The sequence below is a fragment of the Aequorivita flava genome (assembly GCF_038742595.1).
Taxonomy (GTDB): domain Bacteria; phylum Bacteroidota; class Bacteroidia; order Flavobacteriales; family Flavobacteriaceae; genus Aequorivita; species Aequorivita marisscotiae.
This window is the reverse complement of record NZ_JBANCF010000017.1, coordinates 1-52,142: the sequence shown is the minus strand read 5'-3', so window position 1 is coordinate 52,142 and position 52,142 is coordinate 1. Positions and strand designations below refer to the sequence as shown.

At 37.1% G+C, this 52,142-nt stretch carries 49 protein-coding genes and 1 rRNA gene; 20 read left to right on the top strand and 30 right to left on the bottom strand.

Features of this window, described 5'->3' with window-relative positions; genetic code table 11:
• Window positions 1–5 precede the first annotated feature (5 nt).
• Window positions 6–115: ribosomal RNA gene (rrf, locus tag VZD24_RS14500) — 5S ribosomal RNA — on the top strand.
• Window positions 116–376: 261 nt separating this feature from the next.
• Here rrf and VZD24_RS14495 read toward each other — a convergent pair.
• The 23 genes from VZD24_RS14495 to VZD24_RS14385 form a co-directional block, all read right to left on the bottom strand.
• Entirely contained in the window at window positions 377–607 is a 231-nt protein-coding gene (locus tag VZD24_RS14495; protein WP_279448688.1) for a DUF6095 family protein, read from the bottom strand.
• Window positions 600–1,415: an N-acetylmuramic acid 6-phosphate etherase gene (gene murQ / locus VZD24_RS14490; protein ID WP_342687967.1), complete on the bottom strand. Its 816-nt coding sequence runs from the start codon at window positions 1,413–1,415 to the stop codon at window positions 600–602. The genes VZD24_RS14495 and murQ overlap by 8 nt, the downstream gene beginning before the upstream one ends.
• A 59-nt stretch (window positions 1,416–1,474) precedes the next feature.
• Window positions 1,475–2,278, bottom strand: a complete 804-nt coding sequence (locus VZD24_RS14485; RefSeq protein WP_342687968.1) for a DUF4249 family protein — start codon at window positions 2,276–2,278, stop codon at window positions 1,475–1,477.
• A 4-nt stretch (window positions 2,279–2,282) separates the two neighbouring features.
• The gene (locus VZD24_RS14480; RefSeq protein ID WP_342687969.1) at window positions 2,283–4,643 is read right to left on the bottom strand and encodes a TonB-dependent receptor; all 2,361 of its coding nucleotides are present in this window, start codon (window positions 4,641–4,643) and stop codon (window positions 2,283–2,285) included.
• 65 nt (window positions 4,644–4,708) lie between these two features.
• Window positions 4,709–6,937 (bottom strand): NADP-dependent isocitrate dehydrogenase, encoded by a 2,229-nt coding sequence (locus VZD24_RS14475; protein ID WP_342687970.1) that lies wholly within the window; start codon window positions 6,935–6,937, stop codon window positions 4,709–4,711.
• A gap of 675 nt (window positions 6,938–7,612) precedes the next feature.
• The gene (rplS, locus tag VZD24_RS14470; RefSeq protein ID WP_342687971.1) at window positions 7,613–7,963 is read right to left on the bottom strand and encodes a 50S ribosomal protein L19; all 351 of its coding nucleotides are present in this window, start codon (window positions 7,961–7,963) and stop codon (window positions 7,613–7,615) included.
• Between the two features lie 138 nt (window positions 7,964–8,101).
• On the bottom strand, window positions 8,102–9,823 hold the full coding sequence (locus VZD24_RS14465; protein ID WP_342687972.1) for an alpha/beta fold hydrolase: 1,722 nt from the start codon (window positions 9,821–9,823) through the stop codon (window positions 8,102–8,104).
• 5 nt (window positions 9,824–9,828) lie between these two features.
• The gene (locus VZD24_RS14460) at window positions 9,829–10,083 is read right to left on the bottom strand and encodes an autorepressor SdpR family transcription factor (RefSeq protein WP_279448681.1); all 255 of its coding nucleotides are present in this window, start codon (window positions 10,081–10,083) and stop codon (window positions 9,829–9,831) included.
• A gap of 114 nt (window positions 10,084–10,197) precedes the next feature.
• Window positions 10,198–11,997: a DUF885 domain-containing protein gene (locus VZD24_RS14455; protein ID WP_342687973.1), complete on the bottom strand. Its 1,800-nt coding sequence runs from the start codon at window positions 11,995–11,997 to the stop codon at window positions 10,198–10,200.
• 45 nt (window positions 11,998–12,042) lie between these two features.
• Complete coding sequence (locus tag VZD24_RS14450) at window positions 12,043–12,429, bottom strand: hypothetical protein (protein ID WP_342687974.1); 387 nt, start codon at window positions 12,427–12,429, stop codon at window positions 12,043–12,045.
• A gap of 31 nt (window positions 12,430–12,460) precedes the next feature.
• The gene (locus VZD24_RS14445) at window positions 12,461–12,874 is read right to left on the bottom strand and encodes a type II toxin-antitoxin system VapC family toxin (RefSeq protein ID WP_279448677.1); all 414 of its coding nucleotides are present in this window, start codon (window positions 12,872–12,874) and stop codon (window positions 12,461–12,463) included.
• On the bottom strand, window positions 12,871–13,116 hold the full coding sequence (locus VZD24_RS14440) for a DUF6364 family protein (protein WP_279448676.1): 246 nt from the start codon (window positions 13,114–13,116) through the stop codon (window positions 12,871–12,873). The genes VZD24_RS14445 and VZD24_RS14440 overlap by 4 nt, the downstream gene beginning before the upstream one ends.
• Window positions 13,117–13,205: 89 nt before the next feature.
• A complete protein-coding gene (gene trmD, locus VZD24_RS14435) occupies window positions 13,206–13,880 on the bottom strand; it encodes a tRNA (guanosine(37)-N1)-methyltransferase TrmD (protein WP_279448675.1) in 675 nt (224 codons plus the stop codon).
• Window positions 13,881–13,984: 104 nt separating this feature from the next.
• Window positions 13,985–14,425, bottom strand: a complete 441-nt coding sequence (locus tag VZD24_RS14430) for a GNAT family N-acetyltransferase (protein WP_342687976.1) — start codon at window positions 14,423–14,425, stop codon at window positions 13,985–13,987.
• A 17-nt stretch (window positions 14,426–14,442) separates the two neighbouring features.
• On the bottom strand, window positions 14,443–15,606 hold the full coding sequence (locus VZD24_RS14425) for a DUF748 domain-containing protein (protein ID WP_342687977.1): 1,164 nt from the start codon (window positions 15,604–15,606) through the stop codon (window positions 14,443–14,445).
• Window positions 15,607–15,729: 123 nt separating this feature from the next.
• A complete protein-coding gene (locus tag VZD24_RS14420) occupies window positions 15,730–17,172 on the bottom strand; it encodes a cadherin repeat domain-containing protein (protein WP_342687978.1) in 1,443 nt (480 codons plus the stop codon).
• Between the two features lie 18 nt (window positions 17,173–17,190).
• Window positions 17,191–18,840 carry a cadherin repeat domain-containing protein gene (locus VZD24_RS14415; RefSeq protein WP_342687979.1) on the bottom strand — a complete coding sequence of 550 codons (1,650 nt, stop codon included), beginning with the start codon at window positions 18,838–18,840 and terminating at the stop codon, window positions 17,191–17,193.
• Between the two features lie 10 nt (window positions 18,841–18,850).
• The gene (locus tag VZD24_RS14410; protein ID WP_342687980.1) at window positions 18,851–19,999 is read right to left on the bottom strand and encodes a hypothetical protein; all 1,149 of its coding nucleotides are present in this window, start codon (window positions 19,997–19,999) and stop codon (window positions 18,851–18,853) included.
• A gap of 10 nt (window positions 20,000–20,009) precedes the next feature.
• Window positions 20,010–21,671 (bottom strand): cadherin repeat domain-containing protein, encoded by a 1,662-nt coding sequence (locus tag VZD24_RS14405; protein ID WP_342687981.1) that lies wholly within the window; start codon window positions 21,669–21,671, stop codon window positions 20,010–20,012.
• 33 nt (window positions 21,672–21,704) lie between these two features.
• Window positions 21,705–23,270: a cadherin repeat domain-containing protein gene (locus VZD24_RS14400; protein ID WP_342687982.1), complete on the bottom strand. Its 1,566-nt coding sequence runs from the start codon at window positions 23,268–23,270 to the stop codon at window positions 21,705–21,707.
• 92 nt (window positions 23,271–23,362) lie between these two features.
• Window positions 23,363–24,811: a glyceraldehyde-3-phosphate dehydrogenase gene (locus VZD24_RS14395; protein ID WP_342687983.1), complete on the bottom strand. Its 1,449-nt coding sequence runs from the start codon at window positions 24,809–24,811 to the stop codon at window positions 23,363–23,365.
• Between the two features lie 180 nt (window positions 24,812–24,991).
• Window positions 24,992–26,380 carry a trypsin-like peptidase domain-containing protein gene (locus VZD24_RS14390; RefSeq protein WP_342687984.1) on the bottom strand — a complete coding sequence of 463 codons (1,389 nt, stop codon included), beginning with the start codon at window positions 26,378–26,380 and terminating at the stop codon, window positions 24,992–24,994.
• Window positions 26,381–26,413: 33 nt separating this feature from the next.
• Window positions 26,414–26,563: a hypothetical protein gene (locus VZD24_RS14385; protein ID WP_342687985.1), complete on the bottom strand. Its 150-nt coding sequence runs from the start codon at window positions 26,561–26,563 to the stop codon at window positions 26,414–26,416.
• Window positions 26,564–26,638: 75 nt separating this feature from the next.
• Between VZD24_RS14385 and dapF the strand changes: the two genes are divergently transcribed.
• The 5 genes from dapF to VZD24_RS14360 all read left to right on the top strand — a co-directional run bounded on the left by dapF (window position 26,639) and on the right by VZD24_RS14360 (window position 30,704).
• On the top strand, window positions 26,639–27,421 hold the full coding sequence (dapF, locus tag VZD24_RS14380; protein ID WP_279448663.1) for a diaminopimelate epimerase: 783 nt from the start codon (window positions 26,639–26,641) through the stop codon (window positions 27,419–27,421).
• Window positions 27,409–27,939: a GNAT family N-acetyltransferase gene (locus VZD24_RS14375; protein ID WP_279448660.1), complete on the top strand. Its 531-nt coding sequence runs from the start codon at window positions 27,409–27,411 to the stop codon at window positions 27,937–27,939. Before dapF ends, VZD24_RS14375 begins: the two co-directional genes overlap by 13 nt.
• A gap of 22 nt (window positions 27,940–27,961) precedes the next feature.
• The gene (gene mltG, locus VZD24_RS14370) at window positions 27,962–29,005 is read left to right on the top strand and encodes an endolytic transglycosylase MltG (protein WP_342687986.1); all 1,044 of its coding nucleotides are present in this window, start codon (window positions 27,962–27,964) and stop codon (window positions 29,003–29,005) included.
• A 271-nt stretch (window positions 29,006–29,276) separates the two neighbouring features.
• Window positions 29,277–29,918 carry a hypothetical protein gene (locus VZD24_RS14365; protein WP_279448656.1) on the top strand — a complete coding sequence of 214 codons (642 nt, stop codon included), beginning with the start codon at window positions 29,277–29,279 and terminating at the stop codon, window positions 29,916–29,918.
• A gap of 138 nt (window positions 29,919–30,056) precedes the next feature.
• Complete coding sequence (locus tag VZD24_RS14360) at window positions 30,057–30,704, top strand: peptidoglycan-binding protein LysM (RefSeq protein ID WP_342687987.1); 648 nt, start codon at window positions 30,057–30,059, stop codon at window positions 30,702–30,704.
• Here the strand turns inward: VZD24_RS14360 and VZD24_RS14355 are convergent, their stop codons facing one another.
• From VZD24_RS14355 to dnaA, 4 genes are all read right to left on the bottom strand, one after another.
• Window positions 30,705–31,421: an SAM-dependent methyltransferase gene (locus tag VZD24_RS14355; RefSeq protein ID WP_279448654.1), complete on the bottom strand. Its 717-nt coding sequence runs from the start codon at window positions 31,419–31,421 to the stop codon at window positions 30,705–30,707.
• Window positions 31,421–32,800 (bottom strand): PQQ-dependent sugar dehydrogenase, encoded by a 1,380-nt coding sequence (locus VZD24_RS14350; RefSeq protein ID WP_342687988.1) that lies wholly within the window; start codon window positions 32,798–32,800, stop codon window positions 31,421–31,423. The genes VZD24_RS14355 and VZD24_RS14350 overlap by 1 nt, the downstream gene beginning before the upstream one ends.
• A gap of 53 nt (window positions 32,801–32,853) precedes the next feature.
• Entirely contained in the window at window positions 32,854–33,288 is a 435-nt protein-coding gene (locus tag VZD24_RS14345) for a low molecular weight protein-tyrosine-phosphatase (RefSeq protein WP_342688001.1), read from the bottom strand.
• A gap of 128 nt (window positions 33,289–33,416) precedes the next feature.
• Complete coding sequence (gene dnaA, locus VZD24_RS14340; RefSeq protein ID WP_279448651.1) at window positions 33,417–34,844, bottom strand: chromosomal replication initiator protein DnaA; 1,428 nt, start codon at window positions 34,842–34,844, stop codon at window positions 33,417–33,419.
• A gap of 203 nt (window positions 34,845–35,047) precedes the next feature.
• Between dnaA and VZD24_RS14335 the strand changes: the two genes are divergently transcribed.
• Window positions 35,048–35,449, top strand: a complete 402-nt coding sequence (locus VZD24_RS14335; RefSeq protein WP_342687989.1) for an acyl-CoA thioesterase — start codon at window positions 35,048–35,050, stop codon at window positions 35,447–35,449.
• Here VZD24_RS14335 and VZD24_RS14330 read toward each other — a convergent pair whose 3' ends face one another.
• The 3 genes from VZD24_RS14330 to ribD are packed head-to-tail and all read right to left on the bottom strand — an operon-like array spanning window position 35,450 to window position 38,011.
• Complete coding sequence (locus VZD24_RS14330; protein ID WP_342687990.1) at window positions 35,450–36,067, bottom strand: IMPACT family protein; 618 nt, start codon at window positions 36,065–36,067, stop codon at window positions 35,450–35,452.
• A gap of 25 nt (window positions 36,068–36,092) precedes the next feature.
• On the bottom strand, window positions 36,093–36,965 hold the full coding sequence (locus VZD24_RS14325; RefSeq protein ID WP_342687991.1) for an EamA/RhaT family transporter: 873 nt from the start codon (window positions 36,963–36,965) through the stop codon (window positions 36,093–36,095).
• Window positions 36,962–38,011 (bottom strand): bifunctional diaminohydroxyphosphoribosylaminopyrimidine deaminase/5-amino-6-(5-phosphoribosylamino)uracil reductase RibD, encoded by a 1,050-nt coding sequence (ribD, locus tag VZD24_RS14320; protein ID WP_342687993.1) that lies wholly within the window; start codon window positions 38,009–38,011, stop codon window positions 36,962–36,964. The genes VZD24_RS14325 and ribD overlap by 4 nt, the downstream gene beginning before the upstream one ends.
• Before the next feature lie 28 nt (window positions 38,012–38,039).
• Here ribD and VZD24_RS14315 point away from each other — a divergent pair, with 28 nt between their 5' ends.
• The 13 genes from VZD24_RS14315 to VZD24_RS14255 form a co-directional block, all read left to right on the top strand.
• The gene (locus VZD24_RS14315) at window positions 38,040–38,525 is read left to right on the top strand and encodes a GNAT family N-acetyltransferase (protein WP_342687994.1); all 486 of its coding nucleotides are present in this window, start codon (window positions 38,040–38,042) and stop codon (window positions 38,523–38,525) included.
• Between the two features lie 64 nt (window positions 38,526–38,589).
• A complete protein-coding gene (gene prmC / locus VZD24_RS14310; RefSeq protein ID WP_342687995.1) occupies window positions 38,590–39,441 on the top strand; it encodes a peptide chain release factor N(5)-glutamine methyltransferase in 852 nt (283 codons plus the stop codon).
• Window positions 39,442–39,509: 68 nt separating this feature from the next.
• The gene (locus VZD24_RS14305) at window positions 39,510–40,100 is read left to right on the top strand and encodes an LOG family protein (protein WP_279448644.1); all 591 of its coding nucleotides are present in this window, start codon (window positions 39,510–39,512) and stop codon (window positions 40,098–40,100) included.
• A gap of 53 nt (window positions 40,101–40,153) precedes the next feature.
• Window positions 40,154–42,151 (top strand): NAD-dependent DNA ligase LigA, encoded by a 1,998-nt coding sequence (ligA, locus tag VZD24_RS14300; protein ID WP_342687996.1) that lies wholly within the window; start codon window positions 40,154–40,156, stop codon window positions 42,149–42,151.
• Between the two features lie 52 nt (window positions 42,152–42,203).
• Window positions 42,204–42,719: a DUF6913 domain-containing protein gene (locus tag VZD24_RS14295; protein ID WP_279448642.1), complete on the top strand. Its 516-nt coding sequence runs from the start codon at window positions 42,204–42,206 to the stop codon at window positions 42,717–42,719.
• 104 nt (window positions 42,720–42,823) lie between these two features.
• Complete coding sequence (gene dapA, locus VZD24_RS14290) at window positions 42,824–43,699, top strand: 4-hydroxy-tetrahydrodipicolinate synthase (protein ID WP_342687997.1); 876 nt, start codon at window positions 42,824–42,826, stop codon at window positions 43,697–43,699.
• A 137-nt stretch (window positions 43,700–43,836) separates the two neighbouring features.
• Complete coding sequence (locus tag VZD24_RS14285) at window positions 43,837–44,646, top strand: outer membrane protein assembly factor BamD (protein ID WP_279448640.1); 810 nt, start codon at window positions 43,837–43,839, stop codon at window positions 44,644–44,646.
• A gap of 11 nt (window positions 44,647–44,657) precedes the next feature.
• Window positions 44,658–44,990 carry a DNA-directed RNA polymerase subunit omega gene (locus tag VZD24_RS14280; protein WP_279448639.1) on the top strand — a complete coding sequence of 111 codons (333 nt, stop codon included), beginning with the start codon at window positions 44,658–44,660 and terminating at the stop codon, window positions 44,988–44,990.
• Window positions 44,991–45,069: 79 nt separating this feature from the next.
• A complete protein-coding gene (gene coaBC, locus VZD24_RS14275; protein WP_279448637.1) occupies window positions 45,070–46,293 on the top strand; it encodes a bifunctional phosphopantothenoylcysteine decarboxylase/phosphopantothenate--cysteine ligase CoaBC in 1,224 nt (407 codons plus the stop codon).
• Window positions 46,286–47,176: a type IX secretion system protein PorD gene (porD, locus tag VZD24_RS14270; RefSeq protein ID WP_279448635.1), complete on the top strand. Its 891-nt coding sequence runs from the start codon at window positions 46,286–46,288 to the stop codon at window positions 47,174–47,176. The genes coaBC and porD overlap by 8 nt, the downstream gene beginning before the upstream one ends.
• A gap of 144 nt (window positions 47,177–47,320) precedes the next feature.
• A complete protein-coding gene (recN, locus tag VZD24_RS14265) occupies window positions 47,321–48,973 on the top strand; it encodes a DNA repair protein RecN (protein ID WP_279448634.1) in 1,653 nt (550 codons plus the stop codon).
• 71 nt (window positions 48,974–49,044) lie between these two features.
• On the top strand, window positions 49,045–49,863 hold the full coding sequence (locus VZD24_RS14260) for an enoyl-ACP reductase FabI (protein ID WP_342687998.1): 819 nt from the start codon (window positions 49,045–49,047) through the stop codon (window positions 49,861–49,863).
• 149 nt (window positions 49,864–50,012) lie between these two features.
• Window positions 50,013–52,142 (top strand): choice-of-anchor J domain-containing protein (locus tag VZD24_RS14255; protein ID WP_342688000.1); only part of this gene is annotated, 2,130 nt, incomplete at its 3' end.

Below are 52,142 nucleotides of genomic sequence, written 5' to 3'. Positions count from 1 at the left end.
TGATTTAAGGTGGTTATAGCGACGGGGCTCACCTCTTACCATTCCGAACAGAGTAGTTAAGCCCGTTTGCGCCGATGGTACTGCTATCCAGTGGGAGAGTAGGTCGCCGCCTTCCTTTAAAGACCCAATCATTTATTTGATTGGGTCTTTTTTTTTGCATTGAACCCGCGCACCTGCGCTCCCACTGCCGTGGGTGGGTTGGGAGTCGTTACATAAAGCGTAACTCTTGGTGTCTGTTCGAGCGCAGTCGAGAACTTTGAGCTCCTAACTTCCTATCAGGTCGCGATCCTGCTCGATCAGATAGCTTGATTAATTTTTTAATTCTTTTTGAAAACATCTTTTTTATTCCGGAAGTATCTTCAAAATTTGTTGGTACCTATTTGTAGAAAATGGCGCTCATAATTGTATTGATGCCTTTAAAAAGGAGGAAGATAGCTCCCGCTCCAGCTATTACTCCGAAGAAAAGAAATACAAATAGCATAAAGGTTTCTTTATTTAAAAATGATAAAGTGATTAAATAAGGGCTCAAAAACAACAAGGGTAGCGCAAATGCTAAAAACTTTAAACCCTTTTTTAGTAAATCGAAATTTGTGTGTGTTTTACTCATTTTTAAAATTATTTATAACGTTTCGAACATTTTTATATTTTTCCAAAAGCCTTTGTGCTTCATTTTCTGAAATGCGTAATTCGCTCATAATCATTCTCACTCCACGATCTACCAGCTTATTGTTACTTAGCTGCATATCAATCATTTTGTTTCCCTTCACTTTGCCTAATTGAACCATTGCTGCTGTAGAAACCATATTTAAAACTAACTTTTGAGCTGTGCCAGCTTTCATTCGTGAACTTCCAGTTACAAACTCAGCACCTACTACTACAACCACTGGATATTGTGCTGTATTGGCTAATGGGCTACCAGCGTTACAGGTTATACACCCGGTAGAAATATTGTTTTCGTGACACTTTTTTAAGGCGCCAATAACATAAGGTGTTGTACCGGAAGCAGCGATACCAATTACAAAATCCTTATCGGTAATGTTTTCTTTCTGAAGGTCTTTCCAACCTTGTCTTTCCGAATCTTCGGCAAATTCTACAGCTTTGCGAATGGCCGAATCGCCCCCTGCTATTAAACCTATAACCAATTCGTGAGGTACACCGAAGGTTGGTGGGCATTCACTGGCGTCCAAAATACCTAATCGACCGCTGGTGCCTGCACCGATGTAAAATAACCTTCCGCCGTTCTTTAATTTATTAACCACTTCGTTAGTGAGCGATTCAATTTGGGGAAGTGCATTTTCTACAGCATAGGCAACGGTTTTATCCTCGTTGTTTATATTTTGAAGCAGTTCAGAGACACTCATTTTTTCCAAATGGTTGTATTTTGAATCCTGCTCAGTGGTTTTTGTAAAATCCATTTTTTATTATTCATTGTATAATGTATCCCGAAGCGTCGTTGTTGCTAAGGTATAATATTTTACTGTACTGTATAATTAAGCGTAGAAACTTCAGAAATTCTAAAATATCCCAAAGGATAGTTATCCGGATTAGTTTCGTTTACAATATTGCCTCGAACGGTTGCAGGCTGTGTTTCAAAAGGGCCACCGCCTTGGTCGCTGGTTTGTTGTAAAAGAATAAACATAAAGTTGTAATATGCTTGACTTACACCGTAAATATTAAATTGTACTTGGTCCTCTGGCGCTAAATCGTCAACCAAAAAATATCCAAAAATCGTATTTCCGTCAAAAAATTCATCATTATAAACGTCTAAAACATCACCTTTTTCAGATAGCCCTTCAAAAAAATAGAAATTTCTTTGGTCGGCCGGATCTGTAAAAAATACTTTTAGTTCAATATCTTCTCCCGTAAATCCGCCATCATTTCGCTGTTCAACAAATTCTAAAGGTGAAACATTGTACAGTACTTCAGTTGCGCTATATGTTTCGCCTTGGTGTACAATTTCCAAGGTGTATTCTTTTTCAGCTTCTACCGGAAAAGTGGCAGAATATCTCCCATTGTTAAAATATTCAAGGTTTATAATAAATCCTTCTTCCGTAATAATCTTTACCTCCGCATCTGTAATTTCTGTGTTTTCATTTCCGAAAAACGGTTTTGTTATCGTTAATCTCACAGTTGCTTGAACTTGTTCTTCATCAATATTTTTATTACAATTTGCTTCTATAACTAATCTGGGAGGAGCTTCATTAAGTTCAACTTCAATAACGTCTTCACAGGAAGAAAAAATTCCGAAGAAAATTATAAAAATAAATAGCTTCTTCATATTCTTAAAATTTAAAATTATAAGTTACCGATGGAATTATTCCGAAAATTGAAAGTCGAACCGCTTCATTTTGGCGAATATCAGTATTCTCCCTAAAACTTATAGACGCTGCATTTTTTCTGTTATATACATTATAGATGCTGAAAACCCATTCGCCTTTCCAACGCTTAGTGCTTTCGGGTTTTGGAGTCCACGTGGCAGACAAATCTAGACGATTAAATGTTGAGAGGCGACTTTTATTTCGGGCTTCATAAACCGGAACTACCACCCCATTGTAGCTATATTGTCCTTCGGGATATGTTGTTGGGATACCCGTTTGGAAAATAAAATTGGTGCCGAAAGACCATTTATTTGTTAATTCATATTGTCCGGTGATAGAAATATCGTGTGTTTTATCCCAAGCGCTATTGTACCATTCGCCATTATTTATACCAGTTTCTATCGCCGATCTTCCCGGTGTACGCTGCTCACTTTTAGAAAGAGTGTAGGCAATCCAACCCTGTAATTTGCCAGTATTTTTTTTTAAAAGCACCTCAAGGCCATATGCCCGTGCTTCGCCATTGAGCAAAATTTGTTCTATTGCATTGTTGGCAATTAAATCTGCATCATCTACATAATCCAAACGGTTTTGTACCTTTTTGTAAAAGGTTTCTACTTCCAGGGAATAGTTCTTAAAATTTCTAAAATACCCCAATGCTACTTGATCTGCCAATTGTGGTTCAATATATTTTCCACTGGGGGCATAAATATCAAAAGGGGTAGGCGAAGTGGTATTACTGATTAAGTGAATATACTGCGCCATACGGTTGTAGCTGGCCTTAATGGAAGCGTTATCGCTCAACAAATAGGAAATAGCGAAGCGAGGCTCTAAATTGGCGAAGGATTTTATGGTTTCACTTCTACTGAATGAAACGGTGTCTATGGGTTTGGCTTTTTGATAAATATCAAGATTTTCGTTATATATTATCGGATTGTTATCTTGGTACAGAAACAGTTCATCCTGCCCCAACCGGTTAAAGTTTGACAATCGAAGCCCCGCTTGGACCGAAATTTTATCAGACAGATTAATTTCAGCATCAACATAGGCCGCATTTTCCCAAGCATATTTATCTGTTAGTTTAAAAGGGTTGATTCCGGAATCTTCTGTGGTTGGTGTTACATCGCCCGGATTAAATTTGTAGTAAATACTATTAACGCCATAGCGTAAATCTACGTTGTTTGATATATAATGCGTAAAATCATACTTTACATTGAAATTTCGAATACCACTGTCAAAATCAAATTCTACAAATTTCAGCTCTAAACCGTAGTAATAATCCGAATAGATTAGGGATAGATTTGAAAACAATTTACTTGAAAAGAGGTGGTTCCAACGAAGGTTTAATGTTGTGTTGCCAAAACTATTCGCGAAACTGTCTGAGATTTCAAAAACATCCCTTCCAAAATAACCCGATAAAAACAAACGGTTATTTTCGTTGAGATTGTAACTTAACTTGGTATTTAAATCATAAAAATAGGCAATATTATCATTGTTGAATAAGGGAAGAAATAAGTGCGCATAACTACTTCGGCCGCCTATTAAAAATGATGCAGTGTCTTTTTTAATGGGACCTTCCAAAAGTAAACGGCTTGCCACCAGCCCAATACCACCGCTGGCGTGATAGTTTTTTTTGTTGCCGTCTTTTTGATAAATATCTAAAACCGAAGAAATCCGACCGCCATATCTTGCGGGAATTCCTCCTTTGTAAAGGGTTAAATCCTTGATGGCATCCGGATTAAATACCGAAAAAAAACCAAATAAATGCGAAGAATTATAGAGGGTTGCTTCGTCTAGTAAAATTAAATTTTGGTCTGCCGCACCGCCACGAACGTTAAATCCGCTAGCGCCTTCGCCGGCACTAGTAACACCCGGAAGTAGCGTAATTGCTTTAATAACATCAACTTCGCCTAATACCACGGGGATTTTTTTAATGGTTGTTGTTGAAAGCGTATTTTTACTCATTTGAGAGCTTCGCACGTTGAGTCTTTCGGCATTTGCCTCAATAACTACTTCGTCTAAACTTTGGGAATCTGTGGTAAGCGCTAAATCTTTTTTGATGTTTTCGGTAAGTGAAACGTCAACAATTTGGGTTTCAAAACCAATGCTGCTGTAATAAATTTTGTAGTTGCCTTTTGGAAGTGTAATTGAATAATACCCATATTGATTGGTTGCCGTTCCCGCTTGTATGGAAGGGATAATTACGTTTACCCCAAACAGTGTTTCGCCTGATTCGGCTTCCAAAATAGTGCCGCTGATGGTAAATTTTTCTTGTGCGAAAGCAGCTATACTTACGAACAAAAGCAACAAAGTGAATATTTTTTTCAAAGGCTTTATTTTATTAGTAAAAAAAACCTTCGGCGAGGCCGAAGGTTTTTAGAATAAATTGGATTTTATTTTAATCCGGTAAGTATTGTATTAAATGTTTTGCTGGGTCGCATGGTTTCAAAAACCAGTTTTTCAGTTGGTTCGTAATACCCCCCAATGGCTACTTTATCACCTTGAGCTGCGATTAATTCCTCGTTTATCTTGGCCTCGTTTTCCATTAATTTTTGTGCAACGGGAGTAAAGATGGTCTTTAAATCTTCGTCTTTACTTTGCTTTGAAAGTGCGTCTGCCCAATACATAGCTAAATAAAAATGACTTCCACGGTTATCTATTTCATTTACATTTCGTGAAGGCGATTTGCTGTTTTCGAGATATTTTTCGGTGGCTTCATCTAAGGCATCTGCTAAAACAATTGCCTTAGGGTTATTGTATTTTGTGCCCAAATGTTCCAAAGAAACTGCTAAAGCCAGAAACTCGCCCAAAGAGTCCCAGCGTAAATGGTTTTGTTCTAAAAATTGTTCAACGTGTTTTGGAGCAGAACCTCCTGCGCCAGTTTCAAATAAACCTCCACCATTCATTAAGGGAACTATTGAAAGCATTTTTGCACTGGTACCTAATTCCAAAATAGGAAAAAGATCCGTTAAATAGTCGCGTAAAACGTTACCGGTAACCGAAATAGTATTTTGTCCGGCTTTTACGCGTTCTAATGTATATTCAGTAGCTTTTTCAGGGGAAAGAATTTTTATTGTTAACCCAGCAGTATCGTGTTCGGGTAAATACTTGTTTGTTTTTTTGATGAGTTCGGCATCGTGGGCACGGTTTTCGTCCAACCAGAAAATTGCGGGATAGCCGGTTGCTTGGGCGCGATTTACCGCTAACTTAACCCAATCTTGTATAGGTAGATCTTTTACTTGGCACATTCTCCAAATATCACCCTTTTCAACGGTGTGTTTAATTATCACCTTTCCGGAATTGTCTATAACCTGAACTATTCCATCTGCTGGAATTTCAAAAGTTTTGTCGTGGCTTCCGTATTCTTCGGCTTTTTGCGCCATTAAACCTACATTTGGTACGGTGCCCATAGTGGTAGGATCAAAAGCTCCGTGTTTTTTGCAGAATTCAATAGTGGTTTCAAAAACTCCTGCGTAACTACTATCTGGAATTACAGCTTTGGTATCGTGGCTTTTTCCGTCAGGACCCCACATTTGCCCAGAATTGCGAATCATTGCAGGCATTGATGCATCTACTATTACGTCGCTTGGAACGTGCAAATTAGTAATACCTTTATCGCTATTAACCATTGCCAAATCTGCATTTTCGGACATTATTTTTTGAATGTCTTGAAGAATGGCATCGCGTTCATTTTTACTTAATTCGGAGAGTTTGTTTTCCAAATCGCCCAAGCCATTGTTAGCGTCAACGCCCAATTTTTTGAATGTATCTGCGTATTTTTTAAACAAATCTTCAAAATATACTTTTACAGCGTAACCAAAAATTATTGGGTCGCTCACTTTCATCATCGTTGCTTTTAAATGTATTGAAAACAATACTTTCTTTTCTGTGGCATCCTTTACCTGATCTTCCAAAAAGGAAACCAATGCTTTTTTGCTCATTACCGTTGCATCGATAATTTCGCCCTTTAAAACTTTGAGATTTTCCTTTAAAGTTATTTTATTTCCGTCCTTTTCAACCAAAACAATCTGTAACTCGTCGTCTGCGCTGAGAGTAAGCGACTTTTCATTGTGGAAAAAATCGCCGTCTTGCATAGTTGCCACGTGGCTTTTACTGTCGCTGCTCCACGCGCCCATACTGTGCGGGTGTTTTTTAGCGTAATTTTTTACCGCTTTTGGTGCTCGGCGATCGCTATTGCCTTCGCGAAGTACTGGATTTACGGCACTTCCTTTTACTTTGTCGTATTTTAATTTTATTTCTTTTTCTTCAGGGGTTTTAGGATCCTCTGGGTAATTTGGAATTTTAAATCCTTTTTTTTGAAGTTCGGCGATAGCTTCATTTAACTGTGGAATGGAAGCACTTATATTCGGAAGTTTAATAATGTTGGCTTCGGGCGTTTTTGCCAATTCGCCCAGCTCGGCCAAATCGTCCGATACGCGTTGGTCTTCCGTTAGGAATTCTGGAAAAACTGCTAAAATTCTTGCTGCAAGCGAAATGTCGCGACTTTCTAACTTTATGTTTGCAGTAGAAGTAAAAGCTTCAACAATGGGCAAAAATGAGTGGGTGGCCAAAGCCGGCGCTTCGTCGGTTTTGGTATATATAATTTTTGAAGAATTTGTCATTGAAAATTATTTTTGGAAATATTAAATTTTAAGAGTGCAAATATAACCATTTGGAGGCGTTTTTAAAAGAGAAGTAGCTCCTTAATTACTCCTCGGTTTTACACTGATAGGGGGTATTTTCTAAAACAAGAAAAGCCATATCACTGTATAAATACATTGTGATATGGCTCCTTGTAAAGTAAATCGTTACCATCAATCCGTCTAAGCGGAATCAAGACAAGTTTATTATTTACTTGCAGATGTGATTTACTTACACGAGTTCACATTTTTTTAGTTTCGCATAGCTGTAAAACAGGTGCGGCTATTAAAAAAGCGACTCATAAACTTTTTTGATCTCAATACTAATAATCTAAAGATCGTGAGTACCTCAAACAATCAAAAAAAGTTTGTAAAGTGTGTTTCTCTTTATTTTTTCAAAATTTAGAGGCTAACATTCGCAAAGAGCGTTAGCTTCGTGTACAATTATGAAAAAACAATGTAAAAGAACGTTACTTTAGGTTATCAAATAAGCCGTTTGGCATATATTGATATGGCTAATATAGAACAGAAAACCGAATGTGCAAGAATTTGTAACCTATTAAAAATCCACAGTTTACAAACACGGTTTGTTAACAATTGTTCATAAAAAAAGCCTTGCAATTGCAAGGCTTTTGAGAGTTTTCAACAAAGAATAAACTATGAACGTTTTTCTTTGATACGGGCTTTCTTCCCGGTAAGTCCTCTAAAGTAATAGATACGAGCTCTACGCACACTACCTTTTTTGTTGACTTCAATTTTTTGAAGCGCTGGCATATTAAGTGGGAAAATACGTTCCACACCAATTGTACCACTCATTTTACGGATTGTAAAAGTTTTAGTAGAACCTGTTCCTTTAACCTGGATTACAACTCCTCTAAAAAACTGTGTTCTGGTTTTTTCGCCTTCACGAATTTCGTAGTAAACGGTAATTGTATCACCCGCTCCGAATTCAGGAAAATCCTTTTTTGTAACAAATTCGTCTTCTACAAATTTTATTAATGCTTCCATTTTAATAACTTGATAAGGTTTAAATTAAAACAACATTCGCGGTTTTCGCCAGAGGTTGAATTAAGTGGGTGCAAAAGTAAGCAATTTAAGTTAGTAGGCAAGAAAATTTATTGATTGTTATAGGTCTAAGGCATAAATTTAATTTTGGGACAGTATCCATGCTGCAATATCGTGTAACACTTTAGGCGAAATAGTTTGCTCAATTTGTCCGTATTCCTGCAACATTCCAGTTTGGCATTCCTGAAATAGATGGTTTAAATTTGGGTACGTTTTTAAAGTGAAGTTTTTTGTTGTGTCCTTTGCCATTATTGCTCTTAAAGCTTCAAGGTTTTCGGTGGCTGGTACTTGCAAATCTTTTTCGCCGTTTAATGCCAGTAGCGGAACATTTAGATTTTCCAGTGAATTCTTCGGGTCGTATTTTATAAAATTACTGAGCCAAGGACTGGAGTAGGAGCCTACGATTAGATTTTTATAGTATGCTTCAGTCATTCCGTGCTCTGACGCAAAAGTTGGATTCGTTTCGAAATATTCGGTGGTGTACTTTTCTAAATTAGTCTTTAAGGAATCGGTTTCAGAAGTGGTTATAGTATTCATTATACCAGAATCAAATTCCAATTCTTTTGAAATAAAGTTTTCATTAGATCCCATGGCTCTAAGTTGCATTTCTTTTTGACGAAGCATTAATTCACTTCCGGGAATCATTACGCCTGCCAAGGTAACTACAAAAGCAATATTATTGCCAGCTGAAGCTACGAGTGGTGCAATAACGCCGCCTTCGCTGTGGCCAATTAACCCAATTTTTTGGGTGTTAATTTCTTTTCTACTTTTTAAAAATTCTATTGCGGCTACTACGTCTCTTGCAAAATCTACGGAAGTAGATCTCGAAAAATCACCAGTAGATTCGCCAACGCCTCTATCGTCATAGCGCAATACAGCAATGCCTCTATTTGTTAGATAATCTGCCAACACCAAAAAGGGCTTGTGATTAAAAATTTCTTCATTTCTGTCTTGTGGGCCACTGCCGGTGATTAAAATTACGGCAGGAAAATTGGTTCCTTCTGCGGGGTAGGTTAACGTTCCTGCCAATTTTACATTATCCTGGGTATTTGTAAACGCTACTTCTTCTATGGTATATAAAAATGGTGCTTCTGGGGTTTGGGGACGGTTTAATTTTTGTTGTGCAAAACTGCTCGTGCAAAGTATTATTAAAACAATTAAAGAAGCCATTTTCTTAAATTGAATATATGAATAGGCAATTGGCACAATTGTTATAATTGCGGTAATTATTATAAACAGTGTTACCGCTATTGGTTCGTTAAAAACAGCGCATGCAAATATTATAAGTAACCCTCCAGCTACCCAAAACTTACCAGCAAACTTGTGGGTGTTTTTCCAAATAGTGTCGTTTTCCAACGTCCAAGGGGTTCTAATGCCTACAAAGTAATTGGGTCTGATAGTTTTAAAATAATTTCCAAGTAAAACAAAAAATGCGCCTATAAGCATTAGGATAAATGTAGGATGTCCCAGCGATTGTTCGTTTACGGCATAAATTATATATACAAAGAGAACAGTGATAAAAAGGGCGGTTATTAAGCGAATACTGTAATATTTATTCCCCATGGAATTCACCAGTTTCTTAGGATCAATTTTAGGGATAAAAAGAAATAATAAATACAGTACGAAAGGTAAAATCCCTAAAAAAAGTAATTCCATTTTACTGCCATATCTATTAATTGTACCGTCTAATCCCCACTGTAAGGGCACTTGTGATGGTAAGTTTTGCCAAACAATGGCAAGATACACAGCCGGTAATAATGAAAGTAGGAGGAGGGGCAATTCTTTTTTAAAATTGAATTTCATAATTTCTATTTTTTTAAGGTTAGTAGCCACGTAAAAACGTCGTCAAGAATTGTTGTGTTTATAGAATAATGAATAAACTGTCCCTTTTTTTCGCCCGATATTAAGTCTGCACGTTGTAAAATATCTAAATGATGCGAAATACTTGGTTTTGAAATTTTAAAGTTTTCGGCAATTTCTCCCGCCGTTAAGTCGTCTTTTTTTAGCAATTCCAGTATTTCCCTTCGGGTTTCGTCGTTAAGGGCTTTAAAAATATCTTTCACTATTGTTTAGTTATTTAGACAAATATCTAAATACTTTTTTCAATTTCCAAATAAATCCAAATAAAAAGAGGCCTTTAAAAACCTCTTTTCAGTATATAATAGTTGCCGTTAGTTTTATTGCGTTTGGGCAATCCAAGCATTTATTTTATTATCTAATAATTGCAACGGGATGCAACCTGTTTCTAAAACTTGATTATGGAATTCACCAATATTAAATTTGTTTCCTAATTCTTTTTCTGCTTTATGACGCAATTCCAGAATTTTTAGTTGGCCAATTTTATACGCTAATGCCTGTCCGGGATTTGCCATATAGCGTTCAATTTCTGAAATAATTCCCGCTTCTGGCTCTGCTTCGTTCTCTAGACAATATTGAATAGCTTCCTCACGCGTCCAACCTTTTGCGTGCATTCCTGTATCTACCACCAAGCGTACAGCTCTGTGCATTTCGGCACCCAGCATCCCGAAATATTGATACGGATCTGTATAGAGTCCAAGTTCTTTTCCGAGCGATTCGCTATAAAGCGCCCAACCTTCGCCATAACCACTATAAAAAAGGGTTTTGCGGAACATGGGCAACTCGTCATTTTCCTGTGTTAGCGAAATTTGGTAATGGTGCCCCGGAATAGCTTCGTGCAAAAAGAGCGATTCGTCACTGTAAATATTGTATGCTGAAGCATTCGGAATTGGCACATAAAACCTTCCTGCCCGTGATCCGTCCAAACTGCCTGGATTGTATTCGGCACTTGCAGAATTTTCACGGAATTTTTCGGTCTGTTTTACTTCAAAAGCAGTTTTCGGTTTTTTGTCGAAAAGCAGCTCCAGTTTTGGTTTCATCGTATCGTAAATAGCATAAAAATGGTCTATAATTTGCTGTGGCTCTTTGTACGGCATCAATTCTTTATTAGTACGAACAAAATTGAAAAACGCTTTCAAATCGCCTTTAAAACCAATTTGTTGCTTCACTTTCTCCATTTCCGACGCAATACGCGCCACTTCACTTAAACCTAATTGGTGGATTTCATCAGCGGTCATTTCGGTGGTTGTATATTTTTTAATTTGGTGCCTGTAATATGCCTCGCCATTGGGAGTATCTGCAATTCCGGTAGTAGATCGGCCGGCATTTAAATATTCTTCAGCCATAAAATCGTGAAGGTTTTGGTACGCTGGAATTATTTTTTCTGAAATCATTTTTGAATAGGCTTTCGAAAGTTCCTGCTGTTGTATTTCAGAAAAAGTGTCGGGAAGATTTTTTATAGGTGAATAAAATAGATTCTTTTTTAAATCTGGCTCAGTCATCGCCTTTAGCTGTGGAATTATTTTTACAATTAACGATTTTGGAAGTACATAACCTGCCGCCATGCCCTCTTTCATTTTCACTTTTGCGGTATTTAACCAAACAACGAATCCATCTACGCGTTTTAACCAATTGGTATAATCTTTAACCGTTGAAAAAGGTTGGGCGCTGCTGCCGCTAGCCAATTGGCCCATTACTAAATTTACCGACCACATTTGGTCTATGGGAAAATATATTCCATTTTTGAATGTTAGCGTTTCTAAGTTACTATTGCATTCCCACAATAGCACGTCTTTACTCATTTTTTCGGTTTCGTTTAAATCTTCGTCATTAAACTTTGAAACCTCTTCTTTGTAGTTTGTATAATAATTTTTTAATTCAGAAATATATTCGTCTGAAAGGATATTTGGAAAACTATCGTTGTAGCGCGTATCTCCAGAAAATGTAGCACTCAGTGGGTTGAGCTTTAAGCCATCTTCGTAATAATTATCCAATAGGGTGTTGAAATCTTCGCTCACGTTACTGTTTGTCTTTGAATCCTCCTTTTCTTTTGTTTCATTTTTACAAGCAGTGAAAAGGACGACTGTTAGTAGTATTGTTGCAATTTGTTTGATATTCATTTTATTTTGAATTTTTGGTTGCTATTTTCAACAATCTGAAATTTTTTAATCTATTTTAATTAGTTTTCCTGAATTGGCAATATTATTTTCATTTCGCATTAAATTAAAATAAATAGTGTCTTTGCTACATTTAATCAATCCATAAAATGGTTTGCCAAATGTATATGTAGATTTATCTAAATCGTCTTTATAGGTTATATGAGATGGAAGATCATTTAGAAAACATTCGTTATCTGAAATCCATTCTATAATAGAAGTCATAGTTTGGTCACCATAATTTGCTTCAATTGTATCAGACTTGACTTTGTATTGAAAGGAAAAAAATTCCTCATCAAATTCCACTTTATATGTTCCGTCTTTTAATAGGCAATAATCTTCGGAGCAACTGGAAATAAAACAGATGAGAATAAATGTATAGATAATTTTAGTCATATTGTTTATTCTAAAATAAAAGCTTCTGACATTATTTTTTTGCCAAAAACTCTTTCGCCGTTAAAACGGGAATTTTTGAATTCTTAAAGTCTTTTTTATTGCGAGTGATAATAACATCTATATGATTTTCCAATGCCGAATAATATTGCAAGCCGTCTTCGAAATCGAAGAAATTATCATCGCTGAGAGCTAATTGCGTTATTTTTTCGTCCAAGCTTAATATTTCAACTAGAATTTTAAATTTCCGTAATATTTCTCGTGCTTCTTTCGCGGATTTCAATTTGGTAAGAATGTAATTAGTGTTTGCAAACGTTAAAGCGGAAATCGTTAAATGTAACTCTTTATTATCCGCTCGTGAAAACAAATCTGCAGCTTCATCATAGAAGTCTTTTCGTCGCGATAATAAGTCTATAACAATATTGGTATCGATTAAAATTTTGCTCATTTGTATTTCTCGATTAAATACTCTGTGTAAGAATCTTTGGCATCAAAATCTTCATCGAGGGTTATAACACCACTTAAACTCTCTACTAATGGAGTAATGTTGGCACCGTTCGTTTTGCGCTTTGTGAGTGTAGTTAAATACGATTCAATTAATTTCGACAGACTAATATTGTTCGATTTAGCGTATATTTTCGCGTTTTCAATAATAGTTCCGTTAAGACTTAATGTGAGTTTTTTGTCCATGGTGAAATATTTTACGTACAAAAATAATGAATTTTCACGTAATGTTAGAGAGAACTCATTTTTTTTCAGCTAACTCACGCGTTAAGAGGTTATTCCAGCAAATCCGGCCGTCGCTCCTTTGTGCGTTTATACGCCTGATCTTCGCGCCATTCTTCAATTTTACCGGTATTGCCGCTCGTTAAGATTTCGGGTACGGTCCAGCCTTTATATTCGGCTGGGCGGGTGTATATTGGTGGGGCTAATAAATTATCTTGAAATGAATCTGTCAACGCGCTGGTTTCATTGCCCAAAACCCCCGGAACCAATCGTATAATAGCATCACAAACAATGGCAGCAGCTAGCTCGCCGCCACTTAATACAAAATCGCCCACCGAAATTTCTCGGGTTATAAAATGATCGCGCACACGTTGGTCCACTCCTTTATAATGCCCACAGAGGATAATTATATTTTCTTTCAACGAAAGTTCGTTGGCCGTGTGCTGATTAAACGTTTTGCCATCGGGCGTCATATAGATTATTTCGTCGTAATCTCTTTCGGCTTTTAATTCTGAAAGACATTTATCAATGGGTTCAATCATCATCACCATTCCTGCGCCCCCGCCAAATTGATAATCGTCAATTTGCCTATAGGCATTGGATGACCAATCGCGAAGGTTATGCGTGTGTACTTCCACGATTCCTTTTTCAATGGCGCGTTTTAGGATTGAAACTTCAAAAGGGCTTTGGAGCAATTCGGGCACTACGGTTATTATGTCAATTCGCATTATGGTAGTTCTTTTTTCGGTGCGCATCAGTCAAGGAAACCTAATGGCTGCAATGATATGTTGCAATATATTTTAAAGTGTAAAAATACGGTAATTGAGTCGTATTATACTTCCCAAGTATAATGATTTACGCCATCGTCATTTTTCCAGCCCAGTTTTTTATAAAGTTTTTGGGCGGGATTGTCGGCATCAGTTTCTAGGGTAATTCCTTTGCTGCCTTCTTTGATAGCGAATTGTTTTGCGCGTTCCATCAACGCCTCGCCAACGCCTTGTTTTCTAGCTTCTGAAGTTACAAATAAGTCGTTCAAAATATAAACCCGTTGCAAGGAAACCGACGAAAAACTGGGGTAAAGCTGCGTAAATCCCAAACCTTTATCAGCTGCATCTAAACACAAAAATATTGTAGAATCTTGTTTTGCGAATCTTTCTTTTAAAAATGCGCTGGCCGCATCAATATTCGGGGTTTGTTTGTAAAAAACACGATACGCATTAAATAGTGGAGCCAGTTGTTCAAGATTTTTGATTGTTGCCGCAATTACCTTCATATTAAAATAATTTATAATTAACCGTTTTTTATTTGCCGTGCTTTTTTTCGTTTTTCGCGCTCTTTTTTGCGAAGTTCACTTTTTTCTTCCCGAGTTAAATTTTTCTTTTTTAAAGCATCCTTAAATTCAATTTCGCCATCAATATTGCCCGTAAAGGCTTTAATCCACGCATTGCCGAAAATATTTATAACTGTAGGCCAAACGCCAGCTTCCACTTTTGTAAGATCGCCTTCAAAAGGAACTTTAGTTGCGAGCGTATCTGTGCCTTGGTTTTTTAGAATGAATTTGAAAAAACCTGCAAAGCCTTCCCATAAAACTTCAAGGAAACCATCTTCTTTTCCAATTAATTTAGTGTTTGTTAAAAGCGGCTTTACGTAGCCAATCATGTGGCCGTCCGCAATGGCAATTTCACTAAAAAGCGAAAAGGTGCCTTTGTTAAAATCGAGACCTGCGTAATAATTTGTGAAATCGTTTAGCGCCGAAGCATCTGCATTTTCTAGTGAAAAGGAAACGTCCATGTCGGGTATTTTTTTTATCAAATTCATATTTGCTTCTAACGAAACTTTCCCGTTCCCGATTGAAACTCCCGTAGCGCGAATCTTAGACGGAAGAATTCGTTCTCTTTCAACCACGTTTCTGAGGTTGTCCGCGGTGAGCTCCAGTTTGTCTATTCGCAAATCTATGTTTGGATCTGCCGAAAGTTGTACAAATGCCACTGTGCCGTCGTGTACTTTTAAATGGTTTATGTCTATTGGTACAATATCGGTTAGCGCCTTGGTCCAATCATCTACATCTGCATCGCCACTTTTTGCTTTTTGGTCTTCAAAAACGTAGATAACTTCGGGCCTGGTCATGATGATTTCGCTTACAATTTTTCCCTTGAAGAGTGATTTCCACTCGATGGAAATATCGGTTTTTGGAAAGTTTAAAAACGGAACCTGACTTTCTGCCGTTCCTTTGTTTAGATACATCCCGTCTATAACATAGGCACCTCTAATTAAAGCAATATCAATATCGTCAACCTGCCCGTAATAGCCGGGAATGTCTGCCAATATTTTATTTATGTTGTTTTTTACAAGCGTGGGAAGATAAATTCTAAAGACTATTAGCAGTACCGCGATTGTTATGGGAAAAATATATCGCTTCTTTTTTAAACCGCGTTTCTTTTCAGTTACAGACATTTCTAAAAACTAAATAATTTTACCAAATGTGATTGAAAGAATGCAGATTTTCAGTTAATGAAGTCATAAAAAAAATTCCCGCGCAGGCAGGAATCTCTTTTTTTTAAACTCATTGAAATAGTTTTATAAACTACAATTGCCGTCGATGATATCTTGTTTTGTGGGGTTGTAGGCGTTGTATATTGCGATGTAGCTATTATTACTGCCATTTATAAAGAGGTTTTGTAAGTCACAAAAATCTGTAAGTTCATTATTGCCTCTTATATCTAAATTACGACATCTTTCTAAATTGTTTAAGCCAACCAAATTTGGTAGGCTTTCATTATTAAATATTTGAAAACTTTCAGCAGTTTCTAAATTCCTTAATCCTTGAATATTTATTAGAGAATTATTGTTCTGTACGGTAAGTTCATGAGAAATATTGATGGTTGATTCTAAACCATGAAGATTTTCTAAAAAGGGATTTTCTATTATCTTTAATGTAGTAGTCACTCGTTTATTTTGCAAGCCTTCAATACTTGTAAGCGAAGAATTCGCTGCTATTTCCAAGTGATATATTTCAGTATTTAAATTTTCAATGCCGTTCAAGTTTAAAAGCGAATTATTATATGTAATACGGAAATAATTATATTCTCCGGTTGCAGTTGTTAAATTACTGAGCCCATCAATATTTGCTAGCGAATTACAATTTATAATAGTTAAATCACCGCCAAATGAAGTCAAGTTGCTTAGCCAATCAAGATTGGATATTTGAGGACAAGAAACTAGGACTAATCCATCTCCTATGGAAGTAAGTTGATATAATCCAGAAAGATCATATAATCTTGGATTAAGAGATAACACCAGTTCTTGAACCGAGGTTAAACGGTTAAATCCTTCGATTTTTTCTAAAGTATCATTAACTACAATGATAAGTTTGCCATATAAATAGTGAATATTTAAACCTAATGTAGAGATCAATGATGGATTATTGGTAATCCCTAAATCACCATTTATCGATCTTAAACTTTGGAGGGGAGATAAGTCGATTATATCTGTTGTTGTTCCTTCTTCAGGATCACCAATATGCAATGTTCCAATTATTGCCGCATAATTATTTGCTCCAAAATCGTTTACTTCTTGCTGTGATCTTAAAATTAGATCCCCTTCATAAACATTCTCCTCCATTAAATCATTCAAAGTAATTGTAATCGAAGCATTTTCAGACACAGCGCCATTGGCTACTTGCACTGTCCCAGTAATTGTAGGATTTGATTCAAAATCAAAAAGGGTTTCATCAGCAACTTTTAGTTCGCCAGAACTTGCATCGATAGAAAAGGCGCCCGAAGGTGTTTGTTCGGTTATTGAAAAAGTAACCGAGCCGTCATTCGTGCTTCCTTGAACACTTCCAATTACCTGCCCGTTTATTGGGTTTTCATCCATTGTTATGGAAAAATCACTGGTTGAAACGGTTATTTCAGTTTCTTGGGGCGCTGGATCATCGCTGTCTTTTGAGCAGGAGGAAAGCAATAGAACTGAGAAAATCGTAAATATTTTAACTGTAGCATATTTTCTGAAAAATTTCATATTTAAAAATTTTAATAATTATAAACGACAGTTTCCTGCTATTATGTCATTAGGACCCGGATTATAGCCGTTATGTCTAACATTATAATCGCCCATTATACCGTTATTAGTAAAAAGGGGTTGTAATCCGCAAAAGTCAATTAACACATCATTACGGGTTATGGTGAGGTTTCTTCCTGCAAATGTAAGGCTAGAGAATCCATCCAGATTTGTTAGATTGTTATTATCACTTACGTAAATATTTCTTGAAACAGACTGAAGGGATTGCAGTCCATTTATATTTTCTAATAAAGGATTATCGGCTATTTGCAATTGCCCTCCTATTGAAGTTAAGTTGTGCAAACTGCCTATACCGCGTAAATTTGCATTTTGTTTAATATACAGATCTCCCGATAAGGAATAAATATTATTGAAAATATTGAGTTGGGTCAAAGCGGAATTTCTGTAAATATTAATATAATTTACTGAAAGCAAGTTTTCCAGGGCGCTGATATCTGATAACAAATCGTTGTCTTCAATGGCCAGAGATGATAAGTTGGTGAAATTATTTAGACCATTAAGGTGCATTAAATAAGGATTATTGACAATGCTTAGACTAATACCCTCTGCATTGACTACATTTCTCAGGCCTTCCAAGTTTAAAAGTGATGCATTGTCGCGAATAGTAAGGCCAGTATTTATTTGGGTCAATCCTCTAAATCCCTCAATATTTTTAAGGTCGTGATTATCGATTATTTGTATATTGTCTGCAACGGTACTTAAATTAAGGAATCCGTCAATATCATTCAATGATGAATTTCCCCATACAGAAAGACCATTGCCAATGGACGTTAAATTTCTAAATCCGTCAACGGTAAGTAAGGATTCATTATCCCAAATATTTAATGTGCCATTTATGGTAATTAAATCTTGAAAACCTTCCACATTTTCAAGGGAACCATTCTTGGATATTGTAAGTTTTGATAATTGAGTAATACCTGCAAGCGAAGTCAGATTGTTAAGAATGGGATTCTCCATTATATTTACATCACCACCAATTGTTTCAATATTTTGTAACCCATCAAGCGAGGCGAGGTTTTCATTATCTACAATATTTAGCTGCCCTCCAATATATTTAATTGAGGCCAAATTACTTAGATCCTCAATTAGGCTAGGGTCTCCGGCAAGGCTTCCAATAAGCAGGGTTTGAGTTATAACAGTATAGTTGTTTGCTCCAAATGTATCTACCTCTGCTTGGGTAAATAATTGAACGGTACCATTAAAAACATTCTCCTCAACCAAATCATTCAAAGTAATTACAACCGAAGCATTTTCAGAAACCGCGCCATTAGCCACTTGCACTGTTCCAGTAATAGTAGGATTGGTCTCAAAATCAAAAAGAGTTTCATCAGCAACTTTTAGTTCGCCAGAACTTGCATCAATAGAAAACGCGCCCTCAGGTATTTGTTCAGTAATTGAAAAAGTAACAGTTCCTTCATTTGTGCTTCCTTGAACGCTTCCAATAACTTGTCCAATCGTTGGGTTTTCATCTATTGTAATAGAAAAATCAGTGGTTGAAACGGTTATTTCAGTTTCTTGGGGCACTGGGTCATCGCTGTCTTTAGAGCAGGAAATGAAGGTGAGAAAAATAGAAGCTGTTATTATTCTGAAAGTTAAAAGTCTATTCATTATTTCGTTTTTAAAGGCTGCAGTTGCCGTCTATGATGTCTTGTTTTGTTGGGTTGTAGGCGTTATAAATTGCCGTATAGTTTCCTCCTAATCCATTGTCAATGAGTAAACTTTGCAAGCCGCAAAAATCTATTAAATTAAAATTGCTAGATAGGTAAATATCGGTCCCTATAGTTTGCAAATTAGTCAAACTATTAAGGTGCGTAATATTGGGACAGTGTCTTATATCCAAACGCTCGGCTATTACGGTCAAACTAGATAAATTAAAATCTAACAAACTGGGATTGTTTTCGAAAAGTAATCTTTTTCCAATCGATGTTAAATTTTGTAAACTGTTGATGTCACTTAAAATTTCATTAGAAAAAATTCCTAAATCACCACTTATTGAAATTATATTTTCCAATCCATTTAAATTTGTTAATTGGTCGTTATTATTTATATATAAATAGTCATTAATAGTAGTAAGATTGCGCAAACTTTCGATGTTAATTAGATTCGGATTATCTTCTATCAAAAAATTACCTCCAATAAATTCTAAATTTTCAAGGCCTGCTAAATTAGAAAGCAGTGGATTGTCAATAATAATGAATTGTCTGCCAATACTTTTTAAAGCATTTAGAGGTCTTAAATCATTTATTGAAGATTGAGTATTATCTATTTTCCCTATTAAAAGGGATCCCGTAATATGTGTATAATTATTTGCGCCGAAATCATTTACTTCTTCTTGGGTAAATAGTACAATTGAATCATCAAAAATATGATTTTCAACCAAATCATTCAAAGTAATTTCAACCGAAGCATTTTCAGACACAGCGCCATTGGCCACTTGCACTGTCCCCGTAATTGTAGGATTGGTCTCAAAATCAAAAAGAGTTTCATCAGCAACTTTTAGTTCCCCAGAACTTGCATCAATAGAAAACGCGCCCTCAGGTGTTTGTTCAGTAATTGAAAAAGTAACAGTTCCTTCATTTGTGCTTCCTTGAACGCTTCCAATAACTTGTCCAATAGTTGGGTTTTCATCTATTGTGATAGAAAAATCAGTGGTTGAAACGGTTATTTCAGTTTCTTGGGGCACTGGGTCATCGCTGTCTTTAGAGCAGGAAATGAAGGTGAGAATAATAGCTACTGCTATTATTCTGAAAGTTAAAAGTCTATTCATTATTTCGTTTTTAAAGACTGCAATTGCCGTCTATGATGTCTTGTTTTGTTGGGTTGTAGGCGTTACGAGAAACTCTATATTCGCCACCTAAACCATCACCAACTATAAGTGTAGTAAGCCCGCAAAAGTCTGCTAGAATTTGATTATCACGAATTTCAAGATTGTTTTGGACCGTGGTTAAATTATTTAAACCTTCCAAACTCTCCAATGAATGGTTATATAATATTTTTAAGTGACGGTTTATTGTTTGCAAATTCTCCAGTCCATTTAAAGTGGTTAAATTTTGATTTTCATTAATATTTACATCACGTACGGCTGTAATGTTTTGCAATCCATTTAATGTTGTTAGCGAAGGGTTGCTGTATATATTTAAAATTGTGGCAGCAGAAACATTTTGCAAACCATTTAAGGTTTCGAGAGACTCATTATATGTAATTTCTATTCTATCTGTTGGAGAAGTATTTTGTACTCCTTGAATATTAATCAGAGCATCGTTGTCATCAATTATAATACTTTCCAATGTTGTTAAATTACTTAGGCCATTCAAATTTAAAATAAGGGGGCTCTCTCTAAGTGCGAAGGTTTCTAACGAAATTAAATTGCTTAAACCGTTCAAATTTTGCAATGCAATGTTACCTCTAAACGATAATGAACCGCCAATGCTTGTTAAATTATTCAAACCATCAATATTTTGCAGTACAAGATTATCGTATATGCCAAAAGTGTATTCAACTGTCGTTAAATTGTTGAAACCATCCAAATTCAACAAGGAATTGTTTCTATCGATTAAAATGCTAATGGCATTTTCTAAGCCTGTAAGACCGTCAATATTTCTTAAATTGGGATTGTTTATAATCAATACATCGCCTGCATTTTTCAGATTTTCAAGGCCATTAAGATTAGTAAGACTGGAATTGTTCATAATCCAAAACTCATAAATAACATCGCCCGCTGGCTCTACGGTTTTAACATTACGCAAACCCTCAACACTTACAAGAGATGGATTGTCTATAAGACCAAAATCTTCGCCAAAATAAACGATGTTGTCAAGTCCGTCCACATTGGTAAGGTCGGCATTATAAAGAACATAGCAGTTTTTGGATACATATTCCAAGTTGTGCAAACCACTTATATCTGTAATATCTGAATATTCTGGACCCATAAATATTCCAATTATTAGTCCGCCATTAATATGGGTGTAGCCTTGAGAGGCAAAGGCGTCAACTTCTGCTTGTGTTGTTAAACGCACCGTACCTTGATAAACCTTGTCTTCATACGATTCTGTTAAGCCAATCACTACACTCGCGCTTTCATAGATATTTCCATTTGAAACTTTTATAATCCCGGAAATTACTGGATTCGTTTCGTGATTGAAAAGCTCTGAATTAGCAACTGTAAGTTGCCCGGTCTCGCTATTGATGGCAAAAGCTCCAGCGGGGGATTGGGAGGTTATAGAAAAGGAAACTGTTCCTTCATTTGTACTTGCTTCAACAGTTCCCAACACTTGTCCATTTTCGGGGTGTTCTTGAATGATGACAGAAAAATTGGTCGTTTGTATAGTAATTGTATTTTCCAGTACATTGGGCGTGTCATCTTTGCTGCAGGAATTTAAAACGAGGAAAATTAGGAGTAACGAATACTTAAGAAATGAGTTGACCTGTGATTTTATCATTTTGGATAATTTGTTTTTTTTAATCGAAAGAATTTATAAACTACAATTGCCATTTAAAATATCTTGCTGCGTAGGGTTATAGGCATTGCCATAAACACTATACGTATTACCAGGGCCATTATTTGCGATAACTGTTTGCAAACCACAAAAATCTGTGAGAGCACTATTTTCAACAATTCTCAAATCATTGCCAATGGTTTCTAAATTATTTAGGGAATTTAAATTTGCGAGAGTTGGATTCTGTTCTATGAACAAGCTAGATTGTACAGTTTTGAGATTTTCAAGGCCTGCGATGCTAGACAAATTCGGGTTTTGACTGATTCCTAAATAATCGACAGTAGTGAGATTATTCAATCCGCTTAAATCGGTTATAGAAGAATTCAGATAAATATAAACTTCATTTGCTGATGTAATATTTTCCAAACCTTGAAGATTGACCAATACAGGGTTATTAGAAACGTCAATGTATTCGACAGTCTCAGAATTGCTCAAAGCATTAATATTTAATAGAGAATTATTAAAATTGATAGTAATTTCAGCAGGGCTAGAATGAACATTTTGAAGTTCATCTAAATTGGTTAAAAGATTACAAGCTCCAATTGCAAGCAAAGCGTGAATTTGGGTTAAATTCTCTAATCCTTCCAAATTTAATAAAGCATCATTTCCGCCAAGTCTTAAGGTTGAAACTTCGGTGATGTTTTCAAAACCTTTCAGGTTGGTAAGTTGCGGATTGCTTTGAATTTGAATAGAGCCAACTGAAATCAGCTCAGAAAATCCTAATAAATTAGTTAGTGATGGATTGGACGTAATATTTAGGATTCCACCAATATGTTTGATGGCTAAACCATCCATATTCAATAAACTTTGATTTTGGTAAATATTTAAATCCATTGTTACCGTTGTAAGTTTATTCAATTCTGCCAAACTGCTTAAGGAAGGGTTATCGAAAATATACAAATGACTTCCAATAAATTTCAAATTTTGCAAACCATTCAAACTTGCAAGATCTTCATTGCCCGCAATAAAAAGATTTTCGCCAATGGAAGTCAATGAAGATAGCGGACTTAAATCAATAATATCCGAAAATTCCAATGCATAGCGTGTTCCAATTACTAATTGTCCCGTTATGTGAGTATAATTGTTGGCGCCGAAAGCATCTAATTCGGCTTGGGTTTTTAGCCATATTCTACCATCGAAAACGTTAGAATCATCAATGTCTTCAAGATAGATAACCACCAAGGCATTTTCAAAAATATTTCCATTGGAAACCTTTACAGTTCCAGTTATAATAGGATTTGTATCAAAATTGAATAAATCTGGATTTACAACCTTGAGTTCACCTGTTGAAGCATCAATTTCAAATGCCCCATTTACAGATTGTTCTATAATTGAAAACGAAACTGAACCTTGAGACGTACTGCCGTCCACAGTTCCTAAAACTTGTCCTGCAGTAGGTCTTTCTTCAATAGTTACAAAAAAATCGGCAGCATTAACTGTAATTGTAGAAAGGGTTTCGTCATCGGAACTACAGGAATTAAAAAGTATGAAAATAGAAATAAGAAGCAAGAATGAAAAAGTACTCTTCGGAAAATATCGCATTATTAAAGAAATGTTAAAATTAAGAATTCAAATATAAAAAATCCTGCTGCGGTGGCAACAGGATTTTATTAATTTTAATTGAACGTTGGTTATTAATAATACGTAAATCTTCTAACCTGAGCAATATATTTCGCCAAGCGAATTACTTGGTGGCTGTAGCCATATTCATTGTCGTACCAAACGTAAAGCACTACGTTGTTACCGTCTTCAGTAACAATGGTGGCATTGCTATCAAAAATTGCGGGAGAGCAAGAACCAACGATATCGCTAGAAACCAATTCGTTGTTTATTGAATATTGAATTTGCTCAACTAAATCACCTTCCAATGCATATTGTTTCATCGTTGCGTTAAGATCATCTTTTGAAGTTGATTTTCCAACCTCTAGATTTAAAACAACCAATGACCCGTTTGGAACGGGTACTCGAATAGCGTTGGAGGTAAGTTTGCCGGCTAATTCAGGTAACGCCTTTGCAACCGCACTTCCAGCACCAGTTTCTGTTATTACCATATTTAATGCTGCAGCACGACCGCGACGGTATTTGCTGTGCATATTATCAACCAAATTTTGGTCGTTTGTATAGGCGTGAATGGTTTCCAAATGCCCACGAACTACGCCGAAAGAATCTTCAATTGCCTTTAAAATAGGAGTGATGGCATTAGTTGTACAAGATGCTGCCGAAAAAATATCAACTGTGTTTGGGTCGTACTCATTTTGGTTTACACCGTGAACAATATTTGGAACGCCTTTTCCGGGTGCGGTAAGCAATACTTTTGCAGCACCTTTCGCTTTTAAATGGCGACCTAATTCTTTGTCATCACGGAAAGCGCCGGTGTTGTCAATAACCAAGGCGTCTTCAATTCCGTATTTTGTATAATCAATATCTTCAGGATTGTTTGCTGAAATAATATGAACCGTGGTTCCATTAATTATCAACGCATTGTTTTCAAGATCAGTACTTACAGTTCCCGGGAAATCTCCGTGAACCGAATCATATTGAAGCAACGAAGCTCGTTTGTCTAAAACAGTTTGATCCATTTTGCCGCGAACAACAATGGCGCGAAGGCGAAGCTGGTTGCCTTGCCCTGTTCTGGTCATAAGTTCACGTGCAAGCAAACGGCCAATACGTCCAAAACCGTAAAGAACTACGTCTTTTGGTACTACTGTTTTAGCTTCTTTGGCGTTTTTCAATTTATCTGAAACAAAAGCCAAAGCGTTTGAATATTTATCGTCTTCTAAATGGAACTCATAAGTAAGTTTCCCAATGTCTAACTTTGCTGGTGGAAGATCCAAAGTTTTTATAGCCTGTGCAATTTCAACAGAGTCGAAAATTGAAATGGGCTTTTGAACAAATTCACCTGCATATTCGTGCAGGTTTAAAATTTCACTCACATTGCGGTCTATCAGTTGGTTGCGGAAAAGTACCAATTCAATGGACTTGTCGTACCAAAGGTCGCTAATGATTTTAATAAATTCTACTGAAGCTTTTCGGCGATCAGTTTGAAAAGACAGTTCTTTTTCATAAACGTCATCAAAACTCATAAGGATACATTTTTTAGTTCCGCGTCTTCTTTAATGCTGTGCAAATTGAAGAACGTGGAGCGCGTTAAAATTTTGTGCAAAACTACTTATTTTCATCGGCTTGGGGAAATAAAAACGCATAATAAAAACACCGCTGAAAGTTTTGGTTTTCAGCGGTGTTTATTATTTGTATAAATACTTCTATCTAAAAATAAACGAATTTATATTTCCGGCACCATCCATAAAAGTCATTTTTATTGGGGTGTGGTAGTCGCGCTGGCCCATAATTCGTTTTGCATCGTCTATATTGTGTATAGGTTCATCATTTATATGGGTGATAATGATACCTTCCAATTTATAGCGCGCAATTTCGGGTGTTAACGCGCGGGTTACCTCTACACCGTTTTTAAGGCCTCGTGCCTTTAACTCTTCTGGAGTAATGTTTTTTACTTCCACCCCTAAATCGTCTATTGAAAAAGTTTCCAGTTTTATGAGTTTTACAGGAATTTTCTTTTCCGTGCCATTGCGAAGTACAGTGACTTCAACCACATCTTTTGGGCGTTTAGAACCTAAATACCCTGAAAGATCGGCAAATTTTGTAACCTTATATCCATCGAGTTGTTTTATGATGTCTCCTTCTTTAATTCCGGCTTTATCGGCGCCACTTCCTTTTTCAATACCACCTACAAAAACACCTTGGGTTTCGTTAATGCCATACTTTTCAATAATCTGCGGACTTAAATTTCCTACTTGTATTCCTAAGATTCCGCGTTGTACGTTTCCGTATTCCAGAATATCTTCAATTACTTTTCGGGCGTTGTTTGATGGTACTGCGAAGGAGTAACCCACATAACTTCCCGTTTCCGAAGTAATAGCCGTGTTTATTCCAATCAATTCCCCACGTGTATTAACCAACGCTCCGCCACTGTTTCCGCGATTTACGGCTGCGTCAGTTTGGAGAAAGGACTGTGAGTTTCCGTCATTTTTACTTAAATCGCGCGCTTTGGCACTAATAATTCCTGCCGTAACCGTTGAGGTTAAATTAAAAGGATTTCCAACAGCTAGCACCCATTCGCCAATTTTTACATTGTTTGAATCGCCAAAAGGTATGTAGGGAAAATCCGTTTCGTCTTCAATCTTTATCAGCGCTATGTCTGTATTTGGGTCCGTTCCAATCAATTCGGCCTTAAATGTTTTGTTGTTGTTTAAGGTAACTTCAAGATTTGTAGCATTGGCAATAACGTGATTGTTGGTTACTATATAACCATCTGGCGAAATAATTACTCCGCTACCACTGCCAACCATAGCGCGTGGTTGGCCACCGCCTTGCAAATACTCGAATATATTGGTGGGTTGTCTGCTAACAGTAGTGTTTTTTACGTGAACCACAGCGTGTACTGTTTTTTCTGCAGCTCCGGTAAAATCGGTTGTCATTTCTGCCGCCGAACCAGCATAATTGGTAGGAATAAATTTAGTTTGTGAAGGTGTTTCAATGGCAATAAGCTCTTTTTCTTCAAAGTATTTATAGCCTCCAAGCGTAATGGCGCCAGCAAATAGCGCAACAAGAAATAAACGGATTGTTTGCTTCATTGTATAAAATTTTTAATTAATACTAACTTTATTTTATATAAAAACTTTGTTTTCAAGTTTTTCATTTTTTAATGTTTCAGCATTTTCAATCGCGGAAGATGGATCTGAAAATCTGTTTTCTGAAGAAATATTTACGAATACCTCTACAAATTTAACCAAGATAGTCCGAAAATAGTATGCCAAGTTTTTGGTTTTAACTTGCATTTAACGTCTAAATATCAACGATACACCTCATGGCTTTTTATATCTTTGCGCACTATGGAATTTACTTTCTACAAATATCAGGGCACGGGCAACGATTTTGTGATTCTCGATAATCGCGAAGAATTTTTCCCGAAGAAAGATTCGCAGCTTGTGGCCAAAATTTGCGACCGCCGTTTTGGCGTAGGTGCAGATGGCTTGCTTCTGTTGGAAAACCATCCTACTGCAGATTTTAAAATGGTTTATTACAATAGTGACGGAAACCTAAGTACAATGTGCGGTAACGGTGGAAGGTGTATTGTTCACTTTGCCAATTATCTGGAAATTATTTCCGGACGCACCACTTTTGAAGCCGTTGACGGGATGCACGAGGCTACCATTAATAATGAAGGGGTTTCATTAAAAATGAATGATGTAGAAACTTTTGAAGTTACAGACGCTTATACTTTTTTGAATACGGGCTCACCGCATCACGTTGAAATGGTTTCAGATTTGCAAAACTTTGATGTTTTTGGGGAAGGTAGAAATATTCGAAATAAAATTTACGGAACAGATGGTGCAAATGTAAACTTTGTTGAAAAGCAAAACGCTTCCACTTTTTCAGTCCGTACCTACGAGCGGGGAGTGGAAAATGAAACTCTTTCGTGCGGAACAGGTGTAACTGCTGTGGCACTGGCAATGTTTGAAACGGAGAATACTTCAGAAAATAAATTAACGCTAAATACCCCCGGCGGGCAACTGCAAGTGCGCTTTAATAAAATAGATTCGCATTATACAGATATATATTTAGAAGGACCTGCAACCATGGTTTTTAAAGGAATTTGGCAATGGAAACGTTAAGAGGAGAAAATATTTTTTTACGCGCTTTGGAACTTTCAGATCTGGATTTTCTTTATACTCTAGAAAACGACGAATCGCTTTGGGAAGTTAGCAATACCACAACGCCCTACTCTAAGTATATTTTGCAACAATATTTAGAAAATAGCCATCGCTCTATTTACGATGTGCAGCAATTGCGACTCGTAATTTGTAAAAATAATGATTCTGCTCAAGTAGGTTTTATAGATTTGTTTGACTTTGATCCAAAACACAGCAGAGTAGGGGTAGGTATTGTAATATTTTCTGAAGCCCATAAACGAAAGGGCTTTGCGGCAGAAGCATTGCAGCTTACCTGCAATTACGTTTTTGAACATTTAAAGGTGCATCAAATTTTTGCGGGAATTACGGAAGAAAATGAAGGCAGTATAAATCTATTTGAAAAGGCAGGTTTTATAAAAGCCGGTCTAAAAAGGGACTGGGTATTTGCAAACGGAAGATATAAAAGTGAATATTTTTATCAATTAATCAACAATTCGTAGTACTGCGATCACACTTTAAAAAATGTATATAAAAAAAATATTAATAGCCATCTTTTTCCTCGGAGCCGTTGTAATGGGCTTCTTTGCGTGGTATATTTACGACACAGCATTTACTGGAAATACCGCTTTTAACAACAAGGAAGCGCATGTTTATATTCCTACCAATGCTACAATAATTGATGTGGTTGAAGAAATTGAACCGCTCTTAAAGGATGCCGAATCGTTTAGAACTATTGCAGACCAAAAGCAATATACTTCAAATATTAAACCGGGTCATTTTATAATTAGGAAGGGAATGACCAATAATGATATAGTAAACACGCTCCGAAGTAGAAATATTCCTATCAATGTAAAATTCAACAATCAGGAACGGTTGGAAGATTTGGCCGGCCATATTGCAAACCAAATTGAAGCCGATAGCCTATCGCTCATGCAGGCAATGACCGATCCCGAGTTTTTAAAAGAAGTGGGAATGACTAAAGAAACGGGCCTATCTATGTATATCCCAAATACCTACGAATTTTATTGGAATAGCTCTGCGAAAACTTTTCGCGATAGAATGAAAACCGAATACGAAAGATTTTGGAACGAAGCTAGAATTAAAAAGGCTAAAAACTTAAATCTTACGAAAGAACAAGTTATGGCGTTAGCATCTATTGTACAAAAAGAAACAGCAAAGGTAGATGAACGGCCAAGGGTGGCAGGGGTTTACCTTAACAGGCTGCGAGTGGGTATGTTGCTTCAGGCAGACCCCACGGTTATCTATGCGATTAAACGCGAAAGTGGTGATTATAACCAAATTATAAAACGAGTACTTTATAAAGATTTGGAATTAGATTCGCCTTATAACACGTACAAATATGCAGGCATACCACCAGGACCCATTACAATGCCCGATATTTCTTCAATAGACGCCGTATTAAACCCCGAAAAGCACGACTATTACTATTTTGTTGCCGATGTAACCAACTTTGGTTATCACAAGTTTGCCAAAAGCTTAGCACAGCACAATGTTAACAAGGCAGAATATGTGCGTTGGGTAAATAATCAGGGATTAATGAGGTAATAAATTGTTTTTAAATCTTGTTAAAACCAATTACTAGGCAGGTTAAATTTTGTTAATCCTGCTAATGTTTTTATCATTTTTCTTATCTTTTAATTTATAAGATATTGACCGTCAAGTGTAAATGCGATAGTCAATCGTTCTTTGGCATAGTTTTTTCATATAGCGCGGCGAATATACGTTTGCCAAAAATGTGTGTTTGTTTTTTTAAAGATTTTATTTCGTCTCGCACAAAGCGATGACGCGATAATTATAATTTAAAACTAAGTAAAACATGACAAAACGTTTTATGAAATTGTCTGCGCTGCTGGCTGTTGCAGCCTTTGTTGCAATGGCATTCTCTTCAAAAAGAGTAGATTACAGCAGTTCTATATTCGCTACAGATATTGTAGGGAACGTAGCCCATGTTCCTTACGAATACGAAGTGAATTTGAATTCTCAAGATAGTGTTCCTTTTCTTGGGAAGTCGTTCCAGGGTTTCTGTCATGACCTCGGCTTTAGCGAAAGCAGTGGAAATTACAGAGCCGTGAACAGATTGGGTTATTTGGGCAAATACCAGTTTGGCCGTTCTACCCTTCATTGGGTTGGAATTACCAATACGTCCCTATTTTTAAACAGCCCTTTGTTACAGGAAAAAGCGTTTAAAGCGTTAATTTCTAAAAACAAATGGGTGCTTAGGGATTATATTGATGAATATAACGGCAAAATTATTAATGGTGTTAAAATATCCGAATCGGGCCTTTTGGCTGCGGCACATTTGGGAGGAGCCGGAAATGTAAAAAAATTTCTGGATAGCCAAGGAGAATACGTTTTTAGAGATGCGAATCATGTACCAATTACAAAATATATGAAACGCTTTGTAGATTACGATATCTCCCATATACTCCCTGACAACAACGCTAGAGCGACATTATAATTATTGAAGAAACCAGGTTGACAAGCCTGGTTTTTTATTTAATATTATTTTAACAGCCTACAAATCAGATTATTAAAAAAAGTATTATCTTTGCCGGCTGAAACGACGATGTAATTTTACATCCGAATTTTAAACTTAATGAAAAAAAGAATATATCTAATTGCAGTATTACTTGTCGTTACTGTACTAGTAGGGACAGGTTTCATTTCAAAAGATAGCCACGATTTTTCTGCATTTAGCACGGAAGGATTAGAGTTATACTATCACGTTCCCACAGAAGCTGAACTCACTCCATTATTAGCACCTGTGATCCCACAATATAATTTATTTTTGGGTAAATCCTATTTAGGGTTTAAAGAAGCTCTTGGTTTTAAAGAATCAAGAGGAGATTACCAGATCGTTAACGATTATGGTTATATGGGAAAATATCAGTTTTCAAAAGCCACCCTTAGAATGATGGGGCTTAAAAATGCCGATAATTTTCTTTACGATACGCGCCAACAGGAAGCCGCCTTTATGGCCTATACTTCATTAAACAAGTGGATTTTGCGCAAAGATATTAAGCGCTCAGTTGGCAAAACCATGGCCGGGGTAAAAATTACCGAATCGGGAATTTTAGCTGCTGCCCATTTAGCGGGAGCAGGCAATGTGAAAAAATTCCTTAGAAGCGCAGGAACAAATCGTTTTGAAGATGCTAACGGTACTTCAATTCGTTATTATTTGCGCAAGTTTTCCGGCTACGATACTTCGCATATTGTGGCGAATAAAAGGCCGAGAATCATATAGTTAATATCCTTGAATTATAAATAAGGTGGGTCTTTTATGAAGGTCCACCTTTATTTTTTTCCATGAATTCACAGTTGCGGTTTTTATATATTCTGAAGCAAGAGTAATATCGCAAGCAACACAAATTTGTGTCTGCGGATTAAGATTTTCGGTGAGGCTTTGTAGCATTTGATTATTGCGGTAGGGCGTTTCAATAAAGAGCTGCGATTGATCAAGCTCTTTTGAAATTTTTTCCAGACGTTTTAATTCCCTTTTACGTTCACTTTTATCAATGGGTAAATATCCGTTAAATGCAAAATTCTGACCGTTAAACCCACTGGCCATCATTGCCAAAAGTATGGAAGATGGTCCCACTAAAGGAACCACCTTAATGCCAAGTTCGTGGGCATAATGTACGGCACGCGCGCCAGGGTCTGCAATTCCAGGACAGCCGGCATCGCTAATTACACCAACATCAAAACCCTCTAAACACGGATTGAGCATCGCAGGAATTTCCTCGGGTTGGGTAAATTTATTTATTTCCTGAAACTTTAAGTTGGGTTGTTTTTTTTCGGGAACAATTGTTTTTATAAAGCGCCGGGTATTTTTTTCGTGTTCAACAATGTAATGGTCTATTTTTTCAATTGCCTTTTTTACTGAAATGGGAAGTACTGCCAGGGGCTGAACATCGCCCATCGGGCAGGGAATAAGGTATAAATTTCCTTTTTTTGAATGCATTATTGAATAATTAGTTTTTTTACGGTTGTTTGTTCCTTGGCTGAAATAATTTTGGCAAAATAAATTCCCGTCTCTAAATTTGAAATCGAAATTACTTTTTCACTACTTAAAATATTTTCTTCCGAAAGAACTAAACGCCCTTCAATATTAAAAAGTGAAATAGTTTTGAGAACGCCATCCTTTAAATGAAAAGAAACATTTTCTGAAGCGGGATTTGGAAGCATATGCAAACTATTTTCCATTAAAAAGGCTTCAGTATTGGCAATTTCGCCTCCTTTAACTTTATAAATGGAGCCGCCAAGATCTATTATATAAAGTTCGTTATTAACATCTTCACCAAAAGAAACCCAACTTCCAGTAAAAGTGCCGTGTTCTACTAAAGTTCCGGCATTGTCCACAGTTCCAATAAGCCCACTACAAAAGTCTGCGAAAAAGTAAAGTCCAGAAATATCCGTATAAATGGAGCCTCTGTAAACATATCCTCCCGAAATGGAACAATTGCCGCTACTATGGGTATATTCTGCTAATGGAAAGGTTAATTCAGACTGTGGCGGGCAATTTTGTGTGTTAAAGGGCTGGGTGCCTTCATAGCATCTCCATCCGTAATTTATGCCTGCTTCGGTAACATTAACTCTGTTTATTTCTTCGCGGCTTGTTTGGCCTACATCTGCAATCCATAGATTATTCGCGGCAACGTCAAACGAAAATCGCCACGGATTACGTAAACCGTATGCCCAAATTTCATCAAGCGCATCCGGATTTCCCACAAACGGATTGCTCGATGGAATGCCGTAGTTGTTACCGCCGCTGGGATTATCAATATCAATGCGCAGGATTTTTCCTAAAAGAGAACCCAAATCCTGTCCTCGGTTGTCAGGATCGCCACTACTGCCGCCATCTCCGGAAGCAATATACAAATACCCATCAGGTCCGAAAGCCAAATTACCGCCGTTGTGGTTTGGAGCTGGCTGGGAATAGTCAAGAATTGGTAATTCTGAAGCTAGATCTGCCAAATCGGGATTTGTGCTATCTACCGTAAATCTTGAAATTTGTGTGTTGCCGTTTATATCGGTGTAATTCACATAAAAATAACCGTTATTAGCATATTCTGGATGAAAAGCCATGCCAAGCAAGCCACGCTCGCTATTTGTTGATATTTGGGCCGAAATGTTTAAAAATGGTGTGCTATTTACACTGCCATCGCCCTGAATTACTTTTATCTGCCCACCTTTTTCAACAACAAATAAACGGTCGTCGTTGGCATGCTGTAAGCTCAAAGGTTGATTAAAGTTGTCTTTAAACAATTCTATGCTTACATCTTGAGAAAAAACCGATGCTGAAATTATAAAAAAGAGTAGGGAGAGTAGTGTGTTTTTCATAGCTAATTTTTTTAGTGATGTATTAAATATAAGAAAATCAGCCGTAAATAGGATTAAAACCTTTGGGCAATTTGCGTGCAAGCTTCATCGAGCATTTTATACACATTTTCAAATCCGGAATCTCCGCCAAAATATGGGTCGGGAACATCTACATTTTCGTTGGGGAAAATTTCATCGAGAATCAATTTTACTTTTTGGCGATGCGCGTCGGTTTTAGCAAGAGCTAAAACATCATCTTTATTGCTGTTGTCCATAACGTAAATTAAATCGAATTCATCAAAATCCTTTACATTAAATTGTCTTCCGCGTTGTTGGGTAATATCAATATTGTATTTTTTTCCTACCGCAATACTTCTTTTATCTGGCGTATCGCCCACGTGCCAATGTCCTGTTCCGGCAGAATCTACGTGTACTTTTGAAGTGTCTATCTTCGACTTTAAAATTCCCTCGGCCAAGGGCGAACGGCAAATATTGCCAAGACAGACCATAAGGATTTTGTGTTTTTTCAAAACTGAATTGTAGTTTAGAAGTTAGTATAATTTAAAAATTTATAGAAAAAATTGAATCGTAAACCTGAGTGCACGCTCATCGGAGGAGCGGAGCAATTCAATAATAATTAAAGTGTCAATTTTTTACTTAAATCTTCTACGTATTTTCGAAATTGCTTATCGGTACTTGAGAGGTTATCAACCGTTTTACAAGCGTGTAGAACCGTAGCGTGATCACGTTGCCCAATTTGCGAACCAATGGAGGCAAGGGAGGCTTTTGTAAATTTCTTCGCAAAAAACATGGCCAATTGTCGGGCTTGTACAATGTGTCTTTTTCGTGTTTTTGATTGCAGTGTATCTACATCCATTTGGAAATAATCACTCACTACTTTTTGAATGTAGTCTATAGAAACTTCGCGTTTGGTGTGTTTTACATAGTTATCTACTATTTTCCGGGCGAGTTCTATTGTAATTTCCTTTTTGTTGAAGGAGGAGTGGGCAATCAACGAAATTATGGCGCCTTCCAGTTCGCGAATATTGGTCTTTATGTTATTGGCCAAAAACTCTATAATATCGTCGGGCATTTCTACCCCGTCGCGATACAGTTTGTTTTTTATAATGGCAACCCGGGTATCGTAATCTGGGTGATTTAATTCGGCTGAAAGTCCCCATTTAAAACGCGAGAGCAGTCGTTGCTCTATGTCAATCATATCAACGGGAGCTTTGTCGCTGGTTAATATAACTTGCTTGCCATTTTGGTGTAAGTGATTGAAAATATGAAAGAAAACATCCTGTGTGCCTGCTTTTCCAGAAAGCAATTGTATATCGTCCACAATCAACACATCTATAATTTGATAGAAGTGAATAAAATCGTTACGGTTGTTCTTTTTAACCGATTCAATATATTGTTGCGTAAACTTTTCAGCAGAAATATAGAGTACGGTTTTTTCGGGATATTTATCTTTTATATCTACTCCAATCGCGTGCCCCAAATGGGTTTTTCCTAATCCAACGCCTCCAAAAATAAGTAAAGGGTTAAATGAAGTTCCGCCAGGTTTGTTGGCAACAGCCAGTCCGGCCGAGCGGGCCAAACGGTTAGATTCGCCTTCCAGAAAACTTTCAAAATTATAATTTGGATTGAGTTGCGATTCGATTTTTACATTGCGAATACCGGGAATAACAAATGGATTTTTAAGCTCTGGGCTTTTGTTCTTTACCGGTACATCTATTTCTTGCGATTGTAGGTTACTTCGGTTGGCACTCGGTATTTTTTCAGTAAAGGGTTGTTTGTTGCCATAGGTGTTTTCCATTCTAATAATGTACACCAATTTGGCAGTGGAACCTAATTCTTTAGTAAGTGCTACTTTTAAGATTTTAACATAGTGTTCTTCAAGCCATTCGTAAAAAAACTTGCTTGGCACTTGAATGCTCAGGGCATTGTCCGTTAGCTTAACCGCTTTAATTGGCTCGAACCAAGTTTTAAAAGCCTGCGAAGTGATGTTATCTTCGATAAAAGCCAAACAATTGTTCCAAACCGATTCCGCAGTTTTGCTCATAGTTAAAATTTCTGTTTTTTTGTTTTAAAAAGTATGGCCAAAAAATAGGGGATGGAGTATTTCCGGGCTATTTATTAACAATGCAAATATGTGAACAAAAAAGTTATAAAAAAAACCACTTTGGGGTTGAATTATTAGTTTTTTTTCGCCATACTTGACTTTCGATAAAACTACAAAAAACTTTCTTTAAACAGTACATAATTTTGAAGAAAACATTTACAGATATTAGAGTACGGTATGGTGAAACCGACCAAATGGGTGTGGTGTATTACGGTAACTATGCACAATACCTAGAACAAGGCAGAACCGAATGGTTGCGAGCCCTTGGTTTTAGCTATAAATGGATGGAAGCCAACAATGTACATCTTCCTGTAGTGCATTTAAATATAGATTATAAACGCCCTGCCTATTACGACGATATAATAACCGTAAAGACAACTTTGAAGCAAATTCCTACAGTAAAAATTGAGTTTGAGTACGAAATGTATAATCAATCCAAACAACTGTTGGTTACGGCAACCACAATTTTGGTTTTTGTAAATAGCACTACCAAAAAGCTAATGAAAGCTCCCGATTATTTACTTGAAAAATTAAAAGAAGATTAATTAATCCGTTAATTGTTTGATGGTTACTTTGTACGTATTTTTAAATAGCTCAAAAATACGTTCCGCATCTTTTTTCCGAACTGCAATTTCAAATTCACAACTAAGCTCCATTTTTTGATTTATCAATTTTAAATCTTCATCTTTTATAATTCGCATTACGGTATTCATTTCGGGGTATTCAAATTTTATCACATAGGATTCGTCGATGGTTCTTTTTAAAATTTTGCAAGTTTCCAAAGCCATTTGCGCAGTAGTTTTATACGCTTGGATTAATCCGCCCACCCCCAATTTTGTGCCGCCAAAATATCGCACAACCACAACCAGAATATTTGTAACATCAAAAGACTGTAATTGGCCGTAAATAGGCATACCTGCACTGTTAGAAGGTTCGCCGTCGTCGTTTGCGCGGTAGTGTTCGTACCCTTTGCCCAACTGCCATGCGTAGCACCAGTGTCGGGCGCTGTGATGCTGTTTTTTGAGCGCGTCAAGGTGTTCCTTTATATTTTCTTCCGAAGTAACAGGAAACGCATATCCAAAAAACTTACTTCCTTTTTCTTTAAAAAGTACTTCTTTGGAGGGTTTTAAAATGGTTTTATATGTATCTTTTTCACTATCCAAACATTTCAATTTTTTATATAGAAAGCTACAGTTTTTCTGAGGTTATTAAAATAATGCTGAGCACCGCCAATACTATTCCTATCCAGTTTTTGAACAATAATTTTTCTTTAAAAAACAGAATTCCTATTAAGGTTGAAATCATTACAATTGCTACGTTGTTAATGGTAAAAACGCCCGAACTGTCAAAAATACCACTGCGCAGCGCCTGCACCAAAAAATAAATGGAAAAATAATTGGGAATTCCCAATGCTATTCCGCCGAGAACATTTTTAAATTGAAACCTAAATTTTCCGCGAATTGCCTGATAGGCCAAAATTGCGAAACCGATTGCGCCAGACATCGCATATATTGTGGCCGAAAATATAGGAATGTCGTTTTCGGCTATAAATTCGCCTTCTAAATATTTAATAGTTGTGTCTATAATGCCGCTTCCCAAGAAAACCAAAATAGGAAATATAAAATTTGAGCGTTTTATTTTTATTCCGTCTTTCGTTTTTATGGAAGATAAATACACGGCGATCAACGCGAGAACAATGCCTGTAATTTTTAAAAAACCCAAACTTTCATTGTAATAAATAAGTCCGAAAAGAATGGGGATTGCAACACTCATTTTTGTGGCCACCGAAACCACTGAAAGTCCACTACGCTGTGTTGTAACAGCCATTAAATTGAAAACGGTAATAAAAAGCGCACCCAAAATCAAGGCGAATGGAAACCAAGTATAACTTGGTATTTCAGCAAAAGCTACCGTATTTTTCTGAAAGACAATTCCGCAAATACAAGCTGTTACATAATTAAAAACAATGCCGTGCAGGGTATTAATTTTAAATTTTGAAAATAGCTTAAAAACCACAAAAATCATTGTGGACGAAAGAATGCTTAGAGCCAGTGCTATCAAGAGTGAGGGTTTTTAAAGATGTATAGCATGTTGTTTGTGATTTTATGTTCAGAAATTATTTCACCCGTAAAAACAGGTGCTTTTACACCTTCGATAAATGCGTTATTTCCTTTAAATACAAACGCCTCATCCCATAAATTGGCATCAATAAAAGTTTGAAGCGTTTTTGCGCCACCTTCAATAATAACCGATTGAATATTTTTTTGGAATAGCACAGCGCAAATTTGCTGCGGGATTTCTTTGGAGAAATCAATCTTTTCAAAAACTACATTTTCCAAATTTTCACTGTCTTTTTCACTAAAAACAATAGTTTTTGAATTTGCGTCAAAAACAGATGCGTCCCTCGAAATTTTTAACTGCCTATCCAGCACGATCCGTGTTGGGTTTTCACCCGCCCAATCCCTAACCGTTAGTGATGGATTGTCCTGCAGGACGGTATTTGTTCCCACTAAAATTGCTTGTTCCTCGCTTCGCATATTATGAACGAGTTGCCTAGAAAATTCATTGGTAATCCAAACGGGTTTTGTTTCCTTTCGGGTGGTTGCTTTTGGTGCTATAAAACCATCTGCAGTCTGCGCCCATTTTAAAATAATATACGGTCTTTTTTTTTGGTGAAATGTAAAAAATCGTTTGTTCAACAAATTACATTTATCTTCTAAAACCCCTACAATTACTTGGCAACCGGCTTCGATTAATTTTTTTATGCCGCGGCCAGCTACTTGTGGATTAGGGTCTAAACTGCCAATTACCACTTTTTTAATTCCGCTGTTAACTATTAAATCTGCGCAGGGCGGAGTTTTCCCAAAATGACTACAAGGCTCTAAACTTACGTATATGGTGGCTTGGTTTAAATAATTGGTTTGGCGTACGCCCGAAATAGCATTTACTTCGGCGTGCGGCTGGCCCGCTTTGTAGTGCCAACCCTCGCCAATAATTGTTTTGTTATAAACAATTACGCTGCCCACCAACGGATTGGGATAGGTAGTGCCAAGCCCATTTTTGGCTAGCTGAATACAACGCATCATATATTTTTCGTGTATCTTCACCGCGTAAAAATACAAGGATTTAATTAGAATGAACACACCAATTATTCGCCTTATTGAAAAGCAGGACAATCTGCAAATTGCCAAGGTTATACGCAGTGTTTTAATAGATTTTAATGTTCCAAAAGTAGGTACTGCGTATGCCGATGAAGCACTGGATTGTATGTTTGAAACCTACCAAAAACCAAAAACGGCATACTTTGTAATTGAAGAGAACAATACAATAATTGGTGGTGCAGGCATAGCCAAATTAGACAATTATGATGGAAACATTTGTGAACTCCAAAAAATGTATTTCTTGCCCGTTGCCCGCGGTAAGGGTCTTGGCGCGCAAATGATGGAGTTTTGTTTGGCAAAAGCACGCGAATTTGGGTATGAAAAAATTTACCTTGAAACAATGGAATATATGTCGCACGCCCAAAAACTTTACAAACAAGCTGGGTTTAGCTATATTGAAGGTGCATTGGGAAACACGGGCCATTACTCGTGCCCCGTGCATATGATTAAAACATTGTAAGTGGAAAATAAGCAATACTTAAATTTACACTGAGCGCCGTCGAGGTACTAATGACCAATATAATTTGAAAATTACAGAGCTAAAAAATTATTTTAAAAATTCAATTTCAGAATTATATCCTGCGGAAGAAGTATTGTCGTTTTTCAATATACTTTCCGAAGAATACCTCAAGCTCTCCCGATTGGAGATTGCTTTAAATCCGCAAAGGAAAATTTCAGAAAATGCTGTAGAAAAATTTCAACAGGCGATACTTCGACTAAAGAATCATGAACCTATTCAGTACATTGTTGGCGAGACCGAATTTTTCGGACTGCCCTTTATCGTTAACCGCCACACCTTAATTCCACGTCCCGAAACCGAGGAATTGGTAGCTTGGATATTGAACGAAGCTTCTATGTTAAAAAGAGGCGCAAAAATGTATTTAGACATAGGTGCGGGCACAGGTTGTATTGCAATTTCGCTTGCTAAAAACCTGTTAGATTCGCAGGTTTCTGCTTTAGATATTTCCGAAGAAGCATTAATAGTGGCACGTAAAAATGCCGAAAGAAATAAAGTGACGATAGATTTTTTTCAAAGAGATGTTTTAACGACCGAAACTCTTCCGAAGCAATACGACGTAATAGTTTCAAATCCGCCGTATGTACGCGAGTTGGAAAAAAAACAGATGCAGGAAAACGTTTTAAAATATGAACCCGAAAGAGCTTTATATGTTTCGGATGCAGATCCGTTACTGTTTTATAAAGCTATTGTGAAGCTGGCAAAAAACTATTTAAAACCAAATGGAAAACTTTTTTTCGAGATTAATGAGTACCTTAGTGAAGAATTATCTGAACTTTTACTGACCGAAGGTGCCAAAAATATTAAAGTGAAAAAAGACATCTTCGGAAAGGATCGAATGATTAAATGTGTGTTTTAATTTGTTGTAAAATACAGTTTATCAGCAAATTGCGTTAAAGCTAACAAATATTTCTAAAGAAAAGCTCTATGAACAAACTCGACAAAATTTGTGTTTTTTGCGGAAGTAGCGATGGTAACGATCTAGCAATAACCGATGCTGCGAAAAATTTGGGTGAAATTTTTGCTAAACGCAGTATTACTTTGGTTTACGGTGCCGCAAAAATAGGGGTGATGGGAATACTTGCAAAAAGTGTTTTAAAAAATGGCGGAAAGGTAGTCGGGATAATACCTAGCTTTTTAAAGAAAAAAGAAGTTGTTCATTTAGGGCTTACCGAGCTAATTACCACCAAAAATATGCACGAGCGAAAACTGAAAATGCAAGAAGAAAGCGACGGTTTTATCGCACTTCCCGGCGGTATGGGCACGCTCGAGGAACTTTTTGAAATTATTACCTGGCTCCAACTGGGCTTACATCAAAAACCAATTGGGCTACTGAATATTAACGGGTTTTATAACGATTTAATAAAAATGCTCGAAACCATGGTCCGCAAAGGCTTTTTGTCTATGGATAATTACAACTTGCTTCTGGTAGATACCAATCCGGTGAATCTTATAAAAAAAATGAAGGAATTTAAACGTCCCGACGTGCCTAAATGGCTGAATGAAGAAAGGGCATAAAAAAACCTCATAGGTGTTTATAACCTCTACTGTTTAAATTTTATATTTGTTGCATGAACATCGAACAGCAAATAACCACGCTTCGCAACCAACTTCGCGAACATAATTATAATTATTACGTTTTAGATAATCCCACCATTTCGGACTTCGAATTTGATCAAAAACTAAAACAACTTCAAGAATTAGAAAAGGCGCATCCCGAATTTTATGATGCCAATTCGCCAACACTTCGGGTTGGGGGAGCGGTAACAAAAAACTTTGAAACTGTGCCCCACACCTACAGAATGTATTCTTTAGATAATTCGTATTCAAAAGAAGATTTGGAAGACTGGGAAAAACGCATTGAAAAAACTGTTGATGGCAGGGTAGAATTTACCTGCGAACTAAAGTACGATGGGGCTTCCATTAGTTTAACATACGAAAACGGAAAATTGTTAAAAGCCGTTACGCGCGGCGATGGTTTTCAGGGCGATGATGTTACTGCAAACGTAAAAACCATACGCTCCATACCGCTACAGTTAAAGGGCGATTACCCACCATTGTTTGATATTCGCGGCGAAATTGTGTTGCCCTTTGAAGGGTTTGCAAAAATGAATGCTGAAAGAGTAGCATTAGGCGATGAACCCTACCGAAACCCGCGAAATACGGCCTCGGGCAGTTTAAAATTGCAGGATAGCGCCGAAGTTGCAAAACGCCCATTAGATTGTCTTTTATATAGTATTACGGGCGAAAGGCTCTCAATTAAAACACAATTTGAAAGTTTGGAAAAAGCACGCCAATGGGGCTTTAAAGTCCCCGAAGCTGCCAAGCTGGCCAAAAACTTGGATGAGGTATTGGATTTTGTAAATTATTGGGATATTCACCGTCACCAATTGCCGTACGAGACTGATGGGGTAGTGGTAAAAGTAAACAATCTGCAACAGCAGGAAGAGCTTGGGTACACTGCCAAATCTCCAAGATGGGCTATGGCGTACAAATTTAAGGCCGAACGGGTTTCAACCGTATTAAACCAAATTACCTATCAGGTTGGCCGGACGGGTGCAATAACGCCCGTTGCAAATTTGGAACCTGTGGAATTGGCAGGAACAATTGTAAAACGCGCGTCGCTTCACAACGCAGATCAAATTGAAAAGCTCGATATTCGTGAAGGCGACACGGTTTTTGTTGAAAAAGGCGGCGAGATTATTCCAAAGATAATCGGGGTAGATTTTACTCAGCGCGACCCAAATACAAATCCTACAAATTATATAAACCAATGTCCCGAGTGCAGCACGCCTTTGGTTCGCAATGAAGGTGAAGCCCAGCATTATTGCCCAAATGCAGCTGGTTGTCCGCCGCAGATTATTGGGCGAATTCAACATTTTATTTCGCGGAAGGCGATGGATATTGAAGGTTTGGGTGGCGAAACTGTGGCGCTTTTAGTGAATAACGGTCTAATTAATAACTATGCAGATCTGTATCTTTTAAAAGCCGAACAGATAATTCCACTGGAACGAATGGCGCAAAAAAGTGCCGAAAATATTGTGACGGGAATTGAAGCTTCGAAACACATTCCTTTTGAACGAGTTCTTTTCGGACTGGGAATTCGTTACGTGGGTGAAACCGTAGCCAAAAAACTTGCAAAGCATTACAAAACAATTGATGCTTTAAAAAACGCTTCCGAAGAAGAATTGATAACTGTAGATGAAATTGGGGAACGCATAGCTCAAAGTGTAGTTTCATTTTTTGCTTCCGAAGAAAATATCGCTATCATTGAAAGACTGAAAAGTTACGGGGTGCAGCTGGAAATTTCAGCAGAAAAATTGGCTAATCAAACCGAAGTATTAAAAGGAAGCACCTTTGTAGTTTCCGGAATTTTTACAAAAGTTTCACGCAACGAATTAAAAAAATTGATTGAGGACAACGGAGGAAAGGTGTCCAGTTCCATTTCGTCTAAAACTAATTATGTGGTGGCGGGCGATAATATGGGGCCTAGTAAAAAAACAAAAGCTGAGAGTTTGGATATTTCAATAATATCTGAAGATGAATTTTTACATATGATTGCAAATTAAAGCGTTTTAAAGAATGAAAAAACTAATTTAAAGCTATAATTATTAACGTTCTATGTTACGAAAAGTAAAGCAGAATTCATTAAAAAAACATATCGAAAAAAACCTCTCTAAACGAGATTTTTCGAAGCGTAACGAACCTTTAAAAAGTTTGGGATTTGTAGTAGACGAAGCTTTTTATAATGATTTTGAAAAATTGTACGAGTTTGGAACATCGTTAGGCTTGCAACCTAAAGACGTAAAAATTTTCAGTTTTGTTGAAACTCGCAAAAAATTACCTTCGCTACGGCAAAATCAAATTACAAACAAGGAATTTACTTGGCGCGGCGAAATAAAAAGCAAAAACGCGCAAGAATTTTTAGAAGTGCCATTAGATGTTTTAATAGGTTTTTATCCCGGAAAACACGAGTATTTAAGTGCAATGGTAGTGCAGAGTAAGGCAAAATTCACCATTGGATTTAAAGGTGCGGACGAGCGGCTTTACGACTTGCTATTAGCGGTGGCTCCCGATAATTTAGACGATTTTAAAAGTGAAGTAATTAAATATTTGAAAATCTTTAAAAAGATTTAATGGATGCAGGAAGCTGGAAGTAGGAAGCTGGAAGTAGGAAGTGGAAAAAGTCAAATTTTAGAATCCATAAAAATAAAAGTATCAATAGTATCAAAATAAAAAATATGAAAGAATTAATTGGAACAGGCGTAGCGTTAATCACACCTTTTAAAAGCGACTTTTCAGTAGATGTGGAAGGGCTTAAAAATGTGGTAAATTACAATATTGAAAACGGAATTAATTACTTGGTAGTTTTAGGCACAACCGCTGAAAACGCAACGCTTTCAAAAGAAGAAAAGCAAGTTGTTATCGATACGGTAATTACGACAAATAACGGACGTTTACCTTTAGTTTTAGGAATTGGCGGTAACAACACGCAAGCAATTATTTCGGAAATGAAAACGCGCGATCTTTCGGCATTTACGGCTATTCTTTCGGTTTCGCCCTATTACAACAAACCTACGCAGGAAGGGATATATCAGCATTTTTCGGCCATTGCAAATGCGGCTCCTCTGCCAGTGATTTTATATAATGTTCCCGGCAGAACGGCTTCAAATATGCTCCCGGAAACGGTGATAAGATTGGCAAACGATTTCGAAAAAATTGTTGCAATAAAAGAAGCTGCGGGCGATATAGTTCAGGCAATGAAATTAATTGCCGGTTGTCCTAAAGACTTCTTAGTAATTTCTGGTGACGATATGATTACGCTCCCGATGATTCTTGCCGGCGGCGCTGGGGTTATTTCGGTAATTGGAGAGGGTTTTCCGGAACAATTTTCAAAAATGGTACAACTTGGTTTGCAGAAAAAGGTGGATGAGGCTTATGAAATTCACTATAAAATTGCCCCTGCAATAGATTATATATTCGCCGAAGGAAATCCTGCCGGAATCAAGGCGGTTTTTAAAAAGTTAGATATTTGTGGAGATACAGTTCGGCTTCCATTGGTAGGTGTTAGCGATGGTTTGCGATCTAAAATAGACGCTTTTGTTGAAAAGTTTTAATTTAGCACTTTTCCAATTAGAAGTTAAATATTTCAAAAGGCTTGCAAATAATAGCCTTCGGCGCAATATTTTAGCCAAATAATAAGTTTGTTCAATCATGTTTAATTCCCTATTTTTGCACGATGTTTTTTAAGCCCATGCGATTACCACTTTTCTTAATACTTTGTCTTACAATTCTTCTTTCGTCCTGTAGTGAATATCAGGAGGTATTGCGTAAAGACGATATGAGTAAAAAATATGTTTATGCCGATTCGCTTTACAGAATAGGTAAATACAAAAAGGGGCTAAAAATGATGGAGCAGTTAGTGCCCGCATACAGAGGTAAGCCACAGGGCGAGAAACTAATGTATATGTATGCCAATACGTACTACAATTTAGAAGATTACTATCTTGCTGGCTATCAATTTGAAAGATTTACCCAGGCGTACCCAATGAGCGATAGTATAGAAACTGCCTCATTTAAATCTGCGAAAAGCTTTTACCAGCTTTCTCCGAGATACTCTTTGGATCAAAAAGATACTTATAAAGGGTTGGAAAAATTGCAGGAATTTATAAACGAATATCCAAATTCTGAAAAACGAGCAGAGGCCAATACATTGGTGGCAGAGTTAAGAACGAAGTTGGAGAAGAAAGAATTTGAAGTTGCGAAACAATACCTGCGCGTTGAAGATTACAAAGCGGCAATTGAAGCTTTTGACAATTTTATAACAGATAATCCAGGTTCTATTTACAGAAAGGACGCCTTTTTCGGAAGGTTTGTTTCTGCTTATAAATTGGCCATAAACAGTATTCCTGTTTTGGTACAAGAACGTTTACGCGATGCAAAAGGACATTATAATAATTTTATAAAATACTATAAAGATTCAGACGTGGCTCCCCAGGCTTTAGAATATTATCAGGATATAGAGAGCAAGTTGATACCTTTAGAAACAGAACCCACTATTTAATTAATTTTACTATGGATATTAAAAATTCAGACGCACCCATCAATACAGTTACTTTAGACAAAAACTTAATTGATGCTCCAACAGAAAATATTTATGAGGCTATTTCAATTATTGCGAAAAGAGCCACACAAATAAACGGTGACATTAAGAAGGAACTTCTTGAAAAACTTGACGAGTTTGCTACATACAACGATAGTTTGGAAGAAATTTTTGAAAACAAAGAACAAATAGAGGTTTCAAAATTTTACGAAAGACTTCCAAAACCGCATGCATTGGCAGTGCAAGAATGGTTGGAAAACAAAATATACTACCGCAATACTGCTGACGAAGTAGTAGAGGAGTAAAGCCCCTTACTCTTAAAAAGGGATTTAGAGCGTTTATTTGATTACATGCAACTGATAACTGAAAACTGAAAACCGAAAGATGTCTGTTTTGAACGGGAAAAATATCTTGCTTGGCGTAACTGGCGGGATTGCCGCATACAAAACTGCTTTTTTGGTTCGGTTATTAGTAAAAAATGGAGCAAATGTAAAGGTGGTTATGACCGATGCTGCCAAAGAATTTGTTACTCCGCTTACCCTTGCCACACTTTCCAAAAATGAAGTGTTTTCATCATTTACAGATGAAAAAGATGAAGACAGTTTTAAAGAACCCAAATGGAACAATCACGTAGCATTGGCCCTTTGGGCCGATTTGTTTTTGATAGCACCCGCTACGGCAAATACACTTTCTAAAATGGCAAATGGCACTTGTAACAATCTCTTGTTAGCTTGTTACCTTTCTGCAAAATGCCCTGTGTATTACGCACCTGCTATGGATTTGGATATGTATAACCATCCTAGTACGGCGGCAACCTTTAAAAAATTGGATAGCTTTGGAAATATCCAGATTCCAGCAGCTTTTGGCGAACTTGCCAGCGGTTTGGTAGGGCAGGGAAGAATGGCAGAGCCTGATGAAATAGTATCCTTTTTGGAAAATGATTTGTTGAAAAAACTTCCCCTTCGCGGCAAAAAGTTTTTGATTACCGCCGGCCCAACTTATGAGGCTATTGACCCTGTTCGGTTCATTGGCAACCATTCCAGTGGAAAGATGGGTTACGCCATTGCCGAAACCGCTGCCGAGCTTGGCGCTGAGGTTGTTTTAATTTCGGGCCCTTCGGCATTAAAACTTGAAAACGATTTTATAAAGATCATCCGAGTTACTTCTGCGGAAGAAATGTACAATGCCGCGCACGAATATTTCAATAAAAGCGATGTTGCTATTTTGAGCGCCGCCGTAGCCGATTATCGCCCTGCGGATGTTGCTTCAGAAAAAATCAAAAAGAAAACCGGTGCATTGACACTTCAGCTTACAAAAACAAAGGATATTTTGGCTTCACTTGGCCAAATTAAGAAACAGCAATTTCTGGTTGGTTTTGCATTAGAAACTCAAAACGAAGAAGAAAATGCAAAATTGAAACTGAAAAAAAAGAATTTAGATTTAATTGTGTTAAATTCGCTTCGAGATGAAGGCGCAGGTTTTCAGGTGGACACAAATAAAATTACTTTTATAACAAAAGACAATAAAGTGCTTCCTTTTCCTGTTAAACCTAAAAAAGAAGTAGCCGAAGATATTTTAAAATATATTATAGAACAGACAAATGCGTAAAATTTTACTTTTCTTACTATGTGCTATCGCTGTGTTTTCTGCACAGGCCCAAGAACTTAATTGCACCGTTTCTATTGATGCCGAACAAACCGGACAACCAAATTTGCAAATTTTCCGAACCTTGGAAACCCAGTTGCGAGAGTTTGTTAACAATACTAAATGGACCGATAAAGAATACAAAAACCAAGAACGTATAGATTGTAATATGACGTTGGTCGTTAGTCAATACGATGGCGATTCTTTTACCGGTACATTGCAAATTCAGTCTTCACGGCCCGTTTTTCAATCTACTTACGACACTCCGGTTTATAATTATTTTGATAGGCAGGTAAAATTTAACTATAAAGAATTTGAACCCCTCTCTTTTAATATAAATAGTTTTGATTCTAACCTTGTTTCGGTAATTGCATATCATGTTTATACCGTTATAGGTTTAGATGCCGATACCTTTACATTAAATGGCGGAGCTCCTTATTTTGAAATTGCAAAACAGATAACAAATACAGCCGCTTCTAGCAATTACCAAGGTTGGAGAGCCACGGATGGCAATCAATCTAGATATCGTTACAACGATGCTTTATTGTCTTCGGTTTACAAGGAATTCCACGATGTAATGTATCAATATCACCGCGAGGGAATGGATATTATGGCTGCAGATCAAAAAGCTGCAAAACAAACAATTGCCGAAGCTATAAACAATCTTAAAGGAATTAATGACCGTCGTCCAAACTCTTTTTTAGTACGTACTTTTTTTGATGCCAAAAGCGATGAAATACAGGCTATCTTTAGTGGCGGCCCGCAGGTTGATATTACAAAACTTACAGAAAACCTAAATAGATTGGCACCTACAAAACGAAGCAATTGGGCCGAAATTAAATTTTAGTTTTAGCGAGATTGAACCAATTAGTATCTTTCCTTTAAATTTATAGGTTTAAAATAGATTCAGGATTTTTTATTCAAAAACCCAACTTTGAAATCTTAATTTTGAAAAATCTAGCGTCTCACGTCTAAAATCTAACATCTAAAAATGATAACCAGTCTTGCCATAAAAAACTATGCGCTTATTAAAGATATTCGCGTGGATTTAAGCGAGGGTTTAACCATTATAACTGGCGAAACGGGAGCGGGAAAATCTATTGTTTTAGGTGCTTTGTCGCTACTGTTGGGAAAACGCGCCGACTTAAGCAGTGTAAAGGACGCGTCTCTAAAATGTGTAATAGAAGGACACTTTAAAATAGCTAATTATCAACTGCAAGCTATTTTTGCAACGCTTGAGTTAGACTACGAAGCCCATACTATTATTAGGCGTGAAATATTGCCTAGCGGAAAAAGCAGGGCATTTGTTAACGATACGCCGGTTTCGTTAATACAACTACAAGCGTTGGCGCCATATTTGGTAGATGTGCATAGTCAACACGAAACATTAGAAGTTGTTTCAGAAACGTTCCAGATGGAAGTGATTGATGCACTTGCAGGCAATGCCGAAATGTTGCGAAAGTATCAATTGGAATTGGAGAAATATAAAAATATTTCGTCCCAACTTTCAGTTTTAAAACTTCAGAAGGAAAATGAATTAAAAGAATTGGATTACAACACTTTTCTTTTAAATGAATTAAAGCTTGCTGGTTTAGAAAAGCTCAATCAACAGGACTTAGAAAAAACCTATGAAACACTAAACAACGCAGAGGAAATACAACAAGCGTTGGCCAGTGTAAACAGCTTGTTTGAAACAGAACAGATAGGTGCAATACACACTGCAAAAGAAGCACGCATAGGCTTGGGGAAAATTAAGGAATTTTCAAAAACCTTTTCGGAATTCTGGCAACGCTTAAATAGCGTTATTATTGAACTGGAAGATATTTCAACAGATATATCCAAAACTGCAGAAACAATTGAAGCAGACCCCGAGATGCTTGCTGAAATTGATGAAAAGCTACAAATGCTTTATAAATTGCAGCAAAAACACACGGTTTCTACGGTTACCGAATTAATTGAAATAACCAATAATCTTGAGGAAAAGGTAAATACCACCCTAGGCCTGGACGAGCAGATAGCCCATTTAGAAAAGCAAAAAAATACTGTTCAGAAAACCGCTTTGGAAACTGCTGGTAAACTTCACCTAAAAAGAATGGAGGCAATACCGGAATTGAAGGAAAAGCTGGAAAAAACACTTTTTCCCCTCGGTTTGCCAAATGCCCGTTTTCAATTTGAACTTACTGCCTCAGAATCCTTTAAAACCAACGGGACAGATACATTGCAGTTGCTTTTTACCGCAAATAAAGGTTTGGCATTTGGACCCTTAAAAAAAGTGGCTTCTGGTGGCGAAATGAGTAGAATTATGCTAGCTGTAAAAGCTGTTTTGGCTGAATACAAAAAATTGCCAACTATTGTTTTTGATGAAATTGATACGGGTGTTTCAGGCGAAGTGGCGAATAAAATGGCGGCAATTATGAAAGAAATGAGCAATTCTATGCAGTTGATAAGCATTACGCACCTACCGCAAGTAGCGGCAAAAGGCGACCACCATATTAAGGTGTATAAAGACGATAGTGACGATATTACTGCAACCCATTTAAAAATTTTAGATAAGAACGAGCGCGTTCTTGAAATTGCACAGATGCTCGGTGGCAAAAATGTTTCGGAAGCCGCAATTGCAAATGCAAAGGAATTATTGAATTAAAATGTATCTTTACTCATTGGTTAAAAACTGAAAATAAAATAGAATTTATTCAACTATAAAATATTTAAAACATGTCGTATAACTTACTAAAAGGAAAACGGGGAATTATTTTTGGAGCATTGGACGCTAATTCCATTGCTTGGAAAACCGCAGAACGCGTTCACGAAGAAGGCGGTAGATTTGTGCTAACCAATGCGCCAATTGCATTGCGAATGGGACAAATAAACGAACTTGCCGAAAAAACAAACGCTGAAGTTATTCCTGCCGATGCTACGAGTATAGAAGATTTGGAAAACTTGGTTGCCAAAGCCACTGAAATTTTAGGAGGTAAATTAGATTTTGTATTGCACTCTATTGGCATGTCTGTAAATGTGCGTAAGGGCAATCATTATACCAATCAAAATTACGATTTTACCCACAAGGGGTGGGATATTTCTGCTGGATCTTTTCATAAAACAATGCAAGTTCTTTATCAAAAAGATGCAATGAACGAATGGGGAAGTATAATTGCTCTTACCTATATGGCATCGCAACGTGTTTTTCCGGATTATAACGATATGGCCGATAATAAGGCATATTTAGAAAGCATAGCTCGCAGTTTTGGTTATTTCTTTGGAAGAGATAAAAAAGTTCGAGTTAATACTATTTCACAATCGCCCACGCCTACAACTGCTGGGCAAGGTGTAAAAGGTTTTGACGGTTTTATTAGCTATGCCGATCAAATGTCGCCATTGGGTAATGCAACAGCATTAGATTGTGCCAATTATACAGTAGCTATGTTTAGCGACTTAACCAAGCGAGTAACACTTCAGAATTTATACAATGACGGAGGCTTTTCGAATATGGGAGTAAGCGATGGTGTGATGAAAGCTTTTGTGGAAGGCAACTAACAGTTGTACTAATTTATATATTAAATCCTGCACTATATTTTAATAAGGCAGGATTTTTTTTTGATGGGTAATTAATTAAGTGAATTTTTGATTTTTCGATGTAATTTTAACTATCTTTAAGGATATATTAACTAATCCTATTTATAACTATGAAAAAAATTACGATGTTAGTTTTTGTGCTGTTTGGTATTATAACTACCATGGAGGCACAATTTATTCAGCAAAACGCCACGGTTTACGGATCGCGGATCCCTGTTGTAGAAAATATGCAGCAGCCAACAACTGTACTACAAAACTTGGTACAATCGGCTACTTACGACCCTCAATCGGGCTATTATTTTGAGCAACGTGTACTAAACAATCAGAGTGTAGGGCAGAGAGGGCCTCAAGCAATATTGTTAGACGAAGGCTTTGACGACATTACTACCTTGCCAGGAGCAGGTTTTAGCTTTGTGAATGCAAGTGATGCAGTAGGTCTTACCGATTGGTTTCAGGGAAATGAAACTGTTTTTCCGGCACAATCTGGAGCTCCAACTGCTTATATTGGAGCAAATTTTAATAATACAGCTGGAAGTGTAATTAATAATTTTATGATAACTCCTATGCTTAATCTGGAAAATGGAGATGAAATTATTTTTTGGACACGCGTACCAACCGGTAGTGGTTTCCCAGATAGATTGGAAGTTAGAATAGACCCTACAGGAGCAAATACGGATCCAACAGGTCCTGCCGATGTGGGTTCATATACAGAATTATTATTAGAAATAAACCCTACATTAACAACTGGTGGATATCCTGAAGTTTGGACACAATTTACAGTGCCAATTACTGGACTTACCGGAGCAACTGATACCAGAGTTGCATTTAGATATTGGGTAACCGATGCAGGACCTGCCGGAAGCAATTCAGATTATATAGGTATTGATACGTTAACTATTGAAGAGGGTGCCGGAGGCGGCGGCGGTGTTTGTGGTACCCCAATTTTGGAGGTTAACCAAGATATAGACGACGCTTGTATGGCGAATATTTCACAAGGAGGTTTGGCACAGTCTTATATTGCGTTAGAAGCGCAATCTGCAGGTGCTGGCATTAAATTTAGAGATCCATCAACTGGATTAGATGTAGATTTGTCTTTATGGGATGGACTTCCGAATGCTGGAGGTACAATGCTTGCCAGCGGAACCACACAAACAGATGGAACAAATTGGGCCGATGTTTATTGGGATCCTGTAGTAGATTTAACAGTTGGTAATACATATTATATAGTTATCGAAGGCGACATAACATTGCCTTGTGTTGCAGGATCTCTGGTTGATCCATATCCTGATGGTAATGTATTTGCAAATCCTAATTACGATCCGTTTCCAGCTTATGATTATACTTTCAGAACTTATAGTTGCGATAGTGGCGGTGGTGGTAATAATTGGACCGTGACCGTAGAAGATACTGTTAATTTTGGTGATGAGGTATCTTGGGAATTGAGAGACAATCTGGGAGCTGTAATATTAAGTGGCGGTCCTTATGGTGCGCCACCTTATTCAGATACTCAAATGGTAACGACTTCAAATGAGCCATTAGAATTTTATATAGAGGCCATAGGAACATTTGGTGATAATACACCTACTTACACTGTTTCTTGTAGTGGTAATGTAATAATTACTGGTACAGTTGTTGGCGGTACGGACAATACCTTCCCTGGTCTCGTGTGTGGCGGAGGCGGTGGCTGCCCTATAGTTAGTGACTGTAATTTAATAGATGCAACGCCAGACGATGCAACAAGTCCGAATATTTGGGACAGACCGTTTGCCGATGGTACGTGCTGCTCAGGTTTAGGTCCTGTATCTTACGATGTATATGGCCCATTTACTGTTGATGTAACAGGTCTGTACACCGTGGATAGTGATCAAGACGGAGGCGCTTGGGACGGTTATATTTTCCTATATGAAACTTGTTTTGATCCCTTAGACCAAACAACAAACTTTGTTGCAGGTGATGATGACGGTCCAGGTGGATTGGGTACTTCTCAAATATTAGATGTTACTTTAACCGCAGGTACCGAATATTATTTAATCACTACTGGTTTTAGCGCTGGTGATTTTGGTGACTTTGAAAATACAATCACAGGGGTAGGTACAGTTTCTTGCGGTGGTCCTGTTTTAACCTACGATGATTGCGCTGGAGCGATCGCCCTATCTTGTGGCGACAGTGTTGTAGGTGAGACCCTAACCGCGACGGATTCTGGCGGTAACTCCGCACCGGATGTGTTCTATAAGTTCACG

Excerpts from the sequence above, each read along its gene's own strand:
- VZD24_RS14495 (WP_279448688.1), bottom strand. The coding sequence starts at position 607 with ATGAGTAAAACACACACAAATTTCGATTTACTAAAAAAGGGTTTAAAG.
- murQ (WP_342687967.1), bottom strand. The coding sequence starts at position 1,415 with ATGGATTTTACAAAAACCACTGAGCAGGATTCAAAATACAACCATTTG.
- VZD24_RS14485 (WP_342687968.1), bottom strand. The coding sequence starts at position 2,278 with ATGAAGAAGCTATTTATTTTTATAATTTTCTTCGGAATTTTTTCTTCC.
- VZD24_RS14475 (WP_342687970.1), bottom strand. The coding sequence starts at position 6,937 with ATGACAAATTCTTCAAAAATTATATATACCAAAACCGACGAAGCGCCG.
- rplS (WP_342687971.1), bottom strand. The coding sequence starts at position 7,963 with ATGGAAGCATTAATAAAATTTGTAGAAGACGAATTTGTTACAAAAAAG.
- VZD24_RS14465 (WP_342687972.1), bottom strand. The coding sequence starts at position 9,823 with ATGAAATTCAATTTTAAAAAAGAATTGCCCCTCCTCCTACTTTCATTA.
- VZD24_RS14455 (WP_342687973.1), bottom strand. The coding sequence starts at position 11,997 with ATGAATATCAAACAAATTGCAACAATACTACTAACAGTCGTCCTTTTC.
- VZD24_RS14450 (WP_342687974.1), bottom strand. The coding sequence starts at position 12,429 with ATGACTAAAATTATCTATACATTTATTCTCATCTGTTTTATTTCCAGT.
- VZD24_RS14445 (WP_279448677.1), bottom strand. The coding sequence starts at position 12,874 with ATGAGCAAAATTTTAATCGATACCAATATTGTTATAGACTTATTATCG.
- VZD24_RS14440 (WP_279448676.1), bottom strand. The coding sequence starts at position 13,116 with ATGGACAAAAAACTCACATTAAGTCTTAACGGAACTATTATTGAAAAC.
- trmD (WP_279448675.1), bottom strand. The coding sequence starts at position 13,880 with ATGCGAATTGACATAATAACCGTAGTGCCCGAATTGCTCCAAAGCCCT.
- VZD24_RS14430 (WP_342687976.1), bottom strand. The coding sequence starts at position 14,425 with ATGAAGGTAATTGCGGCAACAATCAAAAATCTTGAACAACTGGCTCCA.
- VZD24_RS14425 (WP_342687977.1), bottom strand. The coding sequence starts at position 15,606 with ATGTCTGTAACTGAAAAGAAACGCGGTTTAAAAAAGAAGCGATATATT.
- VZD24_RS14420 (WP_342687978.1), bottom strand. The coding sequence starts at position 17,172 with ATGAAATTTTTCAGAAAATATGCTACAGTTAAAATATTTACGATTTTC.
- VZD24_RS14415 (WP_342687979.1), bottom strand. The coding sequence starts at position 18,840 with ATGAATAGACTTTTAACTTTCAGAATAATAACAGCTTCTATTTTTCTC.
- VZD24_RS14410 (WP_342687980.1), bottom strand. The coding sequence starts at position 19,999 with ATGAATAGACTTTTAACTTTCAGAATAATAGCAGTAGCTATTATTCTC.
- VZD24_RS14405 (WP_342687981.1), bottom strand. The coding sequence starts at position 21,671 with ATGATAAAATCACAGGTCAACTCATTTCTTAAGTATTCGTTACTCCTA.
- VZD24_RS14400 (WP_342687982.1), bottom strand. The coding sequence starts at position 23,270 with ATGCGATATTTTCCGAAGAGTACTTTTTCATTCTTGCTTCTTATTTCT.
- VZD24_RS14395 (WP_342687983.1), bottom strand. The coding sequence starts at position 24,811 with ATGAGTTTTGATGACGTTTATGAAAAAGAACTGTCTTTTCAAACTGAT.
- VZD24_RS14390 (WP_342687984.1), bottom strand. The coding sequence starts at position 26,380 with ATGAAGCAAACAATCCGTTTATTTCTTGTTGCGCTATTTGCTGGCGCC.
- dapF (WP_279448663.1), top strand. The coding sequence starts at position 26,639 with ATGGAATTTACTTTCTACAAATATCAGGGCACGGGCAACGATTTTGTG.
- VZD24_RS14375 (WP_279448660.1), top strand. The coding sequence starts at position 27,409 with ATGGAAACGTTAAGAGGAGAAAATATTTTTTTACGCGCTTTGGAACTT.
- mltG (WP_342687986.1), top strand. The coding sequence starts at position 27,962 with ATGTATATAAAAAAAATATTAATAGCCATCTTTTTCCTCGGAGCCGTT.
- VZD24_RS14365 (WP_279448656.1), top strand. The coding sequence starts at position 29,277 with ATGACAAAACGTTTTATGAAATTGTCTGCGCTGCTGGCTGTTGCAGCC.
- VZD24_RS14360 (WP_342687987.1), top strand. The coding sequence starts at position 30,057 with ATGAAAAAAAGAATATATCTAATTGCAGTATTACTTGTCGTTACTGTA.
- VZD24_RS14355 (WP_279448654.1), bottom strand. The coding sequence starts at position 31,421 with ATGCATTCAAAAAAAGGAAATTTATACCTTATTCCCTGCCCGATGGGC.
- VZD24_RS14350 (WP_342687988.1), bottom strand. The coding sequence starts at position 32,800 with ATGAAAAACACACTACTCTCCCTACTCTTTTTTATAATTTCAGCATCG.
- VZD24_RS14345 (WP_342688001.1), bottom strand. The coding sequence starts at position 33,288 with ATGGTCTGTCTTGGCAATATTTGCCGTTCGCCCTTGGCCGAGGGAATT.
- dnaA (WP_279448651.1), bottom strand. The coding sequence starts at position 34,844 with ATGAGCAAAACTGCGGAATCGGTTTGGAACAATTGTTTGGCTTTTATC.
- VZD24_RS14315 (WP_342687994.1), top strand. The coding sequence starts at position 38,040 with ATGAACACACCAATTATTCGCCTTATTGAAAAGCAGGACAATCTGCAA.
- VZD24_RS14305 (WP_279448644.1), top strand. The coding sequence starts at position 39,510 with ATGAACAAACTCGACAAAATTTGTGTTTTTTGCGGAAGTAGCGATGGT.
- ligA (WP_342687996.1), top strand. The coding sequence starts at position 40,154 with ATGAACATCGAACAGCAAATAACCACGCTTCGCAACCAACTTCGCGAA.
- VZD24_RS14295 (WP_279448642.1), top strand. The coding sequence starts at position 42,204 with ATGTTACGAAAAGTAAAGCAGAATTCATTAAAAAAACATATCGAAAAA.
- dapA (WP_342687997.1), top strand. The coding sequence starts at position 42,824 with ATGAAAGAATTAATTGGAACAGGCGTAGCGTTAATCACACCTTTTAAA.
- VZD24_RS14285 (WP_279448640.1), top strand. The coding sequence starts at position 43,837 with ATGCGATTACCACTTTTCTTAATACTTTGTCTTACAATTCTTCTTTCG.
- VZD24_RS14280 (WP_279448639.1), top strand. The coding sequence starts at position 44,658 with ATGGATATTAAAAATTCAGACGCACCCATCAATACAGTTACTTTAGAC.
- coaBC (WP_279448637.1), top strand. The coding sequence starts at position 45,070 with ATGTCTGTTTTGAACGGGAAAAATATCTTGCTTGGCGTAACTGGCGGG.
- porD (WP_279448635.1), top strand. The coding sequence starts at position 46,286 with ATGCGTAAAATTTTACTTTTCTTACTATGTGCTATCGCTGTGTTTTCT.
- recN (WP_279448634.1), top strand. The coding sequence starts at position 47,321 with ATGATAACCAGTCTTGCCATAAAAAACTATGCGCTTATTAAAGATATT.
- VZD24_RS14260 (WP_342687998.1), top strand. The coding sequence starts at position 49,045 with ATGTCGTATAACTTACTAAAAGGAAAACGGGGAATTATTTTTGGAGCA.